The organism is Nonomuraea sp. NPDC003201 (assembly GCF_053590415.1).
The window spans coordinates 56,277-98,905 of the sequence record NZ_JBSFTC010000009.1 but is presented as its reverse complement, the minus strand read 5'-3'; the positions used below and the strand labels follow the sequence as shown (position 1 = coordinate 98,905).

General features: G+C 68.4%; 43 protein-coding genes (1 of these 43 only partly in view). 21 read left to right on the top strand and 22 right to left on the bottom strand.

All coding sequences use genetic code 11. The annotated features are described in order from the left end of the window. Nucleotides 1-198: 198 nt before the first annotated feature. The 12 genes from lepB (ACWDX9_RS06825) to ACWDX9_RS06770 all read right to left on the bottom strand — a co-directional run bounded on the left by lepB (ACWDX9_RS06825) (nt 199) and on the right by ACWDX9_RS06770 (nt 10,963). Nucleotides 199-795: a signal peptidase I gene (lepB, locus tag ACWDX9_RS06825; RefSeq protein ID WP_364250698.1), complete on the bottom strand. Its 597-nt coding sequence runs from the start codon at nt 793-795 to the stop codon at nt 199-201. Further along, nucleotides 795-1,655, bottom strand: coding sequence for a signal peptidase I (lepB, locus tag ACWDX9_RS06820; RefSeq protein WP_449949858.1), 861 nt, complete (start codon nt 1,653-1,655; stop codon nt 795-797). The genes lepB (ACWDX9_RS06825) and lepB (ACWDX9_RS06820) overlap by 1 nt, the downstream gene beginning before the upstream one ends. 139 nt (nt 1,656-1,794) lie before the next feature. Continuing rightward, nucleotides 1,795-2,157: a 50S ribosomal protein L19 gene (gene rplS, locus ACWDX9_RS06815; RefSeq protein ID WP_185071559.1), complete on the bottom strand. Its 363-nt coding sequence runs from the start codon at nt 2,155-2,157 to the stop codon at nt 1,795-1,797. A gap of 137 nt (nt 2,158-2,294) precedes the next feature. Continuing rightward, nucleotides 2,295-3,074, bottom strand: coding sequence for a tRNA (guanosine(37)-N1)-methyltransferase TrmD (gene trmD, locus ACWDX9_RS06810; RefSeq protein ID WP_350730336.1), 780 nt, complete (start codon nt 3,072-3,074; stop codon nt 2,295-2,297). Further along, a complete protein-coding gene (gene rimM, locus ACWDX9_RS06805) occupies nt 3,074-3,574 on the bottom strand; it encodes a ribosome maturation factor RimM (protein ID WP_449949863.1) in 501 nt (166 codons plus the stop codon). Before rimM ends, trmD begins: the two co-directional genes overlap by 1 nt. Nucleotides 3,575-3,639: 65 nt before the next feature. Beyond that, on the bottom strand, nt 3,640-3,885 hold the full coding sequence (locus tag ACWDX9_RS06800) for an RNA-binding protein (RefSeq protein ID WP_113699978.1): 246 nt from the start codon (nt 3,883-3,885) through the stop codon (nt 3,640-3,642). Nucleotide 3,886: 1 nt separating this feature from the next. Beyond that, on the bottom strand, nt 3,887-4,327 hold the full coding sequence (rpsP, locus tag ACWDX9_RS06795) for a 30S ribosomal protein S16 (protein ID WP_449949856.1): 441 nt from the start codon (nt 4,325-4,327) through the stop codon (nt 3,887-3,889). An 850-nt stretch (nt 4,328-5,177) separates the two neighbouring features. Then, the gene (gene ffh, locus ACWDX9_RS06790; protein WP_449949853.1) at nt 5,178-6,725 is read right to left on the bottom strand and encodes a signal recognition particle protein; all 1,548 of its coding nucleotides are present in this window, start codon (nt 6,723-6,725) and stop codon (nt 5,178-5,180) included. Between the two features lie 57 nt (nt 6,726-6,782). Next, complete coding sequence (locus ACWDX9_RS06785) at nt 6,783-7,343, bottom strand: GTP-binding protein (RefSeq protein WP_350730330.1); 561 nt, start codon at nt 7,341-7,343, stop codon at nt 6,783-6,785. A gap of 7 nt (nt 7,344-7,350) precedes the next feature. Next, complete coding sequence (locus tag ACWDX9_RS06780; RefSeq protein WP_319719344.1) at nt 7,351-7,659, bottom strand: DUF742 domain-containing protein; 309 nt, start codon at nt 7,657-7,659, stop codon at nt 7,351-7,353. 146 nt (nt 7,660-7,805) lie between these two features. Next, nucleotides 7,806-8,228: a roadblock/LC7 domain-containing protein gene (locus ACWDX9_RS06775; protein ID WP_185071550.1), complete on the bottom strand. Its 423-nt coding sequence runs from the start codon at nt 8,226-8,228 to the stop codon at nt 7,806-7,808. Continuing rightward, entirely contained in the window at nt 8,225-10,963 is a 2,739-nt protein-coding gene (locus ACWDX9_RS06770; protein ID WP_449949850.1) for a sensor histidine kinase, read from the bottom strand. Before ACWDX9_RS06770 ends, ACWDX9_RS06775 begins: the two co-directional genes overlap by 4 nt. A 657-nt stretch (nt 10,964-11,620) precedes the next feature. Between ACWDX9_RS06770 and ACWDX9_RS06765 the strand changes: the two genes are divergently transcribed. The 10 genes from ACWDX9_RS06765 to ACWDX9_RS06720 all read left to right on the top strand — a co-directional run bounded on the left by ACWDX9_RS06765 (nt 11,621) and on the right by ACWDX9_RS06720 (nt 20,733). Next, the gene (locus ACWDX9_RS06765; RefSeq protein WP_355207017.1) at nt 11,621-12,502 is read left to right on the top strand and encodes an ABC transporter substrate-binding protein; all 882 of its coding nucleotides are present in this window, start codon (nt 11,621-11,623) and stop codon (nt 12,500-12,502) included. After that, nucleotides 12,499-13,308, top strand: coding sequence for an ABC transporter permease (locus ACWDX9_RS06760; RefSeq protein WP_364250714.1), 810 nt, complete (start codon nt 12,499-12,501; stop codon nt 13,306-13,308). The genes ACWDX9_RS06765 and ACWDX9_RS06760 overlap by 4 nt, the downstream gene beginning before the upstream one ends. Beyond that, complete coding sequence (locus tag ACWDX9_RS06755; RefSeq protein ID WP_449949844.1) at nt 13,305-14,081, top strand: ABC transporter permease; 777 nt, start codon at nt 13,305-13,307, stop codon at nt 14,079-14,081. Before ACWDX9_RS06760 ends, ACWDX9_RS06755 begins: the two co-directional genes overlap by 4 nt. 14 nt (nt 14,082-14,095) lie before the next feature. Continuing rightward, nucleotides 14,096-15,544 carry a dihydroorotase gene (locus ACWDX9_RS06750; protein ID WP_449949842.1) on the top strand — a complete coding sequence of 483 codons (1,449 nt, stop codon included), beginning with the start codon at nt 14,096-14,098 and terminating at the stop codon, nt 15,542-15,544. 92 nt (nt 15,545-15,636) lie between these two features. After that, a complete protein-coding gene (locus tag ACWDX9_RS06745) occupies nt 15,637-16,620 on the top strand; it encodes an ABC transporter substrate-binding protein (protein WP_449949840.1) in 984 nt (327 codons plus the stop codon). Further along, the gene (locus tag ACWDX9_RS06740) at nt 16,617-17,390 is read left to right on the top strand and encodes an ABC transporter permease (protein ID WP_449949838.1); all 774 of its coding nucleotides are present in this window, start codon (nt 16,617-16,619) and stop codon (nt 17,388-17,390) included. The genes ACWDX9_RS06745 and ACWDX9_RS06740 overlap by 4 nt, the downstream gene beginning before the upstream one ends. Continuing rightward, nucleotides 17,387-18,166, top strand: coding sequence for an ABC transporter permease (locus ACWDX9_RS06735; protein ID WP_364250729.1), 780 nt, complete (start codon nt 17,387-17,389; stop codon nt 18,164-18,166). The genes ACWDX9_RS06740 and ACWDX9_RS06735 overlap by 4 nt, the downstream gene beginning before the upstream one ends. 58 nt (nt 18,167-18,224) lie before the next feature. Then, nucleotides 18,225-19,175, top strand: a complete 951-nt coding sequence (locus ACWDX9_RS06730) for an ABC transporter substrate-binding protein (protein WP_449949835.1) — start codon at nt 18,225-18,227, stop codon at nt 19,173-19,175. Continuing rightward, complete coding sequence (locus ACWDX9_RS06725; RefSeq protein ID WP_449949832.1) at nt 19,175-19,954, top strand: ABC transporter permease; 780 nt, start codon at nt 19,175-19,177, stop codon at nt 19,952-19,954. The genes ACWDX9_RS06730 and ACWDX9_RS06725 overlap by 1 nt, the downstream gene beginning before the upstream one ends. After that, entirely contained in the window at nt 19,951-20,733 is a 783-nt protein-coding gene (locus ACWDX9_RS06720; protein WP_449949830.1) for an ABC transporter permease, read from the top strand. The genes ACWDX9_RS06725 and ACWDX9_RS06720 overlap by 4 nt, the downstream gene beginning before the upstream one ends. 1 nt (nt 20,734) lies before the next feature. Here ACWDX9_RS06720 and ACWDX9_RS06715 read toward each other — a convergent pair whose 3' ends face one another. From ACWDX9_RS06715 to ACWDX9_RS06690, 6 genes are all read right to left on the bottom strand, one after another. Next, complete coding sequence (locus ACWDX9_RS06715) at nt 20,735-21,178, bottom strand: hypothetical protein (protein ID WP_449949828.1); 444 nt, start codon at nt 21,176-21,178, stop codon at nt 20,735-20,737. A gap of 6 nt (nt 21,179-21,184) precedes the next feature. Beyond that, the gene (locus tag ACWDX9_RS06710; RefSeq protein WP_449949826.1) at nt 21,185-22,558 is read right to left on the bottom strand and encodes an aldehyde dehydrogenase family protein; all 1,374 of its coding nucleotides are present in this window, start codon (nt 22,556-22,558) and stop codon (nt 21,185-21,187) included. Nucleotides 22,559-22,679: 121 nt separating this feature from the next. Then, nucleotides 22,680-23,267 (bottom strand): GTP-binding protein, encoded by a 588-nt coding sequence (locus ACWDX9_RS06705; RefSeq protein ID WP_350730304.1) that lies wholly within the window; start codon nt 23,265-23,267, stop codon nt 22,680-22,682. Continuing rightward, nucleotides 23,248-23,667 (bottom strand): DUF742 domain-containing protein, encoded by a 420-nt coding sequence (locus ACWDX9_RS06700; protein WP_397368751.1) that lies wholly within the window; start codon nt 23,665-23,667, stop codon nt 23,248-23,250. Before ACWDX9_RS06700 ends, ACWDX9_RS06705 begins: the two co-directional genes overlap by 20 nt. Continuing rightward, nucleotides 23,667-24,089 carry a roadblock/LC7 domain-containing protein gene (locus ACWDX9_RS06695; RefSeq protein ID WP_350730302.1) on the bottom strand — a complete coding sequence of 141 codons (423 nt, stop codon included), beginning with the start codon at nt 24,087-24,089 and terminating at the stop codon, nt 23,667-23,669. The genes ACWDX9_RS06700 and ACWDX9_RS06695 overlap by 1 nt, the downstream gene beginning before the upstream one ends. A gap of 67 nt (nt 24,090-24,156) precedes the next feature. Beyond that, nucleotides 24,157-26,922 carry a nitrate- and nitrite sensing domain-containing protein gene (locus ACWDX9_RS06690; protein ID WP_449949825.1) on the bottom strand — a complete coding sequence of 922 codons (2,766 nt, stop codon included), beginning with the start codon at nt 26,920-26,922 and terminating at the stop codon, nt 24,157-24,159. Nucleotides 26,923-27,547: 625 nt separating this feature from the next. On the opposite strand from ACWDX9_RS06690, the gene ACWDX9_RS06685 reads away from it, so the two are divergent. The 5 genes from ACWDX9_RS06685 to ACWDX9_RS06665 all read left to right on the top strand — a co-directional run bounded on the left by ACWDX9_RS06685 (nt 27,548) and on the right by ACWDX9_RS06665 (nt 32,128). Next, nucleotides 27,548-28,546, top strand: a complete 999-nt coding sequence (locus tag ACWDX9_RS06685; protein ID WP_350730298.1) for an ABC transporter substrate-binding protein — start codon at nt 27,548-27,550, stop codon at nt 28,544-28,546. Continuing rightward, nucleotides 28,543-29,358 (top strand): ABC transporter permease, encoded by an 816-nt coding sequence (locus tag ACWDX9_RS06680; RefSeq protein ID WP_449949822.1) that lies wholly within the window; start codon nt 28,543-28,545, stop codon nt 29,356-29,358. Before ACWDX9_RS06685 ends, ACWDX9_RS06680 begins: the two co-directional genes overlap by 4 nt. Further along, nucleotides 29,355-30,161: an ABC transporter permease gene (locus ACWDX9_RS06675; RefSeq protein ID WP_449949819.1), complete on the top strand. Its 807-nt coding sequence runs from the start codon at nt 29,355-29,357 to the stop codon at nt 30,159-30,161. The genes ACWDX9_RS06680 and ACWDX9_RS06675 overlap by 4 nt, the downstream gene beginning before the upstream one ends. A 99-nt stretch (nt 30,162-30,260) precedes the next feature. Then, on the top strand, nt 30,261-31,034 hold the full coding sequence (locus ACWDX9_RS06670) for an ABC transporter ATP-binding protein (protein WP_192790728.1): 774 nt from the start codon (nt 30,261-30,263) through the stop codon (nt 31,032-31,034). A gap of 218 nt (nt 31,035-31,252) precedes the next feature. Beyond that, complete coding sequence (locus ACWDX9_RS06665) at nt 31,253-32,128, top strand: hypothetical protein (RefSeq protein WP_449949816.1); 876 nt, start codon at nt 31,253-31,255, stop codon at nt 32,126-32,128. A 964-nt stretch (nt 32,129-33,092) separates the two neighbouring features. Here the strand turns inward: ACWDX9_RS06665 and ACWDX9_RS06660 are convergent. After that, on the bottom strand, nt 33,093-33,215 hold the full coding sequence (locus tag ACWDX9_RS06660) for a hypothetical protein (protein ID WP_449949814.1): 123 nt from the start codon (nt 33,213-33,215) through the stop codon (nt 33,093-33,095). Between the two features lie 225 nt (nt 33,216-33,440). Between ACWDX9_RS06660 and ACWDX9_RS06655 the strand changes: the two genes are divergently transcribed. The 6 genes from ACWDX9_RS06655 to ACWDX9_RS06630 all read left to right on the top strand — a co-directional run bounded on the left by ACWDX9_RS06655 (nt 33,441) and on the right by ACWDX9_RS06630 (nt 38,013). Then, the gene (locus ACWDX9_RS06655; protein WP_449900293.1) at nt 33,441-33,692 is read left to right on the top strand and encodes a GntR family transcriptional regulator; all 252 of its coding nucleotides are present in this window, start codon (nt 33,441-33,443) and stop codon (nt 33,690-33,692) included. 176 nt (nt 33,693-33,868) lie between these two features. After that, nucleotides 33,869-34,120 (top strand): hypothetical protein, encoded by a 252-nt coding sequence (locus tag ACWDX9_RS06650; RefSeq protein ID WP_449949813.1) that lies wholly within the window; start codon nt 33,869-33,871, stop codon nt 34,118-34,120. 26 nt (nt 34,121-34,146) lie between these two features. Next, nucleotides 34,147-36,204, top strand: a complete 2,058-nt coding sequence (locus ACWDX9_RS06645) for a hypothetical protein (protein ID WP_449949812.1) — start codon at nt 34,147-34,149, stop codon at nt 36,202-36,204. A gap of 34 nt (nt 36,205-36,238) precedes the next feature. Beyond that, nucleotides 36,239-36,781: a hypothetical protein gene (locus ACWDX9_RS06640; RefSeq protein WP_449949809.1), complete on the top strand. Its 543-nt coding sequence runs from the start codon at nt 36,239-36,241 to the stop codon at nt 36,779-36,781. A gap of 121 nt (nt 36,782-36,902) precedes the next feature. Further along, nucleotides 36,903-37,118 (top strand): hypothetical protein, encoded by a 216-nt coding sequence (locus tag ACWDX9_RS06635; RefSeq protein ID WP_449949806.1) that lies wholly within the window; start codon nt 36,903-36,905, stop codon nt 37,116-37,118. A 64-nt stretch (nt 37,119-37,182) separates the two neighbouring features. After that, nucleotides 37,183-38,013, top strand: a complete 831-nt coding sequence (locus tag ACWDX9_RS06630; protein ID WP_449949804.1) for a DUF4429 domain-containing protein — start codon at nt 37,183-37,185, stop codon at nt 38,011-38,013. Between the two features lie 88 nt (nt 38,014-38,101). Here the strand turns inward: ACWDX9_RS06630 and ACWDX9_RS06625 are convergent, their stop codons facing one another. The 3 genes from ACWDX9_RS06625 to ACWDX9_RS06615 all read right to left on the bottom strand — a co-directional run. After that, the gene (locus ACWDX9_RS06625) at nt 38,102-39,652 is read right to left on the bottom strand and encodes a CocE/NonD family hydrolase (protein ID WP_449949801.1); all 1,551 of its coding nucleotides are present in this window, start codon (nt 39,650-39,652) and stop codon (nt 38,102-38,104) included. Nucleotides 39,653-39,830: 178 nt separating this feature from the next. Then, nucleotides 39,831-41,861: a DUF6351 family protein gene (locus tag ACWDX9_RS06620; protein ID WP_449949799.1), complete on the bottom strand. Its 2,031-nt coding sequence runs from the start codon at nt 41,859-41,861 to the stop codon at nt 39,831-39,833. A gap of 15 nt (nt 41,862-41,876) precedes the next feature. Then, nucleotides 41,877-42,629, bottom strand: partial view of a CitMHS family transporter gene (locus ACWDX9_RS06615; protein WP_449949797.1) — the 3' portion only. Its footprint extends 552 nt past the window's final position; 753 of the gene's 1,305 nt are visible here — the last part of the coding sequence; its start codon lies beyond the right edge, outside the window — the gene reads right to left on this strand; its stop codon occupies nt 41,877-41,879.

Genomic DNA, 42,629 nt, shown 5'->3' with positions numbered 1-42,629 from the left:
GGCGAGGTGGACAGCTCGGTGCCGGGCATCCTGGCGAGCAGCCGCCGGAGCTTGGACACGCCGCGGCGGGCGAGCGCCCGCTCATAGGCGTAGAGTCCGGAATCGCGCCGGACGACGCTTGGCCGAGGGCGGAACGCAACTGTCATGACAGAGGCAGCGTACGCCCCAAACGCCGCGAACCGCGACCGAAAGCGACCGCTATTTGACCTTGTCGAAAGTGTCAGGACGGGAGAAGAGATACCCCCGGGACAGCGGCCAGTAGCGCACCACGGCCTTGCCGATCACGTCGTTCTCCGAGATGAACCCGCCTCCGGCCTCGTCCATGTGGGCCCGCGAGTCGGCCGAGGCGCTGCGGTGGTCGCCCATCAGCCAGAGCTTTCCGGGCGGCACGGTGACGTTGAACTTATCGCCGGAAGCGTAATCGCCGGGGTAGAGGTAGGAAGTCTCCTCCAGCGGCGTGCCGTTGACCGTGATGCGCTTCTTGGAGTCGCAGCACACCACCTTGTCGCCGCCGACGCCGATGACCCGCTTGATGGTGTCCTCGCCGGTGTTCCAGCCCTTGAAGACCACGATGTCGCCGCGCTCGGGCTTGCCCGCCAGCTTGTTGACGAAGACCCGGTCGTTGACCAGCAGAGTGTTCTCCATCGAGACGGACGGGATGTAGAACGAGCCGACCACGAACGCCTGCAGCAGCAGCGCGATGCCCACGCCCAGGACCAGCAGCAGCACCGTCTCGCGGAAGCCGCCCTTCTTCTTCTCTTTCCCCACGCCCTCCGCCTTCTTGGTGACGGCCATCAGCGCCTCTTCCCCTTCCAGCGGCGACGAACCAGGACCAAGGGTACGGCGAGCCCGAACCCGGCGACCAGCGGTACGGAGCCACCGAGCGCCTGAAGCGCCGGTTGCGAGAACGTGTCCGGAATGTCGATCGAGGTCGCCCGGTTGAACGGCCAGACGATCACGAAGGCCCGCCCGATGACCTGGCTCACGGGAATGGAGCCACCGCCCGCGTCACCGGTGTGGGATCGGGAGTCGAGCGAGACCGACCGGTGGTCGCCCATCACCCACAGCCGCCCCTCGGGCACCGTGATGTTGAAGAACTTGTCGGACGGCACGTTGCCCGGATAGAGATAGCTCTCCTCGTCGATGGGCGTGCCGTTGACCGTGATGCGATTCTTGGAGTCGCAGCACTTCACGTGGTCGCCACCGACGCCGATGACCCGCTTGATGTAGTCCTTCTCGCCGGGCACGATGCCGAACGCCGTGCCGACCCAGCGGAAGAAGGCCGCGACCGGGTTGGACGGCTCCTCCATCTGGAACTCACCGTCCCAGGAGTCGACTCCCGAGAAGACCACCACGTCTCCGCGCTCGATGTCGCGCGTGTGGTAGACGAGCTTGTTGACCAGAACCCTGTCGTTTTTCAACAGGGTGTTCTCCATCGACTCCGACGGAATGTAGAAGGCCTGGACCACAAACGTCTTGATGATCAGGGCCAGCACCAAGGCCACGACGACAAGAACGGGCAGCTCTTTCCAGAACGACCCCTTCTTCTCCTTTTTCTCGCCTTTTGCTGGCTTCTGAGTCTCTTCGGCGACCACGTCCACCTCGTCCTCGACAGGGCGGCGCGCCGCGCCGTGCTCCTGGCTCTCGCTAGTCATCGCTGACGAGCCTAGATGATGCTTCGGCTCGACAAGCCTCGACCGACGTTACACCCATGCACGAGTCGCTCCACATAAAGGAAACGGCCCTGTAAAGCCGAATGGCCCGCGCGAGTGCGCGGGCCACGAAAAGACCGGGCTACTTGGCGGCCGTCGTCTCGCGCTTCTCGCGGATACGGGCGGCCTTGCCGCGCAGGTCGCGCATGTAGTAAAGCTTGGCCCGGCGCACGTCGCCGCGGGTCACGAGCACGATCTTCTCGATGACCGGGCTGTGCACGGGGAAGGTGCGCTCGACGCCGACGCCGTAGCTGACCTTGCGGACCGTGAAGGTCTCACGGGCGCCGCTGCCCTGCCTGCGCAGCACGAAGCCCTTGAAGACCTGGATACGGGAGCGGTTTCCTTCGACGACTCGAACGTGAACCTCGAGCGTGTCACCGGGGCGGAAGCTCGGCACGTCGCTGCGCAGCGTCGCCTTCTCGAGCTCCTGGATCTTCGTGTGCATGAGAGCTGTCCTCAAGTCCTCGCGAGCACGCGGAGGTCCACCCGGCCGTGGCTCGCGGCGGACACGCCTGCTGATGTGATGAACCCGGGATCGTTTCCCGGGCATGACAGACCAACCAAATGACGGTTGGCAGCGATTCAGTTTGCCATATCTTCGCGCTCGACGCGAAACGACAGCTCCTCGAGGAGCTTCCTGTCGTGCTTGTCGAGCGTGTCGGGGTCGAGCGCCGCCGCCAGCTCCGGCCTGTTCCGTACGGTACGGCGCAGCGCCTGGTCACGCCGCCATCTGGCGACTTTTCCGTGATGCCCGGACAGCAGCACCTCAGGCACTTCATGCCCCCGCCAGACGGGCGGCTTGGTGTAGACGGGGCCCTCGACCAGATTCTGCATGGAACCGGGCGCGAAGGAGTCGTCCACGGCCGACTGGGCGTTGCCCAGCACACCGGGCAGCAGCCGCCCGATGGCCTCGACCATGACCAGCACCGCCACCTCGCCCCCGGCCAGCACGTAGTCGCCGATGCCGACCTCGTCGACCCGCAGCCGGGAGCCGTACTCCTCCATGACCCGCGAGTCGATGCCCTCGTACCGCCCGCACGCGAACAGCAGCCACGGCTCCCCCGCCAGCTCCTGCGCCAGCTCCTGGGTGAACGGCCGCCCGCTCGGCGTCGGAACGATCAGCCTCGGCGCGCCGTCCCCGGCCACGTCGTCGATGGCCTCGCCCCACACCTCGGGCTTCATGACCATGCCCGGCCCCCCGCCGTAGGGGGTGTCGTCCACGGTCTTGTGCACGTCGTGGGTCCAGTCACGGAGCTGGTGTACGCGTACGTCGAGCGTGCCGCGCTCGCGAGCCTTGCCGATCAGCGAGACGTCGAGCGGCGCGAAGTATTCGGGGAAGATCGAGATGATGTCGAGCCGCATCACAGCAGGCCCTCTGGCGGGTCGACGACCAGCCGACCACCCTCCAGGTCGACCTCGGGCACGAGTTCCTTGACGAACGGGATGAGCGCCTCGTCCGCCCCGATCCTGCGTACCACCAGGAGGTCCTGGCCGTGGTGGAGAACGTCGGTGATCTCGCCCACGGGCTCCCCCGCGGCGGTCTCCACCGTCAGGCCGATGAGCTGATGATCGTGGAACTCGTCGGGGTCGTCGGACGGCTCCACCTCGGCCGAGTCGATGACCAGCATGGTGCCCCGCAGCTCCTCCGCCGCATCGCGGTCGGTGATCCCCTCGAGGGTCAGCAGCAGGAAGCCCTTGTGCCAGCGGCGGCCCGCGACGACGAGCGGCCCCCTGGCGGCGGGGTCCGTGGCGATGGACGTGCCCACGGCGAAACGCAGCTCGGGATCGTCGGTGCGTACCTCCACGGACACTTCACCGCGCACCCCGTGCGGACGGCCGATCCGGCCGACGACCAGCTGCAACATGAACTCCTAACGCAAGCGCCCCCATCGGCCGGCAAAGCCGATGAGGGCGCGGAAACCTGACGCTAACGGACTGTTTCGTGCAGGTCGAGCAGGTCGACCCGTACGTACTTCCCGTCGGCCAGGGCGTTCACAACGGTGCGCAACGCCTTGGCGGTGCGCCCGCCGCGTCCGATGACCTTACCCAGGTCCTCGGGGTGCACCCGGACCTCCAGGACGCGCCCGCTGCGAATGCGGCGTGCGCGGACCCGGACATCGTCTGGATGTTCGACGATGCCCTTGACGAGGTGCTCGAGAGCCTCCTCGAGCACGTCAGGCCTCGCCCTCGGCCTGGGTCTCGGCGGGGGCCTCAGCCTCTTCCTTCTTCTTGGCCTTCTTCGGCGTGGTGGCGGCCGTGCCGGTGTCGCCACCGGACAGCGCCTCCTTGGCCGCGGCCTCGTAGAGGGCGTGACGGTCAGGCGCGGGCTCGGCGACCTTCAGCGGCGCAGGGGCGGGCTCGCCCTTGAACTTCTGCCAGTCGCCGGTGAGCTTGAGCAGCTTGAGGACGGGCTCGGTCGGCTGCGCGCCGACCCCCAGCCAGTAGGCCGCACGCTCGGCGTTGACCTCGATGCGCGAAGGGTCGTCCTTCGGGTGGTACAGGCCGATCTCCTCGATCGCCCGGCCGTCACGCTTGGTGCGGCTGTCGGCGACGACGATGCGGTATTGAGCGTTGCGGATCATGCCGAGCCGCTTGAGCTTGATCTTGACTGCCACGGGTGTGGTCTCTCCTGCATTCGAGCGTGGGTGAACGGCATCTCGCCGAGTGGGGCACGACGGGATGACGCTCCAGGGACAGGCGCGTCCGGCGGGAGGTGAGAGGGCACCCGCATGGCCACGATGTTCCAACATGCCATTGTGCCAGATCCACGGCACTGCCATCGACGTTCCGTCACGGCGCGTCGCCTCCATCCGCGCCCGAACGGCGCCCGAAGGCTCGGCACTGCGTGCGACCTGGTCGCCTGTACGGCGAGTGACCCGCTCATGCTATCCCGCCGGCGCATGATCTCCGGCCGCGCGAGCGGGGAGCGACCGGTTCCGGGCGGGGCGTGCGGCAGGTCCAGGCGAGCGGCCGTACGAGGGGGCGGACGCAGGTACTCAGAGCGACGGGACTGCCGGGAGTCCACCAGCGGGAAGGGGGGCCGGCGCGGCGCATCTCCCGGGGGCGCCGCCGCCGGCCGCCCAGGCACGCCACTGCCGGAGAGCCAGGGCAAGGACCGCGGACGGCCCAGGCGCCAAGGTGCACTGGCGCCCACGCCACGGAAACCCGAGGTCGCCGGGTACCTGGGCACGCCACCGCCGGACGCCCGTGGCGCGTCGCCGCCGGGAGCCGGAGCGAGACCGGCCGGAACTCCGGAAGCACCGCCGCCAGAAACCGAAAACATCGGCGTCGCAAGCTCGGGGCGCGCTGCCCCCGCAAACCGGAGGGCCGACGCCGGGAGCCCGCGGCGCGCCACCCCCAGAAAAACCGGAGCGTCGACGCGGAGGCCCGATGCACGCCACCCCCGGAAACCGGAGTGCAGGTCGGCCCGGGGTTGGCCGCCGGGAGGCAGGGTCCCGGCGGTGGTTACTTCTGGCCGGGCAGGCGGAACTTGGAGGGGTCGAAGCCGGGCGGCAGCTCCACGCCCGGAGGCAGCTTGCCCCCGAGGTTGCCCAGCAGGCCACCGCCCTTGGGCTCCGCCTCCGGAGCCTCGGCGGAAGAGGCCTTGCCGAGGGCCGCCTTGCGCGGGTCGCCGCTGACGCGCCGCCCCTTGGCCTTCTTCTGCGCCTTGCCCGCCTTGCCACGACCGCCCGGCATGCCGGGAATGCCCATGCCGCCCGCCATCCGCTTCATCATCTTCTGCGCCTCGAAGAAGCGGGTGACGAGGTTGCTGACGGCGGTGACCGTGACGCCGGAGCCGGCCGCGATACGGGCCCGGCGCGAGCCGTTGATGATCTTGGGGTCCTGGCGCTCCCCGGGCGTCATCGAGCGGATGATGGCGGCGATGCGGTCGAGGTCGCGGTCGTCGATGGAGTTGAGCTGGTCGCGCATCTGCCCCATGCCGGGCATCATGCCCAGCAGGTTTTTGATGGGCCCCATCTTCTGGACCATCATCATCTGCTCGAGGAAGTCCTCGAGCGTGAAGTTCTCGCCCGACGTGAGCTTGCCCGCCATCTTGGCGGCCTGCTCCTCGTCGAACGTCTTCTGGGCCTGCTCGATCAGGGTGAGGATGTCACCCATGTCGAGGATGCGGGAGGCCATCCGGTCGGGGTGGAAGGCGTCGAAGTCTTCGAGCTTCTCACCCGTGGAGGCGAACATGATCGGCCGGCCCGTGATGTGCCGCACCGACAGGGCGGCGCCACCGCGGGCGTCGCCGTCGAGCTTGGTCAGCACGACCCCGTCGAAGCCGACGCCCTCCATGAACGCCTGCGCCGTCGTGACGGCGTCCTGGCCGATCATGGCGTCGACCACGAACAGGACCTCGTCGGGCGAGACCGCGTCGCGGATGTCGGCGGCCTGCTTCATCATCTCCTGGTCGATGCCCAGGCGGCCGGCGGTGTCGATGATGACGATGTCGTGCAGCAGGCGCTTGGCCTCGTCGATCGACGTGCGGGCGACCTCGATCGGGTCGCCGGCGCCGTTGCCCGGCTCGGGGGCGTAGACCGCGACCCCGGCGCGCTCGCCCACGACCTGGAGCTGCTGGACGGCGTTGGGGCGCTGCAGGTCGGCGGCGACGAGCAGGGGCGTGTGGCCCTGCTCGCGCAGCCACCTGGCCAGCTTGCCGGCCAGGGTGGTCTTACCGGCGCCCTGCAGACCCGCCAGCATGATGACGGTCGGCGGCGTCTTGGCGAGGCGGAGCCTGCGCGTCTCGCCGCCGAGGATCCCGATCAGCTCGTCGTTGACGATCTTGACGACCTGCTGCGCCGGGTTGAGCGCCTGGGAGACCTCGGCCCCGCGGGCGCGCTCCTTGACCTGGGCGACGAACGCCTTGACCACCGGGAGCGCGACATCGGCCTCCAGCAGGGCGATGCGGATCTCGCGGGTGGTGGCGTCGATGTCGGCATCGGACAGCCGGCCTTTGGACCGGAGGGAGGAGAAGACCGATGTCAACCGGTCGGATAGCGTCTCGAACACGTGGTTGGCCAGTCCTCGAAGCGAATGAACGTCTAAGACTCCAGCCTATCCGCTCCGCTAGCCGCTCCAGCCTGGCACGGCCATGCGGACCGAGAGCGCGTGCTCGACCAGGTTGATCAGCGCGGTCTTGACCGAGTCCTTGGACCTGGCGTCGAGGCGCACCATCGGGATGTGCGGCGCCAGGGTCAGGGCGTCACGCACTTCGGTGTCGCTGTGGGCGTACTGGCCGTCCCAGCCGTTCACCCCCACGATGAACGGCAGCTGCGCCTCCTCGAAGTAGTCGATCGCGGGGAAGCTGTCCGCCAGGCGGCGCGTGTCCACGAGCACGACCGCGCCGATGGCGCCGCGGACGAGGTCGTCCCACATGAACCAGAACCGGTGCTGTCCGGGCGTGCCGAACAGGTACAGGATCAGGTCGCGATCGAGCGAGACGCGACCGAAGTCCATGGCGACGGTGGTGGTCGACTTGAGCGGCGTCATGCCCAGATCGTCGATGCCCTTGGAGGCGTCGGTCATGACGGCCTCCGTGGTCAACGGCATGATCTCCGACACCGCGCCGACGAAGGTCGTCTTGCCCACCCCGAACCCACCGGCGACCACGATCTTCGTCGAGGTCAAACCGGGGCTAGAGCCTGCGAAGTCCACTGAGCACCCTTTCCAGCAGGTTGACGTCCGGCCTACCCGCTTCCAGCTGCGGCTGATGCACCCGAACCAAACCCTCTGCCGCCATGTCCGCGATCAGAACACGCACCACACCGAGCGGGATCCGCAGCAGCGCCGAGACCTCAGCCACCGACCTGACCTGCAGGCACAGCTGGCTGATCGCCTTGTATTCGGGGGTGATGTGCGAGAACTCCCGGTGCTCGGCGGTCGCCGAGGACACCAGGGCCTCCATGGCCAGCTTGACCTTGGGCGCGGTACGCCCGCCGGTCACGGCATAGGGCCGTACCGGCGAGGCGGGGTCGTTGCTGGGCGGCGGCTGAGGGGGAGGCTGCCAACTCCCACTGTTCTGGGAATCCCACGCACCACTGTTATGGGAGTCCCAGCCGCCGCTGTTCCATCTGGGGTCTGTCACCTACATCACCTGGTCTGGCTGGCGCGCAACTCTGCGCGCACAGCCGGGGTAAGCACCTGGCCGGCGCGATCAACCATCAGCGTCATCTGATACGCCACCAGACCCATGTCACAGTCCGGAGCCGCCAGCACCGCCAGGCACGAGCCGTCGCTGATCGACATGATCAGCATCAGCCCACGCTGCATCTCCACGATCGTCTGGTTGACCGGCCCGCCCTCGAAGACCCTGGCCGCGCCCTGCGTCAGGCTCACCAGGCCCGACGCGATGGCGGCCAGCTGGTCAGCCCGGTCGGCCGGGAATCCCGCGGAGGCCGCGAGCGGCAGCCCGTCTGAGGAGACGACCACCGCGTGCGCGACGCCAGGAACGGTGCTGACGAAATCGGTGATTAACCAGTCCACCCCACGTGCCGACTGGCTCAAGTCATTCATGCGCGCTCATCCCTGCTTTCAACACTTCTCGGACCGGAGGGGTACGTCCTGCCCTCGCTGATGTCGTCACGTGCCGCCCTGAACCCCTGCTGGAAGCTCGAAAGGCGGCTGCGCACCCGGTCCGGCGAGACCGCCGGCATGGGGGCGACGCCCTTGGGCGCCGAGACGGTGTCGGCCGAGCCGGGCACCAGGTTGGCCTTGGGCACCCGCTTGGGCAGCCCCGCCGCGGTCGCACCGTCGCGTACCGGCTCGACGACCGCCTCCGCGGCGCTCCAGCCCGCGTCGGCCTTGGCGGAACCCCAGGTGGCGGCGCCCTCGTTGCCGTGCTCGAACCAGGCCGACTCGACCGAGGCGAAGATCGGCAGGTATTCGTCGCCCGAAGAGGCGGGCTTCACGGCCGGGATGGGACCGGTCGCCGCCGACTCCGTTTCGGGGAAGTCGTACCTCGGCTGCCCCATGTCCATCTGGTCGCCGCCGAAAGGCCGTCTCGGCAGGGAGTTGCCGTTGTCCTGGCCCCATTCGCCCGGCCGGCTGTTGGAGTTGCGCGCCGGCACCCAGACGTCAGAGGTGTCGTAGCCGCCGCTGCTGCTGCGCGGGTCGGACGGCCAGCCCACGTCCACGCTCGGCTGGGCCGAGAAGGACGGCTGTGAGGGGAACGACGGGTGCCCCGGCCCGGGCTGGTAGCCACCCGGACCCCACTGGGGGGTGGGCGGCGGCGGCACGGGCGGCATGGAGGGCTGCTGCATCGGAGGCATGGGAGGCATGGCCGAACGGGCGCCGAAGCTCTCGTCGAACGAGTCCAGCGTCCCCATGCCGGTGCCGCCGGGGGTCGCGTAGGCGGGAGCCTGCGAGCCGAGCAGCGCTTCCGGCATCAGGACCATGGCGGTCAGACCGCCGGTGCCGTGGGGGCGCAGCTGCACCCGGATGCCGTGGCGGTGGGCCAGACGCGCGACCACGAACAGGCCCATGCGGCGCGACACGGACACGTCCACGGTGGGGGCGTCCATGAGGCGGTCGTTGGCGATGGTGAGCTCGTCCGGGGTCATGCCGATACCGGAGTCGCTGATCGACAGCATGACGCCGCCGCCGTCGATCCGGCTGCCGGAGACGGTCACCCTGGTCTCGCGCGGCGAGAACGACAGGGCGTTCTCGATCAACTCGGCCAGCAGGTGGATGACGTCGTTGACGGCCTGGCCGGCCACGGCGACACCGTCGGGCACCTGGAGGACGACCCGCTCGTAGTTCTCCACCTCGGACAGCGAGGCGCGGGCGACGTCGACCAGCTTGACGGGCTTGCTCCAGCGGCGGGGCGGTTCCTGGCCCGCGAGGACCAGGAGGTTCTCGCTGTTACGCCGCATACGGGTGGCCAGGTGGTCCAGCTTGAACAGGTTGCCGAGTCGCTGCTCGTCCTGTTCGCCCTGCTCCAGCCCGTCGATGAGGGTGATCTGGCGTTCCACCAGCGTCTGGCTTCGGCGGGACAGGTTCACGAACATCGCGTTGACGTTGCTTCGCAGGCGGGCCTCCTCGCCCGCCAGCCGGACCGCCTCACGGTGGATCTCGTCGAACGCCCGCGCGACTTCACCGATCTCGTCCTGAGAGGCGACGCCGATGGGCTGGACGTCGACGCTCTCGACCGACTCGGACTCACGGAGCTGGCGCACGGTGTCAGGCAGGCGGCGACCGGCGATGAACAGCGCCTCCCTGCGCAGCCTGCGCAGGGGGCCGCTCAGCGAGCGCGCCATGAAGACGGTGACCAGCAGCACGAGGATGAGCAGGATCAGGATGCCGACCCCGACGATGACGGCGCCCTGCTGCTCGGACCCTTCCAGGGTGCGGCTGCGGAGCACGATCGAGTCGGCCACGCGCTGCTCGACCTTGCGCATCCCGTCGACGGTCTCACTGATGGCGGCGAACCAGTCCTTGCCGTCACGGGTGAGCCCGAGCTTCGGGTCCGACACGTTCCGTGGTTGCCCCAGGCTCTGCAGGAACAGGGCTCGGGCGGCCAGGATCTCCGCGCGGTCGTTGGCCTTGCCGCTGACGGTGTCGTCGTACGCCTGGCGCAGCTCAAGGGGGACCTGCGCCCGGAAGGTGGCCAGCTCGCTGTTTTTCTGGGCGCGCGCGGCGATGAAGGAGTCAAGCTCCACCCGACCGAATTCCCGGGTGGCCAGGGCCGCCACGAGCAGCGCGCGCTGCGTGGAGACGTACTGCTTGGCCCGGGAGAGGGCGGCGAAGCCGGAGACGCTCGCCGAGAGCTCCTTGTCGACCGCACCTTGGTCGATGGTGTCGTTCAGGGAGAGGAGGTCTGTGATGAATCGGTCGTAGAGCTCGATGACGGAGTTCACGTCGAGCTGGGAGTCCATCGCGTTCTTACGCGCGGTGTCGAGCTCGTTGAGACGGTTCTTGATGCGCAGGGCCTCGGGCGCCTGAGGGCTGTCGGAGGTCGCCAGGGCGTCGACGCTGCCCTTGACCTCGGCGACGAGCTTGTTGACCGGCTCGTACTGATCGGTCACTTCGGTTCGGCCGGCCTTGCGCCCGAGGGCGACGAAGCGCGCGGTGTAGTCACGCTCCACCTCGACCTCGTGCGCGAGCGCGGTCAACCGGCTCGCCAGCACGGCGACCTCGTTGACCTGCGCGTAGTCGCTGGCGCTCGCGATCGAGGTGGTGACACGCAGGCCACCGAGCACGAGTGCGGCGAGGGTCGGGATGACGACCAGGACCAGCAGCTTGGAGCGCACACGCCAGTTACGCAGGGAGAAACGTGATCCCGTCCGGGCCTTCCCGGCTTCGCCCGCAACGCCAGGGGCGACCGGCTGCGGTCCACCAGACGCATGTCGGGGGGCTTCCTCTATTAAGCCCGGATCCCCGCCCACAGAGGGGACAACACTCTTCACTTGCCTCCGCAACCTCTCCTCTGACGGTCTGGTGCACGAAGATCACGTTATGCAGGTGTTTGCGGTGTGACGCCGACGCACCCTTGGGGCGAGAGCTTATTGGAGCACATCAACACGAGATCGGCCAATAGCGCAAAGATCACGGTCGACACACAGCTGCACATTTTACGCAAATCACAACACCTGCCACAGGCCCTAGAAGTCAAGTCAGGTCGGATATATTAATCGGACAAAAGGGATATATCGCCACATATGGTGATATATCTTGTTAATTTTAGGAGTTCCCGGTGCATCGGGAACTACGGCCTGCGCTAGGGTTCGACCGTCGCTGACACCCTCAGTTACCAACACCCCCACCCCCATGGGTTCATAAGGAGACGCGTAATGCGGTTCGGTGCATTAGGGCGTAGTGCCCTGATTGGGCTTGTGAGCACCCTCGTCATCACCGGCTGTTCAAGTTCCGGCGACAAACCAGAAAGCGCGAGTTCCGCCGCTGGCGGCATGAAAACCGACCTGTTGGTCGGACAGTATCCGGGTGCGGACTCTGCGCCACTGTTCATCGCCATGGAGCGCGGCTTCTTCAAGGAAGAGGGCCTCAACGTCAAGCAGGAGCCCATCCAGGCTCCCCAGGCGGTGCTCCCCAAGCTCGCCAACGGCCAGATGGACGTGGTGCTGGGCAGCTACGCCACCATCCTGACCATCCAGCAGGCCGGCACTGAGAAGTTCAAGTACATCGCGGACTCCTACCAGGGCGCGCCCGGGGCCTTCGGCATCATGGTCAAGAAGGACTCCCCGATCAAGCAGGTCGCCGACCTGAAGGGCAAGAAGATCGGCGTCAACATCGTCGGTGGTCTGGGCACGCTCACGATGAGCCCGCACTTCAAGATCGCCGGTCTCGACCCCACCCCCGGCAAGGACATCACCTACGTCGTGATCCCGACGACGGAGTGGATCTCCTCGCTGGACAAGGGCAGCGTCGACGCCGTGTGGATGACGGACCCGTACGTCAGCCAGGCGAAGAAGGAGATCGGCGCCACCATGCTGCTGGACACCATGTCCGGCCCGACCGACGGTCTGCCCATCACCGGCTGGGCCGCCACGGAGAAGTGGACGCAGAACAACCCCAAGACCCTGGCCGCCTTCCAGCGGGCCATGGCCAAGGCGCAGCAGATCGCCGCCACCGACCGGAGCGCGGTCACCAAGGTCCTGCCGACCTTCACCAAGATCCCGGCTGAGACCGCCGCCACGATCAACCTCGGCGCCTACCCGACCTCGCTGAACTCCCAGCGCATCCAGCGGGTGGCCGACCTGATGTTCGACTCCGGCCTGCTCAAGCAGAAGATGGACGTCAACTCGATGATCTACGCAGCACCTCAGGGATGATGACCACGATCAACCCGGCGCGGCGCGGGCAGACCCCGCTCGCCCGCGCCAAGCTGGCCAAATACACCCGCCACGCCATCGGCGTGGCGGGTTTTCTGCTTGCCTGGCAGCTTCTCGGCATGACGGGCCTGTTCAAGTGGATGCCTCCGGCCGCGGAAACCCTGGCCAGGACGTTCTCCCTGGCCGTGGACCCGGAGTTCCTCGGGGACATCGGGGGCACGCTCACGGCCGCGGTCATCGGGCTGCCGCTGGCCGTCCTGATCGCCGTCCCGATCGGGTTGCTGCTGGGAACGGTCCCGGTGGTCGAGGAGATGACCCGGGTGTTCGTGGAATTCCTGCGGCCCATCCCCTCGGTGGCGCTGATCCCGCTGGCGCTGTTCTTCTTCCAGCCGGAGATCAACGCCAAGGTGGCGCTCATCGTGTTCGCCGCCTCCTGGCCGATCCTGATCAACACCCTGTACGGCGTGCGTGACGTGGACCCGCTGGGCAAGGAGACGCTGCGCTCGTTCGGGTTCGGCCCCGGCGCGGTGATCTGGCGGGTCGCCCTGCCGAGCGCGGCGCCCTTCATCGCGACGGGCGTCCGGCTGGCCGCCTCCATCACGCTCATCCTGGCCATCAGCGTGGAGTACATCGTGGGCGGTTCGGTCGGCGTCGGAGGCTTCCTCATCGAGGCGAGCACCGGCATCGGCATGGACGCGCTGATCGATGTCGTCGCGGTCCTGATCTGGGCCGGCGTGATCGGGCTCGTCGTCAACATCCTGCTCGCGCGCGCCGAGCGCCGGCTGTTCAGGTGGCGGAACACATGATTCTCACCCTGGTCAAGCGCCTGTGGCTGGTCCCGGTCATGTTCTTCGGCTGGGAGCTGCTCGCGGGGGCGCTCGCCACTCCGTTTCTCCCCGGACCGACCCTGATCCTGTCTCGGATGTACGAGATGTGGCTCTCCGGGCCCTACGTCTTCACCGAAGAGGCGGTCCACAACTTCCTGCCCAGCCTGATCAGGGTGGTCGGTTCCTGGGCCATCGCCGTGGTCGTGGGTGTGGGCCTCGGCGTGGCGATCGGCAGGACCCCCTGGCTGGCCGACATCGTCGAACCGCTGATCGAGTTCGGCCGGGCCGTGCCGCCTCCCGTGATGCTGCCGATCTTCCTCGTGCTCTTCCAGATCGGCCCGCAGGTGCAGGTCGCGACCATCGTGTTCGGCATCGTCTGGCCGATCCTGCTCAACTCCATCGACGGCGCGCGCAACCTCGACACGCTGAAGGTCGAGACCGCGGCCGTCTTCGGTGTGCCCGCCCACCTGCGGTTCTTCCGGATCATCCTGCCCGCCGCGGCACCGAAGATCTTCGCGGGCCTGCGCCTGAGCGTCTCCCTGGCGCTGATCCTCATGGTCATCTCCGAGCTCAAGGCCAGCACCGAGGGATTCGGCTATCTCCTCAACATGGCCGTCAGCGCCGCCGACATGCCCGCCATCTGGGCCAACGTGGTGCTGCTCGGCGTGCTGGGCTTCGCATTCAACTCACTGTTCCTCACGGTGGAGCGGCGCGTGCTGTCCTGGCACCGCCACGCCTACCGCCTCGCATAGGAAAGACCACTGCTGTGACCGACCTGTTGTTGAAGAACGTGAAGGTTGTCACCCACGAACACGACGACCCCGTGGAGGCGGACATCGCCATCGCGGACGGCCGCATCGTACGGGTGGAGCCCGGCCAGTCCCCCACCGGCGAGGTGATCGACGGCGGCGGCAAGCTGGCCTTCCCCGGAGTCGTCGACGCCCACCAGCACTGGGGCATCTACAACCCGCTGCCCGAGGACACCGAGTCGGAGAGCCGGGCCAGCGCCCAGGGCGGCGTGACGACGGCGCTCACCTACATGCGGACCGGCCAGTACTACCTCAACAGGGGCGGCTCCTACGCCGAGTTCTTCCCGGAGGTGCTCAGGCAGGCCGAGGGCCGGGCCTACGTCGACTACGGCTTCCACCTGGCGCCCATGTCGAGCGGGCACATCGGCGAGCTGCCCGACCTGGTCGAGCGGTTCGGGGTGCCGTCGTTCAAGATCTTCATGTTCTACGGCGGGCACGGGCTGCACGGGCGCTCCGACGACCAGCGGGCGTTCCTCATGCTGCCGGAGGGCGAGCGCTACGACTACGCGCACTTCGAGTTCGTGATGCGCGGCGTGCAGGCGGCCAGGGAGCGGCTGCCCGAGCTGGCGGGCGAGATCTCGTTGTCGCTGCACTGCGAGACGGCCGAGATCATGACCGCGTACACGAAGCTCGTGGAGGAGGCCGGGGACCTGAGCGGCCTGGCCGCCTACAGCGCCTCGCGCCCGCCGCACTCCGAGGGGCTGGCCGTCTTCATCGCCTCCTACCTCGCCCACGAGACGGGCCTGGCCAACATCAACCTGCTGCACCTGTCCTCCGCCAAGGCCCTGGACGCCGCCGTCCGCATGGCGGCGACGTTCCCCCACATCGACTTCCGCCGCGAGGTCACGATCGGTCACCTGCTCGCCGACATCGACACGGCCAGCGGCATCGGGGCCAAGGTCAACCCGCCGATCAGGCCCCGCGAGGACGTCGAGGCGCTGTGGGGACACGTGCTCGACGGCACCGTGGACTGGGTGGTCAGCGACCACGCCTGCTGCCGCGAGGAGCTCAAGTTCGGCGAGCCGAGCGACAACGTCTTCGTGGCCAAGGCCGGGTTCGGCGGCGCCGAGTACCTGCTGCCCGGCCTGGTCACCGAAGGCCGCCGCAGGGGCCTGCCGTACGGCAGGATCGCCGCGCTGACCTCGTGGAACCCCGCCAAGCGGTACGGCCTGCGCACCAAGGGCACCATCGCCCCCGGTTTCGACGCCGACATCTGCCTGGTCGACCCCGGGCAGACCTGGACGGTTCGCGCGCAGGACTCGGAGTCGACGCAGGAGTACACGCCGTTCGAGGGGTTCGAGCTGACCGCCAAGGTCACCGACACGTTCGTACGCGGCAACCACGTGCTCGACGCCGGCAAGATCGTGGGCCGGCCGGTGGGCCGCTACGTGTCCCGGCCCGCCTGAAAGCGCGTGCGCCTGCAAAGACGATCATTCCTCGGGTACGCTCACGCAAAGTAACGTGTCTCGCTCTCCCAAATCCAAGTAGGAGACCCCCCATGGCACGCACTCTGCGCTGTCACGTACTCGCGCTCGGCTCCGTCGCCGTCCTCGCTCTCACCGGCTGCAGCGGGGGCGGCGCGTCCCCGGCCCCGACGGGACCCAACGGCCTGGAGAAGGCCACCATCAAGGTCGGGGCGCTGCCGATTCCCGACCCGGTCGCGCTCTACATTGCCCAGGCCAAGGGCTTCTTCAAGGAAGAGGGCCTGACGGTGGAGCCGGTCACGATCACCGGCGGCGCCGCCGCGCTGCCGCAGATCGAGAGCGGCGCCCTGGACATCACGCAGACCAACTACGTGTCCTCGATCCTGGCGGCCAGCCAGGGCAAGAAGATCAAGCTGGTGGCCGACATGTACCGGGCGGCCCCCAACACCTTCGAGATCATGGTCCCCAAGGACTCGCCGATCCAGCAGGTCGCGGACCTGAAGGGCAAGACGGTCCTGGTCAACAACCTCAGGAACATCGCCACGCTGGCGGTCACGACCCAGCTCAAGGCGGCCGGGCTCAGCGACACGGACGTCAAGTTCGCCGAGAAGCCGTTCCCCGAGATGGGCAACGCGATCACCGCGGGACAGGGCGACGCGGGCTGGATCACCGAGCCGTTCATCACGGCCAACAAGAACGCGCTCGGCTTCCGCACGATCGCCGACACCATGACGGGCCAGACCGCCGACCTGCCCATCGCGGGCTGGATGGCCACCGACGAATGGGTCCGGCAGAACCCGAAGACGCTGGCCGCCTTCCAGCGGGCGATCTCCAAGGCGCAGCAGCTCGCCTCCGGTGACCGCAAGGAGATCGAGGCGGCGCTGCCGACGTACACGAAGATCGACGCCAAGACCGCCGCGGCGATCACCCTGGGCACCTACCCGAGCATCCTGGAGGCGGCCCGGCTGCAGAAGGTGGCCGACCTCATGCTCGAGTACAAGTACATCACCGGCCCGATCGACGCGAAGTCGCTCATCGCGGCGAGCCCGGGCGGATGACGGGTGCCCGCCTGCTCCGCGGCGCCGTCGGCGCCGCGGGGTTCCTCCTGGCCGGAGAGCTGTTCATCCGCTTCGGCCTGAGCGAGAACCTCCTCTTTCCACCGCCTTCGACCGTCCTGTACGAAGCCGTGCGCCTCCCGGCCGACGCCACGTTCCTGGCCGGGGTGGGCGCCACCCTCGCGAACTGGGCACTCGGCCTGCTGACCGCCGTCGCGGTGGCCGTGCCCGCGGGCGTGCTGCTCGGCGCGCTGACGCCGGTGGAGCGGGCGATCAGGCCCGTGCTGGAGTTCATGCGCCCGATCCCCTCCGTGGCCATCATCCCGCTCGCGATCCTGCTGGTCCCGGTGGACGAGCTGATGAAGGTCTCCGTCATCGTGTACGCCTCCGTCTGGCCGATCCTCATCAACACCCTGTACGGCATGCGCGACGTGGACCCGCTGGCCAAGGAGTCCCTGCGCAGCTTCGGGTTCGGCCCGCCGGCTGTGCTCGCCAGGGTGAGCCTGCCCAGCGCGGCCCCGTTCGTGGCGACCGGCGTCAGGATCGCCGCCGGGATCGCGCTCGTCCTGGCCGTCAGCGCCGAACTTGTGGCCGGCGGCGTGAACGGGATCGGCGTCTACGTGACCGTGGCCGGCAACGGCAACCGGACCGACCTCATGATGGCGGCGACGTTCTGGGCCGGTCTCTTCGGCGTGATCGCGAACATGGTGCTGCTCGCCGCCGAGCGCCGCCTGTTCCGCTGGCACCACGCGCGGACCGGGGCGCTTTCGTGAAGGCGCTGGCCCGGCTCTGGGTGGTCCCCGTGGTGCTGGCCGTCTGGGAGATCGCCGGGCGCGCGATCGGGGACACCGATTTCCCGCCGCCCACGACGATCCTGGCTCGCATGCGCGAGCTGTGGTTCTCCGGCCCGCCCGCTCGTGGCTTCCTGACGAACGACGCGATCGCGAACATCCTGCCCAGCCTCGGCCGCATGTTCGGCGGCTGGCTGCTGGCCGCGCTGATCGGGATCGCGGCGGGCATGCTGCTCGGGCGTTCGCGCTCGGCGACCGACTACGTGGACCCGCTGATCGAGTTCGGCCGGGCCATCCCGCCTCCGCTGCTGCTGCCGCTGTTCCTCGTGTTGTTCAAGGCGGGCCTGACCACTCAGCTGGCCACTATCGTGTTCGGAGTGATCTGGCCGGTGCTGCTCAACACGATCGACGGTGTCAGGTCCGTCGATCGCACCTACACCGATACGGCCAGGGTCTTCAACCTGTCGAGGCCGCAGCGCCTGGGCCTGGTCGTCCTCCCCGCCGCCGCTCCCAAGATCTTCGCCGGGCTGCGGCTGAGCCTGTCGCTGGCGCTGATCCTCATGGTGATCTCCGAGCTCGTCGGTGGCACGGACGGCATCGGCTACCAGTTGCTGACGGCCATGCGCAGCTTCGACGGCGCCGGGGTGTGGGCGGCGATCGCCCTGCTGGGCGTCCTCGGCTACGTCGTTAACTCCCTGTTCGTGCTGGCCGAGCGCCGGGCGCTCGTCTGGCACAGGCAGGCCACCGGTAATTCGTGAACTCTCAGGACCGAGAAAGGCATTGGCGATGAAGCTGGCCAGGTTCGTAGTCGCGGGTATGACGATCGCGCTGACGCTCAGCGCGTGCGGCGGCGGAGGAGGGAGCCAGACGGGCACGAGCAGCACCTCGGCCGCAGGTGGGCTGGAGAAGACCCAGCTGCTGGTCGGCGTGGTGCCGGTCCCGTCGTCGGCGCCGCTGTTCATCGCGGAGAAGCGCGGCTTCTTCAAGGAGGAGGGCCTGACCGTCAAGACGGAGATCATCCAGGCGCCGCAGGCGGTCATGCCGAAGATCCTCAACGGCAGCATGGACGCGTTCCTCACGAGCTACGTGTCGCTGATGGCCATCAACGACTCGGGCGCCGCCAAGCTCAAGCTCTTCCAGCACAGCCAGGAGGCCGCCCCCAACATCGCCGGCGTCGTCGTCGCCAAGGGCTCCCCCGTCAAGACGCCGGCCGATCTCAAGGGCAAGACCATCGCGGTCAACGTGCTCAAGGCGCTCGGCCAGACGCTGACCAACGCCCACCTGCAGGAGGCCGGGCTCAAGCCCGAGGACGTCAAGTACGTCCAGGTGCCGTTCGCCGACCAGATCTCCGCCCTGGGCTCGGGCAAGGTGGACGCGGCCTGGCTGGTCGAGCCGTTCCTGACCGCGGCGAAGAAGAGCGGCGCCACGCAGATCATCGACACCACCGACGGCGTGACGGCCGGCGTGCCGATCGACGGGTGGGGCGTCACGGAGGACTGGCTGGCCAAGAACCCGAAGACGGCCGCCGCCTTCCACCGCGCCCTGGCCAAGGCCCAGCAGATCGCGGGCTCCGACAGGAAGGCGATCGACGAGGTGGTGCCGACGTACACGCAGATCCCGGCGGACGCGGCGGCGGCGATGACGCTCGGCAAGTTCTCGATGGAGGCCGACAAGGCCGGTGTCCAGAAGCTGGCCGACCTGCTGCACGGCTATGGCTACCTCAAGTCCAAGGTGGACGTGGCGCAGCTGTTCGCGCCTGTGAGCTGATGATCGAACACCGGATCGGGCGGGCGGTGCTCGGGGCCCTCGGGCTCGCCGCGTTCATCGCCCTCGCCGAACTGGCCGGGCGGCTCGGGCTGGCCCCGGCCGGATGGCCGTACGTGTCGTCCGTGCTGGCCACGGCGGCGGAGCTGCCGCTGGAGCCGCAGTTCAGGGCCGACGTGCTGGCCACGCTGGGCGCGTGCGCGAGCGGGCTGGTGATCGCGGTCGCGGTCGCCGTGCCCGCGGGGCTGCTGCTCGGCACGGTCCCGTTCGTGGAACGGTCGGTGCGGCCGCTGGTGGAGTTCCTGCGGCCGATCCCGTCGGTATCGCTGATCCCTATCGCCATGTTCCTGTGGACCGAGAGCCAGGACGCCAAGACGGCGCTGGTCGTCTACACCTGCACGTGGCCGGTGCTGATCAACACGCTGTACGGCCTGACCGACGTCGACCCGCTGGCCAAGGACACGCTGCGGAGCTTCGGCTTCGGGCCGGTCGCCGTGGCGCTGCGGGTGAGCCTGCCGAGCGCGGCGCCCTTCATCGCGACCGGCGTGCGGATCGCGGTGTCGGTCACCCTGATCGTGGCCGTCAGCGCGGAGCTGCTGGCGCCGGGCGGGGGCGGGATCGGCGCGTTCCTGTCGCTGGCGGGCAGCGCGAACCGGCTCGACCGCATGCTGGCGGCGCCGCTGTGGGCGGGGCTGATCGGGCTGGCCGCGAACCTGATGTTCACGGCCGCCGAACGGCGCGTGTTCCGCTGGCACCGGGAACGGACGGGGGACGCCTCGTGAATTCTCTGCGCAGGCTCATGTGGTACTGGCTGCTGCCCGTGGCCGTGCTCTGCTGGGAGCTGGCCACGCGGTCGGCGCAGGCCGCGTACTTCCCGCCGCCGTCGCGGATCGTGGCCAAGCTGCACGAGCTGTGGTTCTCGGGGCCGTGGACACGGGCGTTCCTGACCGACGAGGCCGTCGCCGACCTGCTGCCCAGCCTGGCCAGGCTGTTCGCGGGCTGGGCGGTGGCCTGCGTGGCCGGGATGGCGATCGGGGTCGCGCTCGGACGTTCGCGCTGGTTGTCGGCCCTGGTGGAGCCGCTGCTGCACTTCGGCCGCTCGGTGCCCCCCAGCACGCTGGTGCCGGTCTTCCTGGCGCTGTTCAAGATCGGCACCCCGATGCAGCTGGCCGCGATCGTGTACGGCGTCGTCTGGCCCGTACTGATCAACTCCATGGACGGCGCCCGCCACGTGGACCGGCAGTACATCGAGACCGGGGTCGTCTACCGGCTCGGCCCCTGGCAGCGGCTCACCCGGATCATCCTGCCCGGCGCCTCCCCCAAGATCTTCGCCGGGCTGCGGCTGAGCGTGTCGCTGGCCCTGATCATGATGATCATCTCGGAGCTGGTCGGCAGTACCGAGGGCATCGGGCACCGGATGCTGGAGGCGCAGAGCCAGTTCGACATCCCGGCCATGTGGGCGGGGATCGTGCTGCTCGGGCTGCTGGGCATCCTGCTCAACGCCGGGTTCCTGGGGTTCGAGCGCGTGGTGCTGTCATGGCACCGAGGGGCGAGAGGCTGAGTCAGCCCACGCGGCGCTCGTTGATCAGGGTGCGCTTCACGCACACGCCGTCCTTGATCCACTGCCAGACGCGGTTGCGGGACTTGCCGTCCTCGCTGAGCACGATCATCTCGTAGAGGCGCAGGTCCTCGTCCTCGGCCTTGTACTGCCAGCTGAGGTAGATGGTGCTGCCGTCCAGCTCCCAGAACTCGCCCTTGATCCGCTCGGTGTCGAACCCGCAGCGCCCGCCGCCCAGGTACGTGCCCGGGAACTCGTGCACCTCGGTGCGCCCGTCGTCCCAGATGTAGCGGTTGGTCTGGTGGTAGACGGTGTCGTCCAGGATCGCGCAGGTCATCTGGACGCGATGCCGGTCGATCGGGTTTCCCTCTCGGTCGAGGTGGAGGTACTCGCCCTCCCACTCGCCCTCGTGGCGGGCCAGCAGCGGCATGTCCGCGCGAAGTCCCATCCGCGGCTACTCCTTCGTCGTGTGCCACCAGGGGTCGGCGGCGTCGGAACGGTTGACCAGGAAGGCCCTGCGGCGTACGAACCGGCGGATGGAGGCGGCGCCCATCCGCGAGCCGCCGAGCCCCGACAGGCGGAAGGAGTGCTTCTCGCCCTCGTGCACGAGCGCGGTCAGCGAGGCGTCGTTGACGCTGATCGCGCCGGCCCTCAGCCGCGCCGCCACCGCCATGGCCTGCTCCTCCGTGGCGGCGAAGACCGCGGCCGACAGCCCGTAGACCGAGTCGTTGGCCATCGCGACCGCCTCGTCGGGCCCGTCCACGGCCATCACCGGCAGCACCGGGCCGAACGTCTCCTCCGTCATCACCAGCATGCCGTGGTCGACGCCGGACAGCACGGTCGGGCGGCACCAGTGACCGCCGCCGTGCCGCTCGATCCGGCCTCCCGTGTGCACGGTCGCGCCCTTGAAGACGGCGTCGGCCAGATGCGCGGCGATGACGTCCTCCTGGCCCGGGCCGATGATCGGCCCGATCGGGCCTCCCTCGCAGGTCAGGCCCACCTTGGCGGCCCGGTCCACCAGCAGCGCCAGGAACTCGTCGTGGACCTCGCGGGCCACGTAGACGCGCTCGATCGACTGGCACGACTGCCCGGCGTTGGCGGTGCCGCCCCACAGGACGGCCGACGCGGCCCGTCCCAGGTCGGCCCCGGCCAGCACGATCGCCGGGTCCTTGCCGCCCAGCTCCAGGAACGCGGGCACGAACGCGCGGGCGGCCGCCTCGGCGACCACCTGTCCTGTCTCCACGCTCCCGGTGAAGACCACGGCGTCCACCAGGTCCACCAGGGCCGCGCCGGTATCGCCGTCGCCCTCGACGACCTCCAGCGGCAGCCCGTCCGGGACCAGCCGCATCAGCGGCTCGATGAACCTGGGGGTCACCTCGCTCGGCTTGACCAGCACCGCGCATCCCGCGGCCAGCGCCGGCACGGCGTCGATGAGGCCCAGCAGCAGCGGGAAGTTCCACGGGCTGATCACCCCGACCAGCTCGTACGGAACCACGTCGCCGCCCACGAAGACGCCGGGCAGGGAGGCGGGGGTCTCGGCCGGGGGTGCGAGGAGGGCGGGCGCCTGGCGTACCCACCGATCGATGAGACCGGCGACGATCTGCCGCTCCAGGACCGACTCCCCCACCCTGCCGGTGTCGGCCACCAGCGCGGCGAGCAGCTCCTCGTCGGCGGCCAGCGCGGCGGCGAACCTGGAGAGGATCTCGCCGCGGTCGGCCTCCAGCCAGCTGCGCTGCCTTTCACGCAGACCGGCCGCCAGGGCGGCGAGCCGGTCGGGCGGGACAGGGGCGAGCAGCCGGTCGGCCTGCCCGGTGATCGGGTTCCTCACGTTCATGTGGTGCGGCCACGGGACATGATGCTCCTGCGATGCTCGGCGGGAGCCATTGTGATCAGGAGAGGGCCGCGGCTGTCAACGCGCCCACGCGGGCGAAAGCAGCACAAATGTGGAGCTAACCACCCCAGCCCGGTACGGCCATGCGGACCGAGAGCGCGTGTTCGACCAGGTTGATCAGCGCGACCTTGACCGAGTCCTTGGACCTGGCGTCGAGCCGCACCAACGGGATGTGCGGCGCCAGCGTCAGGGCGTCGCGTACCTCGGCGTCGCTGTGCGGATACTCACCGTCCCAGCCGTTGACGCCCACCACGAACGGCAGCTGGGCCTCCTCGAAGTAGTCGATCGCCGGAAAACTGTCGGAAAGCCGGCGCGTGTCCACGAGCACGACCGCGCCGATGGCGCCGCGTACCAGGTCGTCCCACATGAACCAGAACCGGTGCTGCCCGGGCGTCCCGAACAGGTAGAGGATCAGGTCACGGTCCAGGGAGACCCGGCCGAAGTCCATGGCGACGGTGGTGGTCGACTTCAGCGGCGTCATGCCCAGATCGTCGATCCCCACGGAGGCGTCGGTCATGACGGCCTCCGTGGTCAACGGCATGATCTCCGACACCGCGCCGACGAAGGTCGTCTTCCCCACCCCGAAACCTCCAGCCACCACGATCTTCGTCGAGGTGAGACCGGGGCTAGAGCCTGCGAAGTCCACTGAGCACCCTTTCGAGCAGATTGACGTCCGGCCTGCCCTCGTCCAGCTGTGGCTGATGCACACGGACGAGACCTTCGGCAGCCATGTCAGCGATCAGCACGCGCACCACGCCGAGGGGGATCCGCAGCAGGGCCGACACCTCTGCCACGGACCGCACCTGCCGGCACAGTTGACTGATCGCCTGGTACTCCGGCGTGATGTGCGAGAACTCCCGGTGCTCGGCGGTCGCCGAGGACACCAGGGCCTCCATCGCCAGTTTTACCCGCGGCGCCGTCCGTCCACCTGTCACGGCGTAAGGACGGACGGGCGACGCGGGGTCGGGATTCAGCTGCGGCTGGGACTGGGGCACAGGCGGGGGCGCCCAACCGCCGCTGTTCCATCTCGGGTCTGACACGTACATCACCTGGTCTGGCTGGCACGCAACTCTGCGCGCACAGCCGGGGTCAGCACCTGACCGGCGCGATCAACCATCAGCGTCATCTGATACGCCACCAGACCCATGTCACAGTCCGGAGCCGCCAGCACCGCCAGGCACGAACCGTCGCTGACCGACATGATCAGCATCAACCCGCGCTGCATCTCCACGATCGTCTGATTGACCGCACCGCCCTCGAACACCCTGGCCGCACCCTGCGTCAGGCTCACCAGACCCGACGCGATGGCGGCCAGCTGGTCAGCCCGGTCAGCCGGAAAGCCCGACGAGGCCGCCAGTGGCAGCCCGTCGGACGAGACGACCACCGCGTGCGCGACGCCCGGGACCGTGCTGACGAAGTCAGTGATCAGCCAGTCGACACCACGTGCCGCATGGCTCAGATCGCTCATGCGCCCTCCTCCGTCGGTCGCATGAGCGACAGTCGGCTGTGTTCAATTGATCGCTCGCTTCGCTCACTCATGCTCCCTCCTCCCTGTCGTTGTTCCTGGGGCCAGAGGGGAACGCCCTGCCCTCGGTGATGTCGTCACGCGCCGCCCGGAAGCCCTGCTGGAAGCTCGAGAGCCGGTTGCGTATACGGTCCGGCGACACCGACGGCATCGGTGTCACGCCCTTCGGGGTCGAGGTGTCGGCCGAGCCGGGCACCAGGTTGGCCTTGGGCACCCGCTTCGGCAGCCCGGCCGCCGTCTGGCCGTCACGTACCGGTTCCACCACTGCCTCCGCCGCGCTCCATCCTTCGTCCGCCTTGCTCGAACCCCAGCTCGCCCCGCTGTCGCGGCCGAACCAGGCCGACTCCACCGCGGCGAAGATGGGTAAGTAGTCGTCTCCCGCCGAGGCGGGCGGCGCGGCCGGGATGGAGCCCGGGTTGGCCGACTCGGTCTCGGGGAAGTCGAACCCCGGCCGCTGCGGCGGCATGGTGTCGCGGCCCCAGCCGCCCGGCGGGGGCTCGGGGACGGGTCGTCTGGGCAGTGCGCGGTCGCCGTTCCAGGACGGGCTGCGCGGTGGGGTCCACACGTCGGAGCTGTCGTAGCCGCTGCCGATGCGCGGCTCCGACGGCCACGCGTTCGCGTCCGGCTGCCACTGCTGCGTCGGCGGCCAGTTGCCGCTCATCTCCGGGTGCGACGGGAAGGACGGGTGGCCGGGCCCCATCTGGCCGGGTCCCATCTGGCCGGGCCCCATCTGGCCGGGCCCCATCTGGTACGTGGGCGGCGGCGGCTGCGGCCAGTCCGTGGCCGGAGGCGCGGGGTGCGGCCCCGAGTACGGCTGCTCGCCCGGGCCGCCGGCGGCCGAGCCCGCGAGGGCCGGAGGCTGGTTGCCCGAGAAGGACGGCATGCCGGAGAAGTTGGGGGCCTGGGAGCCGAGCATGTTCTCCGGGATGAGCACCATCGCGGTCAGGCCGCCCGAGGCGTGCGGGCGCAGCTGCACCCGGATGCCGTGCCGGTGCGCCAGACGCGCGACCACGAACAGGCCCATGCGGCGCGACACCGACACGTCCACGCTCGGCGCGTCCGTGAGGCGGTCGTTGGCCTGGACCAGCTCCTCCTGGGTCATGCCGATGCCGGCGTCGGTGATCGACAACATCACGCCGCCGCCGTCGATCCGGCTGCCGGAGACGGTCACCCTGGTCTCGCGCGGCGAGAACGACAGGGCGTTCTCGACGAGCTCGGCCAGCAGGTGGATGACGTCGTTGACGGCCTGGCCGGCCACCGAGACGCCGTCCGGAACCTGGAGCACCACCCGCTCGTAGTTCTCCACCTCCGAGAGGGAGGCACGGGCCACGTCCACCAGCTTGACCGGCTGGCTCCAGCGGCGCGGCGGGTCCTGGCCGGCCAGGACCAGCAGGTTCTCGCTGTTACGCCGCATGCGGGTGGCCAGGTGGTCCAGCTTGAACAGGTTGCCGAGCCGCAGTTCGTCCTGTTCGCCCTGTTCCAGCCCGTCGATGAGGGTGATCTGGCGTTCCACCAGCGTCTGGCTTCGGCGGGACAGGTTCACGAACATCGCGTTGACGTTGCTCCGCAGGCGGGCCTCCTCACCCGCCAGCCGGACCGCCTCGCGGTGCACCTCGTCGAACGCCCGCGCGACCTCGCCGATCTCGTCGTGCGTGTCCACGCCGATGGGGATGACGGGGCCGGCCGCGCCCTCGCCGCTCTCGCGCAGCTGCTGCACGGTCTCCGGCAGGCGGTGGCCGGCGATGTCGAGGGCCTCGCCGCGCAGCTTGCGCAGTGGCCTGATGAGCGAGCGGGCGATGAGCGAGATGATCGCGGTGACCACGATCATCAGCAGCAGGATGAGGCCGCCGGAGATCAGGGCCGAACGGTTGGCGGCTTCCTCCAGGGCACGGGCGCGCAGGATGACGGAGGAGGACAGGTCCTTCTCCACGCTGCGCAGCGCGTCGATCTTGCCGGTGCTGACCTCGAACCAGGTGGAGACGTCCTTGTCCGGCCGTACACCGATGCTCAGCTCCTTGCCCTCGGCGGACTGCGCCATGGCCCGCAGCCTGAACAGGTCGGTCTGGTCGACGTCCCTGCCCACGACCGTGTTGCGGTAGAGCTCGAGCTGGTCGAGGGTGGCCAGGGTCGCGAACAGCGTCTCCTCGCTCTCCTCACGCGACTTGGCGTCGGTGAGCGCGTCGAGTTCGCCGCTGTCGAAGCCCTTCTTGTCCAGCGCGCTGGCCAGGACGCCGCGCTGCTTGGAGGCCTGCTCCTTGCCCCGGGCGATGGCGGCCATCGCGCTGGCGCTGTGCGAGACCTCGTCGTCCACCGCCACCTGGCCGACCTGGTCATGGAACTGGAGCAGGGCCGCGATGATCTGCGAGTACTTCTGGATCATCGGGAGGGGCTGGATCTTCCCCTTGACGGCCGTCTCCCGCAGCGTCGGGATCTCGTCCAGTCGCCGGAGCACGGGTCGTACGGCGTCGGCGTGGGTGTCCGTGAGCGCCCGCGCCCGCCGTTTGGCCTCGTCGATGAGGTTGTTCACACCGCTGTAGGTCGTACGGAGCTGGGCCTCTCGATTGCCCGGGCGGCCCTGGGCGATGTAGAGAGCGGTCTGGTCGCGTTCGAAGGACAGCTCATGGGTGACGGCGCCGAGCTGCTCGCTGAGCTCGGCCACCTCTCTGAGGGTCTGATAGGTGTTGGCGTCCCTGAGCGAGGTGAACACGTTCAGTCCGCCCAGAGCCACGGCCACGGCCGTGGGGACGACGATCAGCGCGATTAGGCGCGATCGCACGTGCCAGTTGCCCAGCCCGAACCTGCGTGAAGGAGGGTTGGGCAGCCGTCGCTTCTGATGCCCGTGCGGCTCGCGGTCGGCGGAAGCTTCAGCGCTCTGCGTTCTCACTTGCCTTCGCAACCTCTCGCCCCTGGAGGGGAATTCTCGGTGACCATGCAGGTAAATGCACGTGGGGCAATATCTACGTCTAGATAGGCGTCATTTGAGCACAGCAGTTGGCGCGGGCCAACCACCACTAGTGCCCCATTGAGGCGTTTATCCCCGATTGTCCAAATATTTCGGCAGAATCGGTAAGGCTGCCCTCTAACTGGTGAAACAGGCAACGGAAGGGTGCCCAGCGAGCCTCCTCGGGACTCGTGGAATATTCGACTGACTGGCCTCATCAGTAACAGTCGTCCCGTCAATCACCTCCTTTCACAAACCGGACAAACGCCGATCTCTTACCGGTCATCAAATTTTCACGATAGAACGAGAACCCGACATTGCAACCACAGGCGTCGTTTTCGCGATAATGACTACGGATTTGGTGTTACGGTCTATCCCTGTTGTGCGTCAGGCACACAGCCCCCGGGAGCAGAAGCCACCCGGTCCCCCCGCCTGGCTCCATCTGAAGGGAGTCCCTGACATGAGGCTTGGCCGTCCCGCCAGGGCCGCCATCATCGGGTTAGCTTTGACACTCGGCGCCGTTGCGTGCAGCACGGGCGGCTCCACGACACCCAGCGCGGCACCGTCCGCATCCGCCGGCGGCCTGGAGAAGACGAAGATCAAGGTCGCCACCCTGCCCGCCATCGACAGTGCCGCCATCTACGTCGCCATCGACCAGAAGCTCTTCGAGAAGGAAGGGCTGGAGGTCACCCCGCAAGTGGTCCAGGCCGCGCCGGAGGCCATCCCCATGCTGGTCAAGGGCGAGATCGACGCGATGTTCGGCAACTACGTGTCGATGTTCCAGGCGCACGACAAGCAGGCGCTGAAGCTGCGCATCCTGGCCGAGGGCTCTCGCGCGGCCCCCGACTCGCTCAGCATCATGGCTCTGCCGAACTCCCCCATCAAGACCGCCAAGGACCTCGAAGGCAAGACGATCAACGTGAACGTCCTGCACAACTTCCAGGAGCTGGCGCTGACGCAGGTGCTCAAGGCCAACAACGTCGACCCGTCCAAGATCAAATATGTCCAGGTGACGTTCCAGAACATCATGCCCTCGTGGAAGGGCGGGCAGATCGACGCCGCGTACCTGGGCGAGCCCATGGTCACGGCGGCCACGTCCGCGATGGGCGCCCGCAAGATCCTCGACCCGGCGTCGGGCCCCGCCGCCGAGTTCCCGATCTCCGGGTACGTCAGCACGCAGGACTGGTACGACAAGAACCCGAAGACGGCGGCCGCGTTCCAGCGGGCCATCCACAACGCGGCCAAGCTCATGGAGAACAACCGCGAAGTGGTGGCCAAGGTCCTGCCGAACTTCACCCAGATCGACGCGGCCACCGCGGCCACCGTCACGTTCCCGTACTTCTCCAGCAACGACAACCCGGTCCGCCTCCAGCGGGTGGCCGACTGGATGCTGGAGGCCAAGTGGCTCACGAAGGCGATCGACGTCAAGTCGCTGATGTCGCCCACCACGTCCGGGTGAGCACTCAGACCCTGGCCCCCGCCCGCCCGGCGTCCGCCGCGACACGCTGGTCACGCCGGGCGGGGGGAGCCCTCGCCTTCGCCGCCCTGATCGAACTGCTCAGCCGGACCGGGCTGGTGGACCCGGAGACCCTGCCGCCCGCGACGGCGATACTCGGGCGGGCGGCGACGCTGATGGCCGACCCCGCCTTCCGCGTCCACGCCCTGACGAGCCTGCTCGCCTGGGCGATCGGCCTCGGCCTCGCGGCGGTGATCGCGGTGCCGCTCGGGCTGCTGCTCGGCAGCGTGCCGATCGTCGACGCCGCCACGCGCTCGGTCGTGGAGTTCCTGCGGCCGATCCCGTCGGTGGCGCTGATCCCCCTGGTGTCCCTCCTGATCGGCACGGGCCTGCAGGTACGCGTCACGCTCGCGGTCTACGCCTCGTTGTGGCCGATCCTCTACAACACGATGTACGGCCTGCGCGGCGTCGACCCGCTCGCCAAGGAGTCGCTGCGGTCGTACGGCTTCGGGCCCCTGGCGGTGCTGCTGCGCGTGTCGCTGCCGTCGTCGGCGCCCTTCATCACCACCGGGTTCCGGCTGGCCGCCGGAGTGGCGCTCATCCTGATCGTGAGCACCGAGATCGTGGCCGGGCGGGGCGAGGGCATCGGCGTGTTCATCTTCTTCGCCGGCATCGCCGTACCCGCGCGGATGACCGACATCCTGGCCGCCGTGTTCTGGGTCGGGCTGTTCGGGGTGCTGGTGAACGCGCTGCTCGTGGCCGCCGAACGGCGGGCGTTCCGCTGGCACCACGCGCGCCTGGGAGAGACGGCATGAGGACCAGGGGCATGCGCGGGGCGGCGTTCCGGTCGCTGGTGCTGGTCGGGCTGATCCTCGCCTGGGAGGTGGCCACGCGGCTGGCGGGCAGCACGTTCTTCCCCCCACCCAGCACGATCGTGGTCAGGATGCACGCGATGTGGTTCTCGGGCCCGCCGGGCACGCTGTTCCTGACCGAGGACGCCATCGGGAACATCCTGCCGAGCCTGGGCCGGATGGCCGCCGGGTTCGCGGGGGGCGCGCTGGCCGGGGTCGTGCTCGGGCTCGCGCTGGGGCTGTCCGCGCGGGCGTACGACTATCTCGACGGGGTGCTGCAGTTCCTGCGGGCCATCCCGCCGCCCGCGCTGGTCACGGTCTTCGTGGTGGTGTTCGGGTTCGGGCTGCGGATGCAGCTGACGTTCATCGTCTTCAGCATCGTCTGGCCGGTGCTGCTCAACACCGCCGACGGCGCCCGCTCGGTCGAACCGCTGCACCTGCAGACCGCCCAGGCGTTCCGGCTGTCGAGGGCGGAGCGGCTGTTCCGGGTGATCCTGCCGTCGGCGCTGCCCAAGATGTTCGCGGGACTGCGGCTCGCGCTGTCGCTCTCCTTGATCGTCATGGTCTTCTCCGAGCTGCTGCCCGGCACCGTGAACGGCATCGGGTTCCAGCTCACGGCCGCGTACCAGACCTTCGACCTGCCCGCCATGTGGGGCGGGATCGTGCTGCTCGGCGTGCTGGGCTACGCCCTCAACGAGCTCTTCCTGGTCGTCGAACGAGGGGTGCTGGCCTGGCACCACGCCGCCCAGCAACTTTCCAGCACGTAAGAGTAAGATCACACGCGTTTACAAGTATGCCGATTCCGGCTCGGATAGAGTATTTCCGGCTCCGAGTTTGTCCATGGTCTCGCCCCCTGAGGAACTCCATTGCTCGAGATAGACAACCTCTCCCACGTCTACGGCGGCGGTACCCCCAACGCGCACCACGCCATCGAGGGCCTCAACCTGAGCGTCGCCGAGGGTGAGCTGCTGTGCATCGTCGGCCCCTCCGGGGCGGGCAAGTCGACCCTGCTGCGTTCGATCGCCGGGCTGCTCACGCCGACGGGCGGCCAGATCAAGGTCGAGGGCAACCTCGTACGCCAGACGCCGGACAATCTCGCCGTGGTCTTCCAGGACTACAGCCGCTCCCTGTTCCCGTGGATGTCGGTGGCCGACAACGTGGCGCTGCCGCTGCGCCGCAAGAACATGGACAAGCGCCAGCGCCGCGAGGCCGCCCAGGAGGCCCTGGAGTCGGTCGGCCTGGCGGGCGCGGAGCGCAAATACCCGTTCCAGCTGTCGGGGGGCATGCAGCAGCGGGTGGCGATCGCGCGGGCGCTGGCCTACCGTCCGGCCCTGATGCTCATGGACGAGCCCTTCGGCTCGGTCGACGCGCAGACCCGCGAAGACCTGGAGGACCTCGTCCTCAAGGTACGCGGCCACCACCAGATGACGATCGTGCTCATCACGCACGACATCGACGAGAGCGTCTACGTGGGCGACCGCGTGGTGGTCCTGTCCAAGGCCCCGGCGCACGTGGTGGGCGACCTCAAGGTCGAACTGCCCGGGCCGCGCGACCAGATCACGACCCGCGAACACCCGGACTTCGTCCACCTACGCGCCGAGGTCGGCCGCCTGGTCCGCGGCAGCCACGCCACCGTGTAGGTGAGCCCGGCTCCCTCACCCGTTGACCGACGAGGCGGTGGGCCGACTGATGCCCACCGTGCCTTCCGGATCAGGCAAAGCAGTAGAGCATTCGGATAATTCGAACGTTCTGGGCGCGAAAAGAGCCGCTATACGCGTGATCCCGAAAATCCATCATCACTTACCGTAGCTAATGTGTGACAATAAGCGGCATGCCGTCCCCTCGACACGACGCCCTCATGACGCTGTTCGCTGAGCGCCCCGACCTGGCAGCGGAGATCCTGCGCGACCTCATGGGGGTGGAACTACCCGACACTCCATTGGTCCAGCTGGAGAAAAGCACCTTTAACACTCGCCCCTCCGATGACATCGAACCTGACCTCGTCTTCGTCATGGGACCGCCACAAACCCCCGCACACGCCATCATCGTCGAAATCCAGCAAGACAAGTCCAAGGCGCCTCGGCAACTCGCCCGCTACGCCGCTGCGGTCTGGCTGATGCTGGGCTGCGACGTCACAGTCCTGGTCGTCTGCCCCGACCGCAGAGCTGCCGCGTACTACGCCCAGCCGATCGATTCCGGCCTGACCGGCTACCGCCTGCAAGCCCGGGTGCTGGGACCTGACGACATCCCCGTCATCACCGACGCTCAGCAGGCCGCCACCCATCTGGAACTGTCGACCATGTCGGTCATGGTCCATGGCCGCAATCGCAAGGTCGTCGAGGCGTTCGCCACAGCTCTTGCTGACACCCGCGACGAACACGCTCTGCATTACCATGAATACGCCTACAACATGTCCACGCCCGACATCCGCCGCCTCATGGAGGAGATCATGACGTCCACCACCTGGCCCGTCTACAGCCCTTTCGCCAAAGAGCACTTCGGCCGCGGCAAAGCCGAAGGTAAGGCCGAAGGTAAGGCCGAAGAAGCCGCCAGGATGGTGCTACTCGTGCTGGCCACTCGTGGTGTCGACGTTTCCGACGACGCGCGTACCCGCATCACCGCCTGCACCGACCTGGACCAACTCGAAGCCTGGGCCGCCCACGCGGTAACCGCCCGGACTCTCGATGACCTGTTCACCGAAACGGCCGAACAGCCCCAAAAGCGCACCGCCTGAGAAACTCCGCCAGGACCGCCCTCTCGGACTGCCCTTATCGAGGTGCCTCCGACGCACCCCCACGCGCCATCAGGCCCACCCGTTGACCGACGAGGTGGTGGGCCGACTGATGCCCACCCTGCCGTCTGGATCAGCAATGCTTGTCGGCTGCGACACCTGCTTCGACCTCGGCAACGGTGAGTACGCTCAAGTAGAGATCCGGCCGGAAAATCGATCGAGCCCAGGCGATGTGTTGGGATCAGGCTTCGGTCTCGGGGTGAGCTCGGCGGCGATATTGGTGTCGAGCAGATAGATCACTCGCCGCCCTGCCGCTCATCGTAGGAGCGGGCGCCGAACTCCACGCCTTCGAAGGGAGTCGAGAGAAGAAAGTCCATGAAACCGTCGTTGGCGAGCGTGGCCCAACGGTGTGCATGGACTCCAGTTCGGAGATGTCGGTCTCGGCGAGCTCGGCGTCGAAGTGGACCAACTGGTCGTCGGGCAGGGACTCGCGGATCTCCCGAATCGTCAGCAGGGGATGCCTGTCATACGGGCGGGGAGGAAGTGGCATGCCATACGTAGCACTCATCGTCACTCCTTCCTCTCGGCCTCGTTCCAGAACAGGGCCGATTGGTACCGACGTCAATCGAGCTGGATCGACTGGTCGCCTGCGTGCAAGCGCCAGGATCACCTTTGCCGATCGAACTGCTCATCGGGCCTCACCGCGCAGGATCCGCTCGAAGGTGTGCCTGGCGGTCGCGGTCAATGTCCACACGGTTTCGTGGACGGTTCGCTTGTCGCGGTCGGTACGGCGGACGAAGCCCTGACCAGCGGCGCCGCATAGCTCGTACGTCGTCGGCCGGCATTCGCACGTCCACGAGACGACACGGATGCGCAAAGCCCGGCGGTCTGGTCGATATCAGGCCAATACCAGGCGGCCCGGCTGGGGCGATGCGGGCCGTGGAAGTTAGGAATCTCGCGCGCCATGTCACCACACCCTTCCTTCGAAGATCTCGACGAGGTTCTTGAGTGCGAGGTCGACGCGGGCCATGACGAGTTCGCGGATGTGATCACCGCCCGGAGGCAGCCGGTATCCATGCTTCTCAAGCACGGCATGGATCTCAGCCGCCAAGGGTTCGAATCGTAGATCTGTGATTGGACCTGCCATGGACTGGACCTCCAGTGTCCGTTTTAGGGCCCCACTCCAGCGCTTCCACCGGCGTAGGCCCGAACTTCAAGGATCGAGGGATATAGGCATCTTAACGAGCTAGGCCATGGCTGGCCGTGGCCGGGCCTACCTATCTCGGGATAATCCTGGCCGCCTAACCTTCCCATCGTGAGAATCGATCCCGATGGGCTGCGTGCGCCCTACCTCCAACTGGCGGACGCACTTCGCGCCCGCATCGAGGCCGGCGAGATTCCGCCTGGACGCAAGGTGCCGTCTCAGACGGAGTTGGAAGAGGAATCCGGCCTGTCCCGGAACACCGTGAAGAAGGCACTCGACGTGCTGAAGAACGAGGGCCTTCTGATCACCGCGCCCGGTCGCGGACTGTTCGTCACCGAACGCGACGACGCCCAACAGGCCTGACGTCGAAGGCAGGGTACCGAGCCGGCTCTGATCGCGGAGATCGACGCGCTCGGCTGACAGGAATACCGTTTTCGTTCGGCGGCATGACGTCGGGAATGGCGGCGTGGCAAAGTGAATCGGAACGAATTTGAGACTTCGGTGGCACGGCTTGCGTACCACTTCGGTGGGAGGTCTTCATGACTACTCGTGCCGAGTTGATGAACGCGCTGCGCCGTGCGCAGGAATTGTCTGACCAGCACTGGCACACCCTGGACCAGCCACTGTCGCAAATGTCGAGCGGGCGGACGTGGACGGGGCCGGTCGCCGATAGATTCGGCGGTGACCTGGCGCAGCAGCGTGCGGAGTTGTGGCGCGGACTTCGCGGGGTCATCGACCATCTCCACGAAACGATCTCCAACCAGACCGTGATGGGGCCGAGAGACGAATGACTTTCTCCTCGATCGACCCCAGAGAAATGCACCAACTCGGCTATGGCGTACAAAATGCAGGAAAAGGCCTGGCCGAATGCGCGGCGCAGCTCCGGGCGATTCTGAACGAGGTCGAGCTCACCCACCCGGGAGTGGCGGCGATCGGCCGGATCGGGCAGTGGCTGACCGAGCAGGCCCCCGACCTCTACCGGCGGCGCGATCTCGCGTACGAGGCCGAGAAAGTCGACGTGGACGTGTTCGGCAACCCGCTCTCCGGTGCGGTCGTCCCTGCCGGGATGGCGCAGATCGACGAGTCGAGGATAATCCCGGCCAGGGTACGTGCCGAGGCGGCGCAGGCGGCCCCGCTGTTCGCAGCCGCCGCGCGAGGGGACGCGGGTGCTCTGGAAAAGCTCGCCGTTTACAAGGGGCGGCTGTCCGACCCGCAGTTCGCCACCGCCCTCATGGAACAACTCGGCCCGCAGGGTCTCTTGGCGCTTCCCGCCACCATGGGAACGCGGGTACGCAAGGCGCTCGACGCCGATCGCGATTCGGCGGCGGCCATCCGGCGGCAGAATCGCGACGTGCTGTCCATGCTGAGCAAGGCCCTCGCCGCAGCCACCGACCCCACCAAGAACGCGCATCTCAACCGGAAGTTCATCGAGGAGTTTAAGCGGCAGGGGCGCACGGAGATCCCGGCTCCTGACATGGGAGGGCTGACGAACCCTGGATATTGGTCGCTCGGCCAGATCCTCGCGGCGGCGCCGAAAGAGGCGTACAGCGAGTGGTTCATCAGGACCATCGGCCAGGACATGATCCAGTGGGACCGCGACTACCTGAAAGAGCATCGCGTACGGTTCCTGCCGAAGGACACCGACGTCTACAACCTTCCCGCGCCCATCGACACGCGGCCGTTCCAGGATTCCGACGTCATCGGCGCCGCCGATCCGATCGCCGCGTTGATGACCGTCGCGAGCACGTCGCGAGAGCGCGCACAGGCGCTGCTCGACAACAAGGACTTGCTGAAGTATCTGATGAGCGACCGGCGGTCGCAGTGGGAGATGGGCGATCGCGGCGAATCGCTGGGGGATGCCATGGAGGCGGCGATGAAGGGCGCCGACGCCGACTCCAAGCGGCTGGCCGTGATGGCCACGCAAATACTCGCCGACGAGGTCAAGCCGCATGTGTCGTTCAACGACGCCGGGGAGCTCGAGATCAAGAACCCGTCGGAGCTCGATCGCCTCTCCGGCATCCGCGACAACATGGGCCGCATCCTCGCGGAGCACTCCGACGACATCGTGTCCTCCTACTACCAGAACCACCCGCGACTGCCCGATAACGAACTCACGGGGAACGTTGAGGGAAAGAACACAGCGCGCTTCAACCCGACCGACCTTGACCTCGTCATGCTCGACGTGGCCGCCGACGACCAGGGGTACCAGGCGCTGCTCCGTGGGCAGGTCGCGGACATGCGCGGCAAGATCGATCAGGCGATGGCGACGCATAACAAGGACTGGCTGAACAATGTGATCGCACTCAACTCCACAGCGCTGGGGCATCTGGTGGAGGCACGCCGGATGGCTCTCGTCGGGCGAGGCAAGGAGGCGGACGCGGCAGACGAGGAGTTGCGGAAACTGGTCCAAGACGGAATCGGCCTCGTTCCCATTCCCTTTGCTAACCAGGTGGGCAAGGTAGGGCTCAAAGCAGCCGGCACCATCTACGAGAACTTCGTCAAGGACGGTTACACAAAGGCCGGAGACTGGCTGGTCCAGCAGAGTGGCCATGCCGGCGGGAAAACGGCTAAGGCGTTCGGCGACGCCGCGTCGAATGATAAAGCTGTCCAACAGCTGGTAAAACAAATGATTGAATCCTCCGCTGTGGCTCATGAATCCTATAGTCGCAATGACCTCAAGGGGCCCTTCGTGACTGGTGACCCGCCGCGGATCAAACCTCCGCTCGACATGACGAGGAGTGAATACGAGAGCTTCGTAGACTGGATAGAAGAGAACTCTACGATGCCGGCCGATTACAAGGAAGTGCAACAGACCACAGCCGTCGGAGCCAAGGAATTCCGCGACGACCTCAAGGCTGCGCCCAAAGATGAGTAAGCTCGCAGGGTGGCTCTGCGCCACAGTCGCCTCCATGATGATCGCCGGGTGCACGCCGGACGAGCCCGCGGCTACTCCGACACCTGACCCCGCGCCTGTGCGGGGTTCCGTTGCCGACCGTCCTCCCTATCTCTGCTACTTCATCCCGCAGGCGGCGGTGGCCGATCTGACGGGCTACACCGGCCCCTACGACGCCGGTGACGATAAACGCGATCCCGACGGGTACAGTTGCGTTATATCGAACGATGATCAGGGTATTTTCATCACCCGTTATGATGTGTCAGCCCCTCCGAGCGTCATCGAGAACTTCCTAAAATTCGAGAAGGAGAGTAATCTGGTCAAGCTTCCCGAGCAGCTGGGCAAGGGCGGAATAAGCGACTTCGAGATCCGGCTCTATCCGTACCGAAGGGCGTCTGCCTGGTTCCGTTGTGGATCCAACAACTCGCTCGTCGCCATCACCGTCAAGCGCAATCCCTCCCGCGACCAGGACCACGATCTCGTCCAGCTCATACAAATAGCCGAGCGGCGGTTCGCTGAAATGTTCAAGTGCAAACCCGGCGGCCCCCCACAGGGCTAGCGAATCACGGCCGGTGTCTGCCCGCTTCGAGGCCCCTCGGCTTGACGCTCAGCCCCGTCTCGCCGCATCTGCTGGCCGAACGCCCCGGCGGCCCACGCCTGCCCACCTGCACCGCCAACCGGTGCTCCTACTCCGAGCAGTCATTCGTCGAACTGCTTGGCATCGTCGACCCGGCCGCCCCAACTCCTGGGGCGTCCACACCGTCGCCGTCACCGACCTGACCGCCGCGCGCAAACTCGTCGAGGCCGTCGCCATCGCCACGAGCACCACCCCTGAGGGTTTCCACGTCACTGCCGACGACGCCTGCGGCGTGCCGGTCGCCTTCGCCCAGAGCTGATCCAGGAAGGTCTGAGGACGACCACGACGCCCACATTTCGGTGTCGATCGCCTAGCCTGTTTTCGTGGATGATGTCCTGGCGGGCCAGGGTTGTGCTTGGGTGTTCGAGGCGGATGCGCTGCGGATACGGCCCGAAGGCGCCAAGGTCCCCAAACTCGTTTCCGAGCTTGGTGAACGTGTCATCCCCCATGCGGCGATCGCCGAGGTGACGGTGGCGGCCGGTAAGAGGGGCACCGTGGTGCTGCGTGTGGTGCCCAGGCGGGGTGCCGATCCGGTCATGACCGTGGCGGCCGGGCAGCTCCAGGAGGCGGCCGAGCCCTACCGGCTCGTGCTTCCCTCCGGGCGGGAGACGCTCGCCGACTATTACGCGGATGAGTTGCGGGCGGTCATCGGCGAGTCCGGGCCGGTGACGCGGTTCATGGTCGAGGCGCCTTCGGTACCCCGTTCGTTCAAGGGGTGGGACGGGGCGGCGACGTTCGACGGCGAGGCCATCACGTTCACGTGGTTCTGGTCGGGGGCGTCGACCGCCAAATACTCCGCGGGTGACCAGCGGTTCTCGGTCTCGGATCTGGAGAGCGTCGAGTGGCACGCGCCGGAGGGGGCGAGTGGCTGTCTTCGGTTGAGGGTTCGCGGGGGGCGGCCGGATCCCGATCCGAACAAGGATCCGGCCTCTGTCGTCTTCGGGCTCGGACGGGGGGCGACGCACAAGTCCCTGCCCTTCGCGGCCGCCGTTCTCGCGTCGATCCCGGCCCCGGCGGTCCCGGAGGTGCGTCGGGCTCCGTCGGGTGCCGAGGTGGCCGAGCTGATCGCCAAGCTGGGCGATCTGCGGGATGCCGGGCTGCTCTCCGAGGAGGAGTTTCAGGCGAAGAAGGCCGAGCTGTTGTCCCGTATGTGAGCCCGGGCCTGGGTAGGGACGGGCCCACATGTGAGCCCGGGTGAAGACGGGCCGGGGCGAGTGGGGGCGGGTGGGGGCGGGCGACGGGTCAGAGGGTGGTCAGGCGGATGGTTGAGCCGCTGTGGCCGAGCCTCAGTGACACTTGTCCTGCTGGGGCGTCGGAGTCGATCTCCGGGTAGTCGTCGCTGGACACCGTGACGCTGATGCTGTGCCCGGCCGCGACGCGGTAGTGCGTGGGCCAGGTGCGGATGTCCAGGTCGTACGTCTTGCCGGGGCGTATCGGGACCGCGCGCTCGTGGCCGGAGCGGTGGCTCGCCTTCAGCCAGCCCTGGGTGATGCGGGTGGACGTGCCGTCGGGGGCGACGTCCTGCACCACGACCGCGAGGTTGCCGTCGGCCGCCGTGAACGAGGCCCGTACCTTGGCCTGGACCTCCCCCGCGAGGACCAGGTCGCGCTGGAGCGGCCCGGTCGCGAACGACAGCCGCTGACCCGGCCCGCCCGCGACCGGCTCGGTGTTGACCTCGAAGGTGCGGGTGGCGGGCCTGCCGGGGTCGGGGGTTAGGGTTCCGTCGGCTCCGAGGCCGAGCCGCACCGGCCGCGTTCCCGCCGGAGGCCAGCTGTCGAACTGCCGCCAGCCCGTGCCGGGCACCTCGTACGAGGTCACCCTGGCGGCGGGCAGCGGGGTGCCGGGGCGGCGGGCCAGCCAGCGGTCCCACCAGGCGAGATAGGCGCCGTTGCCGATGTCGGCGGGCTGCCCGGCCGGCCAGCCGTGCACCCAGGGGCCGGACACCAGCCAGACGTTGCGCTCGCGCGCCTGGAGGTTCTCCACCATGCCCTGGCGGTAGCGGTCGTACCAGCCGGCGATCTCCAGAACGGGGACGTCGAGGTTCTTCCAGCGGGACTTGACGCTGCGTTCGCGCCAGAAGTCGTCATAGAGGGGGTGCTGGGCGTACGTGACGAGGGTGTCGGGGGCGACGGAGCGCTGCCAGTCGCGGATCCTGGCCGAGTAGATGCCGCCTCGGTAGATGGTGTTCTCGTACCAGTCGCTGATGCCGTCCACGGGGATGATGGCGGCCAGGTGGGGTGGCTTGTTGACGGCGACGAGGAGGGACGAGTGCCCGCCGTAGCTGACGCCCGTCTGCCCGATGCGGCCCGTGGACCAGGGCTGGGCGGCCAGCCACTCGATGAGGTCGTAGTTGTCGCGCTGCTCCTGGCCGCTGAAGGGGTCGAGGTAGCCGGGCGAGTCGCCTGAGCCTCGGACGTTGCACACGGCCGCGACGTAGCCCCGGGTGACGAAGTACGCGGCGGCCTGTCCCTGGGGGCCGAGCTGGTTGTAGGCGTTGTAGTCGTAGACGATGCCGGGGAAGCGGCCGGGGGCGGGGGTGCCGTCGGGGGCGGCGGGACGGTGCAGGTCGCAGGCCAGGTGGCTGCCGTCGCGCAGGGGTACGGTGACGCGTTCCCGGTGGACCCCCCGGTACTCGGCGGGGCGGTCGTAGGCGAAGAACGGGTCGGGAGGGAGGAATGTGGCGGCGGTCGCGGCCTCCGGGGCCCCCGGTTCGGCTGCTGCGGGGAGGGCGGGGGCGCAGGTCAGGCCCAAGGCGGCGGCGGACAGTGCGGCCATGATCTTGAGGGGTTTCATCTTCGGTCCTCTGAGGCGGAGGGCGAGAGGGCTAAGGCTGGGGCGGAGGCTGGGGCGGGAGCCGAGGCAAGGGCTGGGACGGAGGCTGGGGCTGGGCTGGGACGGAGGCTGGGGCTGGGGCAAGGACTGGGGCTGGGGCGGAGGAGAGGAGGCTTGGAGGGAAGAGCGAGAGGGTGGGTTAGAGGGGGTGGGAGGACGGAGGGGGGCCGAGGGGGGTGCCGCCGGGGCCGGTGGTGAAGGTGAGCCAGGGCTGTGGCGGCCGGAGGTGGCCCGTGGCCGGGTCCGTCTGGCCGACTCCCGGGCGGGAGTAGTCGCACACGCCCGCACGAAAGGCCGAGCGCAGCCGCCCCCACTGCTCCCCCGTGAACGCGACACCGCCGTAGTCCCCCCGCCGCAGCGGCTTGAGGCGGCATTTCAGCAGGTCGCTGGTCGGCCCCTCGCCGGCCGCGACCCGGGTGTCGGCCTTGTGCGGGTACGCCTGGTCGCAGGCGGCCTGGTCGGTGACCTTGGCGCCGGAGATCCAGCAGGCGTCCACGGCCTCGGCGGGCCGGTGGCGTACGACCTTGGCGGGCAGCGGGATCGGCCGGCGGTCGGCCTCGACGGCGGCGAGCCAGCGGTCCATGACGTCCAGGGGTGAGCCGTCGCTGCCGTTCGTCCAGAGCACCTGGTTGCGGTGGTGGCCGTTGGCCCGGTCGAGCCGGTTGCGGAGCACGAGGCTGCGCCACGGGTAGTGGTAGTCGTTGTTGTCGGTGCCGCGGACCACGAGGATCGGCACCTGGGCCAGCCCCCGGCCGAAGACGACGCGTCCGGTCCGGTGCGCGATCTCGACGGCCGCGACGTCGGCCCCGCTCCGCGACGGGGTCCAGGTCATGTCGATGTCGAAACCGCCGACCCGCTGGTTGAGGTCGACGAACTGTTCGGGGCTGATGCGGCCGTCGCGCAGCGCGGTCAGGCCGTACTGGACGCCGACGTTGTCCCACGGCCGCCGGGCGCACGGCACACCGGAGCACCCCTGCGGGCGAGCGCACGACGCACCGGAGCAGCCCTCCACGCGGGCGCACGGCACGCCGGCGCACCCCTGCGGACGGGCGCCGTAAATGGAGATCATGAAGTCCTGGAGGGTGCAGCGGACGCCGCCGGGGTTGCGCGCCGGGTCGTAGCTCGCCTCGCCCGCGCAGGACGTGCCGTCGTCGGGCTTCATGTAGTCGGGGGCGCGGCCCGCGGAGGTGGCGCAGACCCCGGTGCCGCCGTGCCCGAAGACGGCGGTCCTGTCGTCGGGGTCGCTCCACAGCGGCGAGGCGTCCATGGCGCGGACCAGCGCGGCGCAGTCGCCGAACTCGCGGTAGGCCCCGACGATCTGGTCCGGCCAGTCCTGGGTCGGCAGGAGGCCGTCCAGCAGGCCCGGGTAGGCGTCGGCGACGAGGTACTGCTGGAGTGCCCCGCCCGAGCCGCCGCGGCCGATGGTGTAGCGGATCTCGCCGTACGTCTCGACGACGTGCTCCTTGACCATCATGACGGTCTCGGCGGAGGTGACGTCGTTGCTGTGCAGGGAGTTGTCGGTCATCGTGGACGACGCCACCGCGAACCCCTTGGCGGCCGCCTCCTGCGCCTCCGGCATGGTCAGCCCGCGGGAGACGCCCTGCCGGTACTGCTGGCCCGTGCCCGCCCCGAACACCCACACCAGCTTGTGGTTCCAGTTCGCCGGCACGAGCACGTCGTAGATCCCGCGGTTGACGGTGCCGCGTTCGAGGGTGGCCTTGACGCCGTTGCCAAGGGTGATCTCGCTACGGACCGGGGCGGCGTCGCACCGGTCGTTCAGGGCGGGGCCGAGGCCGTTCTCGGCGGTCTGGCACTGCCACGGCCGCACCTGCGGGCCCGAGAACACCGGGCCGCCCGGCGGGTGGTCGGTGATGGTCAGCCGCTCGGCCCGGCCTCGCGGCGGGCGGACGGTCAGGACGTTCGCGCCGGGCGAGAGGCCGTCGACCAGCCCGGTCAGGGTGCCGTCCGGCCCGGGCACGAAGCGGGAGGTGACGTCGGCGCCGTTGAGCTCGACCCGTACCCGTGCGGAGCCGGTGACCCTGACCAGCGCGTCACCTCCCGAGACGAGGTCGGCCCGGTTCGAGAGCACGTGGACGTCGAGATCCGGCTGCGGCGGGGACAGCGGCAGCGCCACCAGCGCCGGTATGAGGGCAAGCTCGCGCCAGGTCATGTCACGCTCCGGGGGTCAGAGGGAGAACGCGCCCGTGAGCAGCGCGACCACGGTCATCACGAGGGTGGTGGCGAAGGCCCACTTGAAGATGAAGCGCTGGTGCTCGCCCAGCTGCACGCCGCTCATCCCGACCAGGATGAACGTGGACGCGGTGAGCGGGCTCAGCGGGAACCCGGTGGTCATCTGGCCGAGGATGGCCGCCCTGGCCACCTCGGCCGGAGCGCCGCCGAAGCCGCTGACGGTCTCGGCGAGCACGGGCAGGACGCCGAAGTAGTAGGCGTCGGGGGTGAAGACCAGGCTGAGCGGCATGCCGGTGAGGGCCACGAGCACGGGCAGGTGCCCGCCGAGGGAGTCGGGGATGACGCTCACGAACGCCGACGCCATGCTGCTGATCATCTTGGTACCGGTGAGGACGCCGGTGAACACGCCGGCCGCGAAGATCATCGTGGTGACCAGGACGACGCTCTTGCCGTGCTTCTCCAGGAGCTCCTGCTGGCGTTCCCAGGTCGGGTGGTTGACCAGCAGCGCGATCGCGAACCCGACCACGAACAGCACCGGCAGCGGCATCACCTGCAGCACGAGCCCGACCAGCAGGGCGACCGTGAGCACCAGGTTGAAGACCGTCAGAGCCGGGTGGACGGGCGCCCGCTGGGTGCCGGGTCCCTCGCCGACCAGCCGCTCTTCAGGCATCTCGGGGGTGGAGATCGTGCCGAGGCGGCGGCGCTCCTTGAGCCCGATCAGGTACGACGCCACCAGCACCCACGCGAT

What these genes read in the sequence shown, in the direction of transcription:
- ACWDX9_RS06620 (WP_449949799.1), bottom strand. Translation starts at nt 41,861, where the DNA reads ATGACCTGGCGCGAGCTTGCCCTCATACCGGCGCTGGTGGCGCTGCCG.
- ACWDX9_RS06640 (WP_449949809.1), top strand. Translation starts at nt 36,239, where the DNA reads ATGATGATCGCCGGGTGCACGCCGGACGAGCCCGCGGCTACTCCGACA.
- ACWDX9_RS06755 (WP_449949844.1), top strand. Translation starts at nt 13,305, where the DNA reads ATGATTCTCACCCTGGTCAAGCGCCTGTGGCTGGTCCCGGTCATGTTC.
- ACWDX9_RS06760 (WP_364250714.1), top strand. Translation starts at nt 12,499, where the DNA reads ATGATGACCACGATCAACCCGGCGCGGCGCGGGCAGACCCCGCTCGCC.
- trmD (WP_350730336.1), bottom strand. Translation starts at nt 3,074, where the DNA reads ATGCGGCTCGACATCATCTCGATCTTCCCCGAATACTTCGCGCCGCTC.
- ACWDX9_RS06765 (WP_355207017.1), top strand. Translation starts at nt 11,621, where the DNA reads ATGAAAACCGACCTGTTGGTCGGACAGTATCCGGGTGCGGACTCTGCG.
- ACWDX9_RS06645 (WP_449949812.1), top strand. Translation starts at nt 34,147, where the DNA reads ATGCACCAACTCGGCTATGGCGTACAAAATGCAGGAAAAGGCCTGGCC.
- ACWDX9_RS06725 (WP_449949832.1), top strand. Translation starts at nt 19,175, where the DNA reads ATGATCGAACACCGGATCGGGCGGGCGGTGCTCGGGGCCCTCGGGCTC.
- ACWDX9_RS06775 (WP_185071550.1), bottom strand. Translation starts at nt 8,228, where the DNA reads ATGAATGACTTGAGCCAGTCGGCACGTGGGGTGGACTGGTTAATCACC.
- ACWDX9_RS06740 (WP_449949838.1), top strand. Translation starts at nt 16,617, where the DNA reads ATGACGGGTGCCCGCCTGCTCCGCGGCGCCGTCGGCGCCGCGGGGTTC.
- lepB (WP_449949858.1), bottom strand. Translation starts at nt 1,655, where the DNA reads ATGACTAGCGAGAGCCAGGAGCACGGCGCGGCGCGCCGCCCTGTCGAG.
- ACWDX9_RS06625 (WP_449949801.1), bottom strand. Translation starts at nt 39,652, where the DNA reads ATGAAACCCCTCAAGATCATGGCCGCACTGTCCGCCGCCGCCTTGGGC.
- ACWDX9_RS06695 (WP_350730302.1), bottom strand. Translation starts at nt 24,089, where the DNA reads ATGAGCGATCTGAGCCATGCGGCACGTGGTGTCGACTGGCTGATCACT.
- rplS (WP_185071559.1), bottom strand. Translation starts at nt 2,157, where the DNA reads ATGCACACGAAGATCCAGGAGCTCGAGAAGGCGACGCTGCGCAGCGAC.
- ACWDX9_RS06685 (WP_350730298.1), top strand. Translation starts at nt 27,548, where the DNA reads ATGAGGCTTGGCCGTCCCGCCAGGGCCGCCATCATCGGGTTAGCTTTG.
- ACWDX9_RS06700 (WP_397368751.1), bottom strand. Translation starts at nt 23,667, where the DNA reads ATGTACGTGTCAGACCCGAGATGGAACAGCGGCGGTTGGGCGCCCCCG.
- ACWDX9_RS06730 (WP_449949835.1), top strand. Translation starts at nt 18,225, where the DNA reads ATGACGATCGCGCTGACGCTCAGCGCGTGCGGCGGCGGAGGAGGGAGC.
- ACWDX9_RS06675 (WP_449949819.1), top strand. Translation starts at nt 29,355, where the DNA reads ATGAGGACCAGGGGCATGCGCGGGGCGGCGTTCCGGTCGCTGGTGCTG.
- ACWDX9_RS06665 (WP_449949816.1), top strand. Translation starts at nt 31,253, where the DNA reads ATGACGCTGTTCGCTGAGCGCCCCGACCTGGCAGCGGAGATCCTGCGC.
- ACWDX9_RS06745 (WP_449949840.1), top strand. Translation starts at nt 15,637, where the DNA reads ATGGCACGCACTCTGCGCTGTCACGTACTCGCGCTCGGCTCCGTCGCC.
- ACWDX9_RS06650 (WP_449949813.1), top strand. Translation starts at nt 33,869, where the DNA reads ATGACTACTCGTGCCGAGTTGATGAACGCGCTGCGCCGTGCGCAGGAA.
- lepB (WP_364250698.1), bottom strand. Translation starts at nt 795, where the DNA reads ATGGCCGTCACCAAGAAGGCGGAGGGCGTGGGGAAAGAGAAGAAGAAG.
- ACWDX9_RS06715 (WP_449949828.1), bottom strand. Translation starts at nt 21,178, where the DNA reads ATGGGACTTCGCGCGGACATGCCGCTGCTGGCCCGCCACGAGGGCGAG.